Source organism: Chryseobacterium antibioticum, from assembly GCF_012927325.1.
Lineage (GTDB): Bacteria > Bacteroidota > Bacteroidia > Flavobacteriales > Weeksellaceae > Chryseobacterium > Chryseobacterium antibioticum.
This window is the reverse complement of sequence record NZ_JABBGI010000005.1, coordinates 115344-173014: the sequence shown is the minus strand read 5'-3', so window position 1 is coordinate 173014 and position 57671 is coordinate 115344. Positions and strand designations below refer to the sequence as shown.

Genomic DNA, 57671 nt, shown 5'->3' with positions numbered 1-57671 from the left:
GAAAACAGATAGCAGCCAGACGGACTATTTTACAAAACTGATGATGGCCGACGTTATTCATGAAGTGGATACCTTGGGAAATTATACAGGAAGATTTGAAGCTATAGCTTCAGATACAGGATATATCCCAAAACCGGACTTTGTTGTACCGATTGCACAACCGCAAATCGCCACCGTAATATCCAATACTGATCCTCAGGGACAGGGAAGGGTGACCGTAAGATTCGACTGGCAGCTGAACGACAACACCAATTTTATCCGGATGATGGCTCCAGATGCAGGGGGGACAGATCAGATCAGCCAGAACAGAGGATATGTAGCCATACCCGAAGTGGGAGATCAGGTGATGGTAGGTTTTGTACACAACCATCCGGACAGGCCTTTTGTGATGGGAGGAATGTTTCATGGAGGGACCGCTTTAGGAGGCGGTGTGGATAATCATTTAAAATCCATACAGACGAGAAGCGGAATCAGAATTTTAATGAACGATGCAGAAGGAAGTGTTAATATTATTGATCCCAGCGGCAACAATTACTTCATGGACGGAGCAGGGAACATTGTAGTTACCGCTCCTAAAAACATGACTTTTAATGCTGGTGAAAATCTTAGTATTAATGTTGGAAAAGATATGAAAACAAGTGTCGGGAATGATAATGCCATTCATATTATAAACAATCATCAGTTCACTTCAAAGAACTACAAACAGACCGTAAATGAAAATAAAACCATCAATATAACGGGTGATTTGAAAGAGACGACTTCTACCACTACTCATAACGCCAAGAATGGTGATATTTTATTACAGAGTGCGGGAGTTGCGAAAATGCTTGGTAAAATAGACGCCAAGGTAAATAAAGGCTGAAAACGGATCTGAATTCATCTGGTCATTTAGACTTAAAGTTATTATTAAACAGAAACTCAAATGTATGAATGGGTTAAAGAATAATTTTTCTAAACAATGAACAAATCACTAAAATATTTATTAAGCTTATTATTCTTCATTCAGATCTCGTGTCAGGAAAAGAAAGAGCATCAAAAAACAAAAACAATGACGAAATATGAATGGCTAGATGCTACCTCAGCCCCATTAGGTTATCCCGTAGATGTTTATCGCGGAGGATTGGAATCCGGAAATGGGGAATTTACCAGTTTGTATAGTGGAACAACCGGTGGATCATGGGGGGAAGCAAACAGAGGGATGAGTAACGGAGAAAAAAGCGTTCCTAATCATCTGCATGTCATTTGGGTTTCCTATGCTGAAAAAATATTTTATGAGATCGATACAAATCTTGATGATGGAAAAATGATTGATCTTTTCCGAAACGGCTATTATACCCCTTCAAATGGAGATAATCCAAACCCAAGAAAAGAAAACTATAACCAGATTATTGTAGGTTTTGCTCCAGGCGGTGTGGTTGTAATTTGGATTGCCGGAGCAGGAAGACAAGTGGAAATAGGAAGATATCAGGGTAAGAAAATAACAATACCGCAGTCTGAAATAGATGCTTTGAGTCCCGGACCTCAGAAAAACATGTTTGATCCTGAATATCAACGTAAAATTATACATGAATTTGGAATTGTTCCACCGGAAGTGGTAAAGGCAAACGAAGGTAAACCCATCCCTTATGGATTATGGGACAGCTATAGAAAAGAATATAATTGGAATGTACAGGTTGAACTCCCTGACAATGGAAAAACAAAAGAAGTTACCTATTTTCATTATAATGGTGAAATGGAAATAACCTTTGGAGAAATCCTGGCAGAAAAATATAATCGTACTATTCCTAATGAACTAAAATGGGATACCCTTAAAAAAAGGGCTGCTGCAAATGATATTAAAATTTTATGGATAGACGGTGCTGACGGGTATAGATATGTCAGTAATGTAGAATTTGATGAAAAGGAAATTTTTCCGGCCTTTAAAGAAATTTCTTCTGATGATCCTAATGCTAAAATCGAATTAAAGATTACCGTTAATATTCCTAAAACCACTGCTTCTGTAAAATTAGTGAGCGGGGACAAGCAGGTTTGGTTGAAAAACAGTAAAATTATGGTACGTAAAACAAAATACAAAGATTAACCATGAGTAAAACCTTTGTTTATAATACGGGCAATCCGTTGCCAGATCCACCGGGAACTTTAAAGATTACCTGTGGAATATTCTTCGATGGAACCAGAAATAATCTAAAAAATACTGAAATACGCAAAAAGGTTCAGAGGAAAGGAGAATTCAGCAATGTTTCTGCAACGGAAGAAGAACGAAGAATTTTTGAAAAATACGCTAAGGATGACAATAGTTTTGGTAATGATTTTACCAACGTTGCAAGAAAGTATATGTGTACGAAACGAGATGTCTATTCACTTTATGTAGAAGGTATTGCTACCATTGATAAAGCAGATGATGAAGGAGGAGGTTTTAAATATGGTCGTGGGAAAACAGGAGTTGTAGGAAAAGTAAGAAATGGATGTAAAACCCTTGCAGAAAATGTGAAAGATAGAAAAGATAAGTCTAAAGATGATATTGATGAAATTATTTTAACTGTTGATATTTTCGGATTTAGCCGTGGTGCAGCAGCAGCAAGAAACTTTGCCTATAATTTACAAATGGGAACATATACACCGAAAGCTTATTATCCACCTGTGCAGGGTGCATCAAAAATTGATGTAGACCACGAGACAAGTGAATTTATGTCCATTGAAAAATCATGGGTGAAAGATGGAGTACTTCCTAAATTTGGACACCTTGGTACAGCCCTTTTAAAAGCTGGATTAGCTCGGGAACTAGTAAATTCCATGACTGTTAATGTTAGATTTATAGGTGTTTATGATACGGTAGCCTCCTATGATCCTACATGTCTTCTGCTTCCTAGCTTTAAGAAGAAAGTGGGTGACCTTCATTTGCATGAGCTGGGTTCCCCGAGAAAGGCGGTACATTTTACAGCTGCTGATGAACATCGGGAAAATTTTTCCCTGACAAGATTCCTTCCGGTAGACCTTAAATCAGGTATTGAAAGGAATTTTCCCGGGGTACACAGTGATGTGGGGGGAAGTTACAATCATGATGTAATGTCTTCTGCAGAACTCAGTCAAAACGGATACCAGCCAGACCCTGTAGAAGGAGTGACCGAGAAAGAATACGTTTGGCTTGAAAAAGCTTATTTTTCAAGATCATTAGACGCTTTTAAAGATGAATTAATAGAGCAGGGCTGGTTTAAAAAAGATCAGTTGGCTATTGAAGCACACTGGAAATACACACTTACCGGAACCCGTTATCTGTATAGAGGATACAGTTTTATTCCACTTCATTTTATGTGTGATTACGCTTTGCCCTATCTTAATGAAGATGATAATTTCCTGTTCTATCCAAAAGTAATGGCAGATTATGCTTTGAATGATACTTTCTTAGATGAAGTAAAAGCATATATGAAAGATCACATTATAGAAAAGAATGAAAACTGGACACTTAAAGGAAATTTTAAACATGAAGAAGAACCGAAAATTGAAGAAGAAAGGAATGTAGAGGTCCCTGTAGCAACTCCTGTTGACCGTGCAATTCCTGCTAAACAACTGGAAGAAGTAGTGGTTACAGCATATAAGTCTGATTATCTTCTTAGAAAACTGAAGAATAGATATTTACATCGATCTGCAAAAATTAATACGTTAATGGATAGTCTTGCTTATTCACCCACTGATGATCGGAAAAGAATGGAGTTTTAAACTATAAACAAATTGATATTGGAACATCCTCTGAAGAGTTTCTGCAAAACCTATAGATTGGAAACGCTATTTATTTCTAATTCTGATACTTCTTATTGTAGAGAAAAAAGTTATGTGAGAATAGCTGAGATCTTTTATTTAGGGAATGAAAAAGACCATTTTAAATACCATGTTTTAGTTGTTGATTTTATTTTTTCGGACGATGATAATGCAATGGGGAAATTTTTAAAGCAAATTAGTTATTTGTTTGATGAGTTGGAATTAACTGTTGATCAAGAAGGAAATATTGTTGAAGTTAATAATGTTAATTTTCTTCGCTTAAGATGGATAAAAATAGTTGCCAGGCTTTCAGATACCCACAAAGGGGAAGTCATAGATCACTATTTCAGTCAGATCAGCAGTATCCTTGAAGATAAAAGCAGGCTCATCGATTTTTTAGGCGGTTACCATATGTTTGGATTGCTTTTCAATGGTTTATTACAGTCATTTGATACAGGGAGAAAGAGAGAATCTCCAGATGGCTTTACAGAAATCATGACTCCTGTAAAAGATGGAGAGAAAATAACGTTAACGATTACTCCTGAAAATCTGAACCCAACAGAAATTGATCATTTCAGAGGATTATTTGTATTCAAAGGAGATCATTATGAGGAAGGTTTTATAGAAATCAAAAAACATAATACCCATTTAAAACATTCATTATTATGGATAGGCTAGATAAAGATACAGAAGCTGCCGTTCCCGAAACTCAAAATCAGGGGACAACACAGGAAAGTGATCAGATAAAGGCTGCTAACAGTCAGAAAATGGAAGACAAACGTGCTGAAAATGATGAAAAAGACAAAGTAGAAGATGGATTGCTGTTGGCAATACATGGAGCAAAGATAAAATTCAATGCCCATTTAGGTGAATTTAAAGTTTTAACTGATGTACCTACCACACAAGGGAAACTTACCGGAACAATTGTAGAAAAGCAGATTCCCAATTTTAAATTTTATGATGGTTTTCAGATGATATCTCTCACAGAATGGCAGGATTTTGGGACCGCTAAAGTACAGGAGAATTATGTATTATTAAAAAAATCAACATTACCGGGGACAGGCAAAATGCCGGGTAATATACCACCTGAAACCGGAAAGATAGAGTTTATAACATCCGGACAGGTCAACGAGCCTGAAAGTGTTGATGCGAAGGGGGCGCCGGTACCGGAAACACAATCAGATATAGAATATATTTACTATACTAAAGGGGGGTATTATTTAGGTGGATTAGAAAAGAGTGTTAAAGTCTATTTATCAAATCAGGAAGAATATGATAAAGCTAAAAAAGATAAAAAATGGTCATTAATAAATAAAGAATCTGGCTTATTAAAAGAAAAAGAAAAGAATATTCTACATCAAAAATTTGTAGAAAAAGCATCTACAATATATGGTGAAAGTTCAGCTTATAGAAGTAATATTGGAATTGAAGAAGAGCTTGAATTAGAAATGCTGGCTATAGCATCTGTTCATAAAATAAATAAGGTAGCATATGGTATTAGCAGCAAACAGGCAATTTTATTTAGAAATACAAAAATTGGAAAAAGAAATAATACCAAGATGCAGTTAGCATTATCAGCAATTATCCGATCACTAACAACAAATGAAGACCCTAGTAATGGAGCGACAATGTGGGATGGAGCTGAACAGGCAGCGTTTTCAATTGAAGATGATAGATTTTCAACAGGGAAGTTTGAAATCCATATGAATACAATGGGGTGGTCAATTTCTGCTGCACATCATAGTGCATGGAAGAAAGGAGTGGAAAGATTGGGAGCTTCTTTTGAAGCGCCTGAGGAAAAATATACACCAGGTAAAAATCCAAACAATAAATATTCTACTATGAATACAATAGCACTTGAGTCAAGAGCAGTGTATTTAGGAACTATTTTTTGGAAAGAATTAAAAACAAGAAAAAAGAAGCCTAATGAAAAGAAGTAATCTATATCTGATCCTATTCTTTTTTTATATTAACTGCCAATCTCAACATCATGATGGCAAAGTAATTTATTTGAGTAATAATGATATTCAAACAGTTCATTATTTTCATGTGGACAGTGAATATGCAAGAGTATATGGTAGCTCAATAAAAAGTGATTCTTTAGTATTTACTAGAGATAAAAATGACTTGATAGTAAAGGAATTTAAGTATAATGACCAACAGAAAAAAAGAATTACTACCGGAAATATTAAGTATATCAATTACTATAGTAAACTTTCAGATATCGTTGCATCAGAAAATACATTTTCAATGGATGAAGTTCCAATTACTAATTTCAATTTTCTCAAAAAGGACTTGGAAATCGAACGCATGATCAAAGAAAATTGTAAACATACCAAAGATGGATATAATGGGTGTGATTTTATGCTTCCAAAAAATAGCGAACTTCCATACTGGCCAGATAATTCAACCATAACATCAGCTAAAATAAAAACGAAAAAAAATAGACTGGATGAAATAGAATTTCAGGCAAAATACTTCGATACACCTTTTAGTTATAAGAGAAACTACTATTATCATAATAAAAATATTGAAAAAATAATCACTTCTGTAAAAGACAGTACTGTTGAGTCTTATGAAGAGAAATTCGTTATTGTTAAAGTTGGAAAATAGTTGATGGAAGAAACAATATTTGTTTTTCATATGGTACTGTTTAAGCCTTATTTTACAGTTTAATGTATTCTGGAAGGCCGTAAATAAATGATAAAATAATCTAGTATGATTTTATTCGTGGTATTTTATTCAAGCTTTGTTCAAAAAAGATCTGACCAATACTTTTAAATATAATATAGAAAACAATAAAGTGATGATCTGTACTTTTCAAGACAAGTGGTTCACAAAAAAGGCTATCCCAACGTCGGAATAGCCTTTATTGATACAATCGTGATCGTCATCTACTGAATCACAATACTTTTTTTCTGTGTGGTATGAGCAGAGAAATATCCTAAAGCTCCATGATCAATATTACTTGGAGGATTGGAAGGCGTTACACCTCCGCCAGCACCTCCATCCCCTGAAATCTGCAGAAGAGCAGAATAATAGGTGAATATATTGTGATCAATGGACTGCATTTCTACATAAACAGTATCTCCGGGCACTACCTTATGGTCGGTAGGATCATCATCTTGATCCTCGTTAGGGAGAAACAAGGGTCTTTGATTCACCAGTCCATTATTAACGTTATCTGAAAATACTTCAAACGTTTTTTTAGTCATATTATTAATGGTGAAATTAAAAAGATAGCGATTTCCTAATGCCGCAGGATCCGTAAAAACAGGAAGAAGGGTATAGGTGGTCTCACTTCCGAATGTGAAAGAATCCTGCGTCAGACCATCAAAATTAACCACTTCGGGCATTGAACTCTGAGCAGTATACTGTTTTCCTTCAGCCTGTATTTTCAGCGTATAAGTACGTCCTGTTACTCCTGTAAAATTGGTGGTTTTATACTTTCCGTCCCCTACGTATTGTAATGTTTCAGTTTGTCCCGTGTTATCACTTAAAATCACCTGAGCGTCAGTCACCGCAGGATATTGATTATTTTGAGTAAAAGCTACCGATTTTGTTATTCTTACAAAATAAGGTCCGGGCTGGTTCGTTACATTACCTTCTATGACAATGTTTCCGCTTTTGTCATCCAGATCAAGGTCGATCTCCTTTTCACAGGAAGTGACTAAAAACAGCGTTAATATGATAAAAATAATATTCTTCATGATCTAAAATTTGAAATTATAAGTGACATTGGGTACCCAACGGAATAATGAAGTCTGCATAGCTCGGGTAGTTCCCGGGTTATTCGGATTGTCTTCAAACGTGATGGTATAAGCGTTTTCACGGCCGTAGATATTATAAATACCAAAAGACCATGATCCTTTGAAGCGTTTGGTAGATTCAGGTTCATACGTAGCACTCAGGTCCATTCTGTGGTAAGAAGGCATACGGTCAGCATTTCTGCTGCTGTACTGAAATATAGTCTGTCCGTTCAGCTCATATTTTGCGGTAGGGAAGGTAACTGCATTTCCTGTACTGTAAAGGAATAATCCCGATAATGACCATTTTTTATTCAGTTCGTAAGTGGCAACGATAGAGATGTCATGCGTTTTGTCCATTCGCGCATTATACCATTCATTATTGTTGATGCCGTCTATTTTTCGCTCTGTTTTAGACAATGTATAAGAAATCCAGCCGGTCAGTCTTCCGCTTTTCTTTTTAGCGATAAGTTCCAAACCGTAAGCTCTTCCTTTACCATACAACAATTCACTTTCTACATCAGCTGCCGTATCAAATGAGATCTGTGCACCATTTTTAAAGTCGATCTGGTTCTGCATAGATTTATAATAGATCTCCGCATTCAGCTCATAATTATTGTTATTGAAATTTCGGCTGTATCCTGCACTGATCTGATCCGCGATTTCCGGTTTTACACTGTAGCTGCTTCCGATCCACTGGTCCGTAGGATTTCCGCTGCTGCTGTTGCTCAGAAGGTGAAGGTTCTGTGTGTTGCGGGAATAGCCTGCTTTCACGCTGCTGACTTCATTAATACGGTAATTCGCTGTAATTCTTGGTTCAAGATTAAAATACGTTTTTCCGAATTGGCCTTTTTCCAGAAATCGACTGTCCGTAATGACTCCATTTTCATAAGTATTGTACGTGTCACCACCTAAAACACTGAACGTAGAAAGTCTCAAACCGTAGTTTACGGTAAATTTGTCAGAGGCTTTGAAGTCATCATTGATGTACACCGCATTTTCCCATGATTTTCTCGGATTTCGTGGGAAACTGCTCACACTCGTACCTGAAGCACTGCTTGGGGTAATCGTATGGTAAATAGACTGAAGCCCGAAACGCACAGAATGTTTATTTCCCGCAAACCAGGTGAAATCCTGCTTAAGGTTCCAGTCCTCAATCTGAGAATCTAAACCAAAAGTATTGTCATTGCTTTTAAGGCTGATTTTATAATTATAATTACTGTAAATGAATGAGGTATTGGAAAATAATTTACTGTTGATGATGCTGTTCCATCGAAGGGTAGCCGTCGTATTTCCCCAGTCTGTAGAGAAAGTGTCACCTAGTCCCAGAACATCTCTTCCGAAATATCCGGATAAATAAAGACGGTTGTTTTCATTGATCTGATAATTCGCTTTCAAATTCAAATCGTAGAAATACAGCTTACTGTCCTTATAATCATCAGAGGTCTTAAGAAACAGATCGGCATATGTTCTTCTTCCTGAAACGATAAATGAAGATTTTTCTTTCTGAATGGGACCTTCCACGCTCAGTCTGCTGCTGATCAGACCAATTCCTCCATTCACATTATAATCCTTATTATTTCCGTCTTTCATTTTAACATCCATTACTGAAGAAAGGCGGCCTCCGTACTGGGCAGGGCTGTTTCCTTTGATAATACTCGCATCCTTCAGGGCATCACTGTTGAACGTACTGAAAAAACCAAGTAAATGCGAAGCATTATAAACAGGCGCTTCATCCAGTAAGATCAGGTTCTGGTCTGTGGCTCCCCCTCTTACACTGAATCCGCTGCTTCCTTCACCGTTGCTTTTTATTCCCGGTAAAAGCTGTATCGTTTTCATAACATCCTTTTCCCCGAATAAAACCGGAAGTTTTTCTATATTTTTGATGCTCAAAGTCTCAGTTCCCATCTGAGCTGTGGTAAGATTTTTATTCTTTTTAACCCCGGAAATAACGACTTCATCAATCTTTCCTACTTTTTGATCCTCCTGGTCAAGGGGAAGGTCTACCTTCGTGTTTTGTTCCACTTTGATAGCATATTCGAAATCACGGTAGCCCGGATACGAAACAATCAGGGTATAGTTTCCCTCAGGAAGGGAAAGTGAGTAAAAGCCATATTCGTTGGCCACCACGGAAATCGAGGGATCTTCATTTACTTTTACAGTAACCCCGATCAGCAGTTCGCCATTCTTGTGGTCTTTCACAGTACCGCTTACTGAGTACTTTTGCTGCGCCAGGGCCATGGAGCTGAAACAGAGTGCAGCGGCCGTGACGGCAGTTTTAAAAAACAATTTTTGCATTGAGTTTACATTTTAATGGAGTAGAAATCTATCAAATAGTATGTTTTAATGGATTGATGGTAAGCTGATCATGCAGAACAGGGAAATTAGACGGATCCAACTTTTAATGTTAGGTAAAATGATTCTTAGTTTCCTGTCAAACGTAAAAATACCTGGGATATTACTGCTAAGGTTAAAAAAAATGTGGTATCAGGGACCTGAAGGTGGAATATTTCCTCATCAATATCCTGAGCGGAAAATACTTTTGCGGATCTTTGAATGAAAAGATAAGGAATGTTTGAAATCATCCTGATCTCAGTTGTTGGCCTTTTTTCTTGTATAGTAGGCATGCTGCATGGGGTTATCTGGTTCATAGTTTTTGTGTGGTTATTCTGAAAAAAGTAAAAATTCCCCCTTTCGGGAATACAAAAATAGCAAAATACCGTTACCAGCCTTATAATTAATTGTAATCTTATCATTAATTAACTGTTTGAACTTGAATGAGAAGGATCAACAGAGAGGATCTGATCCGAAACATGAGATAAAAAATAAGCATGAAATCACTTATATTTGTTCCGTTATTCCTCAGTGGCAGGAATAAAATGATTTTCCGGCAGATGTTCTTTAACTAAATAATTGATTAAAAGATGATTCCATTTCAAGAACTCGTATTCTTTATCCTGGCTGCACTTGTTTTAGTGATAAGTCCCGGCCCCAATATGATCTATCTCATTTCAAAATCAATTACACAAGGGAAAAAATCCGGAATGATTTCTTTGGCAGGTGTCGTTTGCGGTTTTCTGTTCCACATTATTATGGTGTCTTTTGGCCTTACTGCAGTCTTATTGGTAGTTCCATTGGCTTATACGGTCCTGAAAACACTTGGAACCATTTATCTTTTGTATTTAGCTTATCAGGCGATTAAGCCAAAGAGCAGGAATATATTTGATGTAGATAAGAACAGCTCACATGACGGGCCTAAAAAGCTTTTCACAGTCGGTTTTTTAACGAATGTACTAAATCCCAAAGTGGCCGTATTCTACCTGTCATTTTTCCCGCAATTCATTAAACCCGAATATGGTTCCGTTTTGACTCAGAGTCTGGAACTGGGCGTTATTCAGATCTTTGTAAGCTTCAGTGTTAATTTTATCATTGTGCTGACAGCAGCAAGAGTAGCGGCATTTTTTACAGGAAACCCCTTTTGGGTGAAAGTGCAAAAATGGTTTATGGCGAGTGTCTTAACCTATCTAGCCGTAAAAATGGCCTTTTCAAAAGCGAGATAAGTTAAGGTACCATGAAACAGTCCATTCCCACCTATGATTTAAGCAGTATCACACAGCATGGTATCGTGATCGAAAGAATTGAAAAACGGACTATCAATACAGTAGATAATCTTTTTGATAAAGGGATTCACCGCGACAGCCATTATATTTTTACTTTTTTGGAAAGCGGAAGGGCCAGGATGATGGTTGATTTTAAAGTGGTAGAGGCGCGCGATGCTGCGGTATTCTTTCTGCTTCCGGGACAGGTTCATGAAGGGATTCTGATGGAAGACGTCAACGGATGGTTTGTGGCAGTGAAAGCAGATATGCTGCCGGATAGTGTAAGATCGGTTTTTGAAGAATCATTGGTGGATATACAACCCATTTCAGTTGATAAAAACTGGGTTGAAAAACTCAGTACCTGTGCAGGAATGCTTCAGATGTCCTGCACGGAAGAAATGCTGGGAAGTAAAGAAGGTTTTCTGGTCATCCGGTCTTTCATAAATGCTTTTTCGGGGATGTATGCGATGATCTTTTTAGGGGAAAACAACCTTGAAGTATCTAATGAAAATCGTGCAATTCAACTGACCAGAACATTCAGGATTCTGGTGAGAAAAGAATTTAAAACCATGAAAAGTCCATCCGCTTATGCCGAAGCTTTAAATATTTCACGGGGCTATCTGACAGATGTTATCCGGGAAGTCACAGGAAAATCGGCACAATACTGGATTCATCAGGAGGTTTTAATTGAATCCAAGAGACTCTTATCTTTCACTCATTTGACAGTAAAAGAAATTGCTTACGAGCTGGGATATAGCGACCATGCTTATTTCTCCCGCTTATTTTCTAAGGTAGAAGGCTGTCCGCCATCAGAATTCCGGGATAAAAGTCGGAAATAGATTGTAAACCGCGAATTGTCCAATCAATTCCATGAAACTGCTATGGGTCCGTTTTCATTTTGCCGCTTCCTTTGCATTAAAATGATTTATGCCAAGCTTACCTAAATGGATCAATGACACATTAGAAAATGTCATGTCCTCAAAATTTAAAGAATGCACCGTTATCCATACCGAAACCGTTTCAAAAGATCTTCGTCTCATCCGTTTTGCGTCTGATCTGGAAGATGTCCCTTTTGAACCTGCCTATGCCATTGGAATAAGAGTCAACGACAAAGATTACCGTTATTATTCGCCCTTCAATTTTAATAAGCATACAGGGACTTTCGATGTACTGTTTCATCTCCACGATACCGATTCCGTCGGAAGCCGTTTTGCCCATCACCTTTCAGAAGGGGACACTACAAAAATTTTAATGCCTAGAGGAAAACGTTTCTTTGAACCCAACGCAGAAATCCATTTCTCCATAGGCGACGAAACGTCATTAGGAAGCTCTCTGTCCATCAAAGAAGCAGCGGAAGAAATAAGCGGATCATTTGTTTGTCTTCATGAGCTGGAAGAGCGTTCAGCGCTGAAAGAACTGGAACTGTATGGCTATCACGCTCCCAAAAATGATATTCAGAACATCATGGAAGCTTTAAACGACTTTTTAAAAGAAGAAAAGCAGGCCATTCAAAATAATGAAGCCGTTTTTTATCTTACAGGAAATGGAAGTACCATGTCTGTGGTTCGGAAGTTTCTTAAGGCGAAGGGTGTGGATGGGAAGTGTATAAGGTCGCAGGCGTATTGGATGGAGGGGAAGAAAGGATTATAGAACTACTAATTCTGAATAATTGTAACCTTAATGTCATTCGAGAAGACCACAGTAAAAATGGTTAGCGGTGAAAATGTAATCTCAAAGAATAATATAAAAATCATTTTAAATAATTGTTAGCTCATTTTAAATCTATAATGTTTATAGATTGTCAGTTGTATCTGGCTGTATGAAATGGCATTTTTCAGTTGAATCAAAACCGCCTGCATTGTGTGTGGCGGTTTTTGATGTTTAAAAATCTCTGTAATCCTTCAATAAACCGTCATACCTTGTTTTAATTAGCGGTAATATGATGGATTTGTCATTTTATCACATTAAAGGGAAATACCTGAGTTTCTAAAATTCAGTAAATTCCCTTAAGCTGGATATATTTTTCTTTTGGACATTTGTATCAGAAGAAAGGGAGAAACGGAAATGAGGAAGAGGGGAGGCGTAGAAAAGTAAACCGGGAGAAAAGTTCTTAAAGATAAGAAGAATTGATGATCCTCTTAATTTAATAACCATTAAAACCAAGTATATGTCAGATACAGTAAATAACAAGGTCACTGATGCGGTAACGCAGACCAATGTTACAGTGCTAGGCGAATCGCCGGCTCAGGCAATGAGTATGTTGTACCAGATGGCGATGCATGCCAGCGGAATTTCGATACAGAACTCAGTAACAAACCAACAGAATCTTAATCAGCTTAATCCTGCTATTGTAGCAGATGCCATTAAGATTCTAAAAGGATAATTTAAAACTTTAACACAATGGGAACGCAAAATTCGGAGGGATCCAAATCTGCACAAGAAGCGGTGATCTTCATCAACAAAGAGGTATTGTCGCCACCGGCGGCTTCGCCAATGACGGGAGCCGGAAAAGTGATGATCGATCAGTCGACGGGAATGATGGTTCAGGATCTACAGTCTTTCTTAAAAGGATTCGAGCAGGTAGGTCTCATCGCATTGAGCAGACTGGCCAATAATTTACTGACCTACGGAACTCCCAGTGAAAACAAACCGCCACCAAAAAACAATCTGAGTGAGGCCGATGATACAGGAAACGGGACTGGGAATGAAATGATGCGGGATCTCTTTAAAATAGTCAGTGATTATGCAGAAGTAAAAACGAAAATTTCTACCACAATTTATGCCGTTAACAGCAACCTCAACGCCCCGCAGCATATTGCACCTGTTGAAGATCCTGATGCAGAAGATGCTGAAAAAAAAAAATGTCTGACGTCAGGGCCTGCCAATGAGAAATCAGAAGAACAAAACAGCATGGGAAATAAAAATCTTGAAGTTGACGGCGGGGACGGAAAATTGGTGCTGAAATCTATCAAGCTGGCTCAGCCACTCATAAAGCCTAAAATTGAAGAAGCGGTAATTCCTGCAGAGGAGCCTGAACAAGAAGAGGTGAAGAAACCTTTAGCTATACAGATTACAGACAAACTTAAAAAAATAGGAAATGGATTATTCAAAAGATAGAAGCAAAGATATGGAACCGGAAATCTATGAAGATATTCCAATCCAGGGAACGGAAAACGGAGTGACAGATCAGGAACCGGAAGATTGTATCCCTTTTGTAGAAATAAAAAATAATACCGTGGGAATAGACATAAGCGCCATGCCATTTGTCCTGAGCCATGAAGATGAAATCATTAACTACATCAAAGATAAAGCAACGAAAGAAACGCTTAAATCTTTAGCACCTCTGCTGGAAAAACTGGAAGAAGCGGTGAAACAGCAGGAAGCTTATCAGTCGCCTGCTGCAGCCAGCCCGGTAACCATGAACTATGACGAACAGTTAAAACAGCTGCAGGAAGCTTCTGTGGTAAAAATAAAAGACAAAGAATTAAAGATAGCAGAAAGAATGAACAAGCTGCAGATAAGATTTGCCAATATCCGTAAATAATATACCAATCAAAAAAATTACAGTTCATATGAATGAAATCAATACAGCAGTTATGGGAATGTCAGCCTCCGTACCAGCCGCCATCTCAATGCAGGTAAGCGCGCATTCCACAGGGGTAATGCATATCAATTCCTCCCTGAATCAGCAGCGGGACGCTATGCTGGGAATGAGCAATTACGTTATGGGAATAAAAAAGATGGGTTCCGGGAGATTAAAGCTCAAAGGTTCAATATCAGGAAGAGGCCGTTTTTAATCAATTCCAGTCAGCAATAACAATGGATGCGGTTTATTTCTCTGTAAAGATAGAAACGGGTGACCTCAGCATATACAATCACGTCAATATTATTTTCCACACCGGTTTTTAGATGCTTAACATACACAGTCAGGTAATCCTCAACTACAGGCATATATCATGTTACAGCATACCTACGGCAGAAATTGACTTTTTAGGAGTATACACCCGGAAAATCTCAACCGCATCCTTTTTTCAGTATCATACCAGGATAGCTGGAGCTTAAAAATAAAGATTTTAACTCTTGCAGATTTTACAGACCATGATTTCAACCCATTGTATTGAGAATCACCCATACAGCGGAAGCACAGTCACAGTCTACAACAATGTTTTGAAATCTGTTTTACCGTATTCATCTGCAGGAGCTTAAATAATATAGAAACTAGTTTAAATCAAATATTTTATTAACCGAGACCGGATCTCAAAAAAACAATTAACAACTATGGCAACAGTTAACGAACAAATTACAGACGCAGTAACGCAGTCTAATGTGAAAGTGGTGGGTGAATCTCCTGCAATGGCTTTAAGCAACGTGTATCAGACAGCCGCACATTCTACAGGAATCATGTTTGAAAATGCAGTGAACACGCAAAACCAACAGAACATTTTAGGACAGGCAGCCACTACTCAGGGTATTATGCAAATTTATAGCATGGATACGGTAGCAGACGCTGTTTCAATTGCTAAAATCCTGAAACCTTAATTTTTAAAGGACAAAAAGTAAGCTTTACAAATCCGGCAGATCCGGTGTTTTTAATCCAAATAAACAATAATCATTATGGCAACAGTTAACGAACAAATTACAGATGCAGTTACCCAATCCAATGTAAAAGTAGTAGGTGAATCTCCTGCAATGGCTTTAAGCAACGTGTACCAGACAGCAGCACATTCTACAGGAATCATGTTTGAAAATGCAGTGAATACCCAAAACCAGCAGAACATTGTGACTCAGGCAGCCACTACGCAGGGTATTGCTCAGATTTACAGTAAGGATACCATTGCAGATGCAATTTCTATTGCTAAAATTCTGAAACCTTAAAAGCTTTTCAGCAGATACTAAAAATCATGACAAGCCGGAAATTCCGGTCGTTTTTTAACCCAAATAAACAATAATCATTATGGCAACAGTTAACCAACAAATCACAGACGCAGTTACCCAATCCAATGTAAAAGTGGTAGCAGAGTCTCCAGCAATGGCTTTAAGCAATGTATACCAGACAGCGGCGCATTCTACAGGAATCATGTTTGAAAATGCAGTGAATACGCAGAACCAGCAAAACATTGTAACCCAGGCAGCTACTACACAGGGAGTGACGCAAATCTATAGCCTGGATACAATAGCAGATGCTGTTTCTATTGCTAAAATCCTGAATCCTTAAAATAAGTTCACATCAAAAAAATTCTAACAGCCGGATGAACCGGTCATTTTTAACCTAAATAAACAATAACCATTATGGCAACAGTTAACGAACAAATCACAGACGCAGTTACCCAATCCAATGTAAAAGTTGTAGGCGAATCTCCTGCAATGGCTTTAAGCAACGTATACCAGACAGCAGCGCATTCCACAGGAATCATGTTTGAAAATGCAGTGAATACCCAAAACCAGCAGAATATTCTAACCCAGGCAGCCACTACACAAGGTGTTACGCAGATTTACAGCCTGGATACAATAGCAGATGCTGTTTCTATTGCTAAAATTCTGAATCCTTAAGACTCGGCTGACAGCAAAAAAAATCCTGACAGCCGGATGAGCCGGCTGTTTTCTAACCCAAATAAACAATAATCATTATGGCAACAGTTAACGAACAAATCACAGACGCAGTTACCCAATCCAATGTAAAGGTAGTAGCAGAGTCTCCTGCAATGGCATTAAGCAATGTTTATCAGTCCGCTGCACACTCTACAGGAATCATGTTTGAAAATGCAGTGAATACGCAGAACCAGCAAAATATTTTAGGTCAGGCAGCCACTACACAAGGAGTTATACAGATCTACAGCATGGACACGATAGCAGATGCTGTCTCCATTGCCAAAATATTGAATCCTTAATTTATAACATGTTTTTTAGATTTCCTATCAGGGAGTGCCTACGTGTACTCCCTGATTTTTTATGGGATGAATCGTTATTTATCCAGCAATACAATTCTGTCCGCATCAATAATCCGGTTCTGTACAGCATAAATCACCAGTCCGGCCATATTCTTTACACAGGTTTTGATCATCAGATTGGTTTTATGTGTTTCAACAGTTTTTGGGGAAATGAACAGGGTGTCTGCAATTTCTTTTGTACTCATCTGCTGGCAAACAAGCTTTAGGACATCAATTTCCCTCTCCGTAAGATCATCTTTTGAATAGGCGTGAAATTCAGGAAGTTTATTAGACAGCTGGTGCCTCATCACCTCTACCTGGTCGTCAGAAAAATAATGGCCGTTCACATGCACAGCATTAATCACATCCGAAAGCTCACTCATTTCTATTTCTTTGGAAAGAAAAGCATGTGCTCCCATTTTCAGCATCTGGCCCATAAAAGACCGCCTGTAAAAACTCGAAAGTACAATGATTTTCATCCCTGTAGAGCTGTTGGATAAAACTGATAATACTTCAAGGCCGCTGCCGTTGGCCATTCTCAGGTCCAGGATCAGAATATCGGGGGTATGCCTGTTCATTTCTTCCAGGAAAGCTGCTCCGCTGGTGCAGGTAAGTACCGTCCGGTATCGTTCATCACTGTCTATATAATCCCTTAAAAGCTGTACAAATAGAAGGTCATCGTCCGCAATGCCGATCTTTATTTTTTCTGATTCTTTCATATTTTAGTTTGATTTTAATGTCATAAGGAGCAGCCATTGGACTCCTTTTCCCGGCTTAGTCTTTAATTTATAAACAGCGTTGATCTGTTGAGTTCTTGATTTTATATTTCTCAGACCTATTCCTCCATATTTATTTCCTGTCTCAAAGCCACAGCCATTATCTTTCACAGTTAAGACCAGATACCGGGATGAAATCCTGAGACTTATGTCCACTTTGGTAGCCTGCGCATGTTTCAGTACATTGCTGATAAGCTCCTGCACGATTCTGAACAGATTTAATTTGACTGAACTGCTGATCCTCTTGCCACCAGTTCCGGAATGATGAAAAATAACAGGTATGCCTTCAATCTGTTCAAGATAATCTGCAATAAGATCCGGAAGTTCTATCTCATCCAGATCAGGTGGTGTAAGGTTGTGGGAAAGTTCCCGGATAAGCTGCATCGACACTCTGATGTCCCGGCTCAGATCATTAACACTTTTACCTTCTGTATTTAAACGGATGAGGTTAAGCCTTGAAATAATATTATCATGGAGTTCCTCTGACAAACGTTCCCTGTCTTTTTCCTGAATATAAAGTGTGTTTTTCAAACATTCTGCCTGGGCATTTCTGACCATCTGCATAATTTTTTTTTTATTTTTTTTTATACCTTTCAGATAAGTGGCCGTGAGTACGGTTATGAATAAGGTCATTAAGAACAGAAACCCAATCCAGATCCATACAACTACTGCCAGATTCTGATCTTCCCGGTACGGCATCCCATATTAACGATAGCAAGATAAAAGCACAGCAAAAGCACTCCTCTGAAAAGCCAGATGGGCGCTACCCATTCCATATGGTTGTTGATCAGGAAATTAAATGTAGTGGAAATCACCGTCTCAATGGAAAAAAACAGAAATACAGCAACATTCACCATGAACAGAGTGGATTCTGTTTTTGCCTTTCTGATTATTTTCAGGAAGTAAAGTCCTCCAAAGCTACAGATCACAATATTCGGGATAATATTAGAGTAAAAGGTAAGCGCTTCAATACTCTGGCGATACATAATGTTGAATGCCAGGAGTACCAATGCAGACGTGTAGATCAGAGCCCTTATACGAGAAGGAATCTTGAAGAAATAGCTATTGTAAATTTCTGTCAGGGCAAGCAAACTCAAAAACTGGCTTAATGAGTAATTGTAAACATTGTGTGCATTCAGTTTCAACAGCCTTCCGATGAGGTCAGACAGTTCCAAGGCAGATTCGCCCAGAAAAAACAGCAATAGCAGGAGTTTTTCTCTTATTCCGGTCATCAGAAAAAGAACAAGGCCGGTGATCAGTGTCAGGTTGATAAGGATCTGCAGAAAAAGAGACAGGCTGTTATATATTTCCATCACTTTTGATCAGGAGTTGGAAATTTTGCAGGCCGGATATGGAGAATGGCGGTCTGGGCGTAGAAAAGTCTTCTGCTTTATTACTCACTTCATTCACTTCCAGATGTTTCACAGTAATAAATTCTATATGATAATCCGAGAGACTGCCTCCGTCTTTTAGTAAAGTAGTAAGTCCCAGAAAGCAGATGCATGCCTGATCCTCCTCAAGGCCTAATTTCTCATAATCTGAAAAAGGAATAGAAATTAACCTGAAAAATGGCTTTTCTCTGTTCACTTCAAGCCATGTGCTGCCGAACATATTCCATCTGAAATTCCGGTTGATCGCAGATTCCCAGTCAATAGACGGTGCCTCCAATGTTTCACTGAAATACCGCTGGAGCGGATCAACCGATCCGCGAGTAAATTTTTTGACAAGAATATGGCTGAAATCTGCATCTGCATCGCTTTTGGAATCGATCAGGAAAAATTTAAGCAGGCCTTCATCAATGCCTGCATAGGCGTGTATAGCTTTGTTATCTTCATGCTCCAGATATCTTCTCCATTCATTTATTTCCTTTCCTGTAACACTGAAATGCGTCCCCTGATTAAGCGCATTGAGGATTTCCTGTTCACTTACTTTATTGCCCATCTTATACAATTCTGTTAATGTATTCCATTTCCTGATGGCATTACAGATGTTCTCAATTTCCATAATATTAAATATTTACAATGATATTTCTTTATGGTTGAAATTTACGAAAAAATTGGATTTAAATCACATTGTTTGGAGATATGTGTATATCAAAAAGACAATAAGAAGTCCATTATTCTGAAATTGGATTTCTTAACTAAATAAAAACGATCAATGGAAGTTCCATTGATCATCTTTTGAAAATATGATATCAAGAATTTAATCCCGGATAACCATCTTTTTAGAACCCGTCACTTTTCCGTCTGTAATCATGCTGTACACATAAGTGCCGGATTGCAGTTCTGAACCTGATAGGTTGATTGTTCCGTTGCCTTTCTCATGGAGTGGGAGGGATTTCACCAGCTGGCCGGAGATGTTGTATACTTCAATAGAGGCTGTTTTTGCACTTTTCGGAAGATAATAGCTGATGCTCGTTCCGTTTTTGGTAGGATTGGGAACATTTTGAGCAAGTTGGGCAACATCCGAAGAAGAAATATCAGTTGATGAAACGCCTTTGTTCAATAGCAGTTGTTTCATCTCCTCTACCGTATTTTCAAGATTTTTAATGCGGTCTTCCAGCTGTTGGATGGTTTCATCTGAAGTCGAAGCTGTTTTATTGAGCGGTGTATTCGAAACCATTACATTTCCACTTGCATCTACAACCAGGGCACGGCCGCTTCCTGTAGGTAGATTTTCATGTCTTACCGTTCCTACCGTATGGAAATTGGCAGTAGGAGCGAGCGTAAGAATACCGACACTTTTATCTTTGATCAGCATGGTTGATGTAGGAGACAATCCAAACATAATAGACAACGGAATATTGTTTGTCAGTTTCGCTCCTCCCGTTCCTGATCCGATCACGAATGAACGGTTTCCGGTAGCTGCCAGGTCAATTCCGAATCCTCCGGAATATACATCCTTAAGATCGATGCCTACCCCTAATGCAAACTGGTTATGATTCCTGATAGTATTTTTCCAGCCCAATGCTACAGACTTACTTGAATTATTCAGGACCATATTATCCTGTCCGCTCACGATATTGGCACCTCCAGCATTACTGAGATCATTTCCCCAGCCGCTTACTATGGAACTGCTGGCCAGCCCTCCAAGAATATTGGAGCTTCCCGTAACGATACTTCCTTTTACTTTGGCGATATTGGAGTTATTCACGGCGTCTACGATAAACGAGCCTGCTTCGTTAAGGATAGCCTGTCCCGGGTTGGAAGAAGCACCGTTGGTTCTCAGATAAAAAGGCATGGGATCTACAGTTCCCGCGTAATTGGCTGGAGTAATTCCCCCATTTCCGGTAACCTGCCATTGCTGTGCGCTGGCGATTACGCTTAACAATAGCATAGCTGTTGCCAGGCCATTTTTCATGGATAATAATGATGTTTTCATAAATTTTGAATTTTGATGGTTTTAGTTATCACTAAAGTATGAAATATTATTATTGAAAATACATATTTGTCACGATAAAGTGATTTTAAAATGTGTTGTATTGCTTTAAATTCAATGATAAAAGGAATAGTCTGTATTATATTTAATATCTATAGTATTTATTTGTAAAATCTAATTAGTCTGAAAGTCTTTTCAATACGGATATTTTGCCCCTAACGGTTTTCGGAAATTTTTTCTTTTGCTCAGGTAAGAAATAGAATGGTTTACGGCTTCCCGTAATTTTTCTTTTACGGTTGTTTGTAGTTTCGGGCATTATAAAACGAAAACAAACAACTCAAACATTATGAATAAAAAAACGACTCCGGCAGACCTCTTTTTAGGAGTACTTGCCCTGCTCCTCATCAGTGTCAGCTTTTATCAGACATGGCTTGGTCTGCAGCAGATCTTTGGGCCCGCATCATTTGTGATCGCCCTTGTATTGTCGCTTCTGCTCTTATTTCTTTGCTGGATGATCCGAAATGCCAAACTGGAAGGAAAACCTACAGGAAGTCTTGTGGGAATCTATGTATTTATCGCTTCTTTCTGTTTTATCGCCAATTTTAATGCATTGTATACCAGGTTTATGAAAACGGATATCTATACCGATGAACTCCGGGAGATTAACAAAAGCTTTATGGCGCTTGAAAATGATGTAGAATCAAAGCTGAGCTATAAATACAATAAAATCACCACCCAGAATATCGAGATCAAGAAAAAACAGCTGATGGAACAGATCAAAGATCCCGGAAACAAAGGAATAGGAACCCGTGCCCAATCATTGATCAGGGATATCGAAAAACTGACCGGTCAGAAAGTAGATCTTCTCACTCCCGTAGGAACCGATTACGAAGATCTTTCCGAAAGAATGGGCCACCAGATCGATAATATGATCTCCGATCTTTCTCCCGAAGAGAGAGCTTTGAAGACAGATCTTAATAACGCCGCTTTAAAGTGGAATAAAAATATCCAGGATCTGCTTTTATTGTCCAAAAAAGAAAAAGATGATCTGTCACAAGGAGTCATCGATGAATCGCTTGCTGAGTACAATAAATTGGGAAGCAGGGCGCAGACGGTTTTAGGAAATGAAAAAATTCATTTTGAGCCCATCGTTTCTCAGACCCAGGAAGTAGGAAAGATAGGCTTTGCCTTTGAACATGCCATTAAACACTTTGGAATGTATCAGTTTGTGGTGTTGGCCGGGTGTATTTTGCTGGATTTCGTCATTGCAATTATTATTTTGCTGGTAACAGGCCAGGATAACAACAGAAACAACAGAGGGAGTGTGTTCAATAACAAAAGAAGCGGCACTACTTTAATTCCTAATAACTAAGTCATGGATAATTTTAACGAAAAATTTAAACCGCTGTCTTTTGATCAGGAAGCTGAAGAAATGCTGAAACCTCTTTCATTTGACAATGATCAGCAGATCCAGGAAGATTTTGTTCCTATATCCAGAACCATTTCCAACGATATCAAAAACAAAGAAAGCAATTTTGTATTCTTCTTCGGAACAGCAGATTCAGGAAAATCGGTCATCCTTTCCTCCATGTTGTATTATCTGAAATCTCACGCGGGAGTATTAAGACCTAAACTTGGGACCCCCAATAGTAAAGAAGCCAATGTTCTTTTGTCCGACTTTTTTGAAAACATACGTCAGGGGATTCTTCCCAACAGAACTTCAAGGGACAAAGTTACCCGTCTTGATCTTGTTTTTGAGCCCAATAATAAATCCAAAAAAGTAGTTCCGATTGATCTTACATTTTTAGAAACCTCGGGAGAAAATCATAATGAGATCAGAAGAGGAGGAAGCTATCACAGCAGTATAGAATCATTTCTGAATGCCAATGTGCCGCTTACCTTCATTATCGTCACAAGCTATGATTCTGCGCATAGAGAAGACAGTCTCATCAATGAATTTCTGGATGAACTGGAAAGGAAAGGGAAGAATTTGAAATCAGTCAACGCGGTACTTGTTATTTCCAAATGGGATAAATCCGGAAGAATGGATGTTGAAAGTGCGGAAGAATTGGAAGGTTTCATTTCCGACCGTTTACCAATGACCGCCCAGAGAATCAATACCTATGGGCTCAGTAAATCGTATTACACCATTGGGAGTGTGCAAAATTCCGTAGGACAGGAAAGGGTAAACCTGCTTAATCTGTCTACGGCAGAAGTGTTGTCCAAGTGGTTGTACAGAAGCATTACCGGATACGGTCTGGATTATGAAGGAACATTTTGGGAACGTTTAAAATTTAGTTTTAGCAACTGATGAGCAGTACTTATTTTTTTTCGGCATTCGGCACCTTTGGAAATCCGAACGGTTTCCGGCAGTCTTACTTTCTGGGCGGAAATGCAGAGGTCGCCAAAAACATCAAAACATTTGATTTAAAAACAGATGCGGTGAAGCTTTTTCCCGGCAGCAAAATCTATGGAATACGTATAGAACCGGCAGGCAGCTCCCATTTAATTTCATATACGGTATATACGTTTGCAAAAGAACAGAACTCGCAGCGCGGCGGTACATTTATTGGGTCGAGCCTTATTTTTTTGGATAAAATAGCTCCCGAAACTCTGATTATAAATGTTCTGGATGAATTTCATCAGCATCTGGAAAAGCATAATGTAGTGGATGGGACTATTACCATCAATCATTCGGATAAATTTTCCATTGATAAACCGAAAGATTATGATAAAATAGGTTTCAATGCACGGGATGTGGAAAGTCCGGGAATGGCTCAGTCTGGTAATAATTATCTGATGGTATATACCGAGCCGGGTTCTTCGAAATGGCCATCTTTGTTCAGTACAGCCATTGCCCTTCTCGGTACCTATGATATGATCTACTTCACAGAAAGCCGTGAGGTCGCTGAATTTGTTCAGCAGAAAGGGATTTTTAAAATTGTTGATGTCGATGGATTTGAGCGGGAAATTCAAAAATCTGATGAAGAGAAGTCAAGACTGGTGAATAGCTGCATCCAAGATCTGGAGAAAGAAAAGGAAAATTTACAGGGAGACAAGAAGACTCTTATTGATGAGGTAGAGAGACAGATTGCCCAAAATGAAAGACGACACCAAGAAAATGAAAAGAAGATCAGCGACTCTAAAGCTGGAATCACGGTCATCAACAACGAGTTTCATCAGTATGCTTTAAAAATTGATGATCTGATCAGTACTTTAAGATTAGATAAAAAAGTAGAAACCGTCAGAAAGCAACATCTGGAAAGCCGGAAAATATTTACCGATAAGATCAGGCTCAGTAGAGATATCGGGATGGTGAGTTCAATGGGATCTTCCTATCCGTCCCAGCAGGAGAGTTCAAAGCCTAAGCTGAAAAACAGCCTGGAAGACTTTAGTATGGGAAACAGCAGCTACAACAATAAGAAAACCCGTTTGAACGGGTATAAAATTGCCTTCTGGATTCTAATTTTGCTAATAACAGCAGGAGCTGCCTCTTGTTTAGTTTTTCTGGATAAAGGAAAAATACCTGGGTTTTCTGGTGAAGAAACCGTTGTTGCTGTTGAAAATAACCATGCAGATACCATAGCTACAGATCATATCCCAGCAGAGACTTCCATAGCTATACCGGCCACCAATCTGAATCCCTTTCCCAATGGGGAATTAAATGAAAACGACTGGCGGCTGGTGTCAAAAAAAGCACCATTCGGAATGAAGATAGATAGCTTGATCAGCGTTATTTACAAAGAGAATCCTTCAACGGTCAAAGACTTTTACAAGCATCAGAAAAAAGAGTATAAAGCTCATCTTTACACATTGAATCAGCAAAGTTTTGAAATTGATGGACAGGATACTCTCCTGACAGATACTTTAAGGAGAATTCCCAATTACATACAATCTCTTCCGGTTCATTGATGATGGTGTCATCTCGAAGAACAAATCTTTACAGATTAAAAAGATGCATCATGATGGTGCATCTTTTTTCATGAATCTTACTCAATAGAAATTTTGGCTGAATTTAAAAGTGACTGACCTTGCTTTCAAAAAAAAAAAATTAAAAAAATTAAACAATTGTTTAAATTCCTGTTATGCTGTTAATTAAGTGTATTTACTTCAAATAAGTTCGGTTCAATAAGACCTAGGAATAAAATTTTGGTACATAAATTGTTCACTGGAGAGCTAACGTAAAATTTAATTTTTAATACATTAAATTATGTAAAAAACATTAATTTATTATAAAGTCATATGAATAATCTAAATTTTGGTGTCATTAATAAGAAATTGATTTTCTTGTTAATGGCTTTTTTTTATGGTATTGCGAATGCGCAATGCATAGCTTACACGGGCCAGGCCATGAATCCTGGAGAAACGTATTGTCTTACCGGAAACCTTACTTTGGTTAATGATATTACCATTCCGCAGGATGCTTTTCTGATCATTCAGCCCGGTGGGTCACTTATTGTAAAAGGCATTACCGTGAATGGTAATCTGGAGATCGGAGATACAGGGAGTGTAAAATCAGAAGGTTCCATAATCATTGGTGTTTTCGGAAGTCAGAAGAACTCAAAAGTGAAGCTGGGAACCAAAGCATACCTTTCCCTTACAGGATCAGTCTCTCAGGGAGATCCTTCATTTATGGGAACATTTCCCGGGGCAATGTCAACCATTGATATGGGAACCTACAGTGTGGTGGAAATATGCGGAACTTTCAGTCAGCAGTCTATCACTTATCCTTTTATAAACTATGTCGGAGCTCCTTTGGGAAAGGCGTATTGTATTGCCAAGGCACAGGTGAGCGGAGGGGGAACTTCTATACTCAGCAATGACAGCCAGATTATTGCCATTGCCATGGATACCGTAACAGGATTGGCTCCCGGAAATGCCAGTTTCTGTGGACCTAACGCTACTCAGGCTATGTGTCCTGCTTTATGGCCTGTCGGGCTTCCTGGCGATAAATTTGCCTGCGGTTTCGCCGATGAGGTCGTTCTTGAATTGGATGATTATTGTACGAAACCTGGAATTTCAGGAACACCCGATGGTTATACCAAAATGGGAATCACTATACAGCAGAAAACCACTAGCTGGCCTGAAAATATTCCGAACGGGTTCCTTGCATTGGAGTCAAAAACAAAAGGTTTCGTGATTACAAGAGTGCCACATGTAAGTCAGACTCCGCAGCTTGGAGATGCCGTGACAGAGCCCAAAGAAGGAATGATTGTGTATGACATTCAGGACCGTTGTGTAAAACTGTACAACGGAACCCAATGGAAGTGCATCGAAAGAAGCTGTAATGATTAACTTAATTTGTACATAAAATGAAACATATAAAAAACATAAGTATAGCTCTGACATTGGTCGTTTTTAATACTTTTTATGCTCAGGTGGCTATAGAAAAAGAAACGGTTGATGGCAGAAGCACAGTGCTGGATTTTAATAGTACACCTTCTAATACAAAAGGTCTTATTCTTCCCGCCACTCAGGGACTTCCCACAGGAACTCCTGCCAACGGAACCTTTATTTTTGATGCCTCAGATGATCAAGTAAAAGTCTACGAAAATAATACCTGGAGATCACTTAGCGATACGGGGAATGGTTCGACAGTGGTAGCTAACAGTTCCGATGAAACCGGTAATGGAGTCGTGATTGGTACTCCTGCAGGAAGTGCCGATGGTATACTCGTTTTGGAATCGCCGGATAAGGCTATGATTCTTCCTAAAATATCTTCACCGCACCTCAATGTAAAAAATCCGTATCCCGGAATGATCTGTTATGATACGGCCAGTAAAACGTTCGCTGTTTTTGACGGCATGGTTTGGAATTACTGGAAATAATAACTGGTAAAACAGTTCAAAAACGTCCTGCTTATCACAAATATGAAAGCAGGACGTTTTTATTTTTTTCTTCCGTAAAGTAAGATTCTTTTAAAAGCATAAATAGCAGGAAGTTTTGAAAAGTCCTCTGCAATACGCAGTTTAAATTCTGCCGTGAACACTTTCTGTTGCTCTTCGTTAAGTTTTTCCAGATAAGGAATCAAAGCTGATCCTGAGATAAAGTTGAATAAAGTTTCATGGTCCTCTGCAATAATAGGATAGACCTTTTGTGATAAATTCAGATCTTCAAGGCCACTGTCAAATAAAATCTGTGCATATTCATCGATCGTCAATACGGCAGAAGGGCGGTTCCAACCATTGAGCTGGGTTCGGAAAGGCTCTTTATCCGCCAGTTCAAAAAGAATCTTATTCAGGGTATTGCCCGGTTGATAAGGCATTTGTACAGCGAATTGTCCGTTGGTATTCAGCTTGGCAATAAGTTTAGGAAAAAGGTTTTGATGATCATCAGACCATTGAAGGGCGGCATTACTGAAGATGAGATCCCATTTTTCATCAGCATCCAGCATCGCCTCTGTTGTAGCAATTTTAAAATGGAGACGCTCATTTTCCAGCGCTCTGGATTTTTCAAGCATTTCTGGAGAAGAATCAATCCCTGTAAAAACAGCATCTTGAAATTTTTTAGTAAGAATGGCTGTCTGTTCGCCTGTTCCGCAGCCAAGATCTACTGCTTTCATTGCTTTTTCATCAGTAATCAGCTCAGCGAGATCATAAAACGGCTTAAAACGGATGTTTTTAAATTGATTGTAAACGTCAGGATTCCACGGCATATTCTGTGATTTTAAATGTGACTTCAATTTAGCAATTACTGAATAGAACAAAGAATTTGAAATATTAAAAGATTCTTAAAAGAAAGGAAGCGGGGAGCGGGAGGGTGGGAGTTACTGAAAGAAGAAAGAACAATTACTCCCGTTTTCATTGAATTTAAAGTTTCATCAAGTTAATCTGAATTCGGTAAAAATCCTTGTCAAGGTTCAAAACCTTGACAAGGATCTTAAAAAGACCAGAAATCCATTTATAGGCTGAAAGTAACTTCCATCTCCCATCTTCTCGCTTTCCTCTTCAAACTCTCACAAAATCTGCGCACTTTCCTTAATACTGTTCATCACAAAAATACTTTTCGTCTGCCCGATCCCTTCAATTTCAGAAAGCTTATTGACAAAAAATTCGTGGAAATCATCCATATTCGGAGCAAGGATCTTCAGCATAAAATCAAAGTCACCACTGATGTTGTAAAACTCTACCACTTCTTTCAGTTTTCCAACCTCTTCAATAAATTTTCCAGCTGTTTTTTTGTTGTGGACATTCAGGGCAATCATACAGATGACCATCATACCCTTATTTACCTTTTTACGGTCTATTACGGCGGTGTATTCTTTGATAATTCCCAGTTTCTCCATCCGTTTGATCCGTTCATGAGTAGGAGTGGGGCTTAAATTGATCCTGGCGGAAATATCACGCACACTCATTTTGGCATCCTTCTGTAGTAAACGGAGGATAGAAAGGTCTTTTTCGTCAGGAGTATATTGTTCTGCAGTCATTTGTTCTGTTTTTAGACTTGTTAAGGGGTGTGATAGTGGTTTTGTTCTTTTTTAATAACTTAAATAGTTTATTTGTTCCAAATTTACCATATAATTTTCAAATATGTTCTTTTAAAATTAATTTTGCAGGAAATTTGAATCTATGAGTACAAGGAAAAATTTAATATTAATATTAGCATCGGTAGGAACTTTTGTAGAGGCTTTGGATATTGCCATTATTAATTTAACTATTCCTTCTATTCAGGAACAGTTTCATATCGGAGCAGAGACTGTACAGTGGTTGCAAACCCTTTATGTCCTGTTTTTCGGAGGCTTTCTGATCATTGGTGGGAAACTTTCCGATCAGATCGGGCGTAAGAAGATATTCCTTATCGGAGCTTTGATTTTTATGCTGACTTCTCTAGGAGCAGGACTTTCGCCAAGCTTTGAAGTTTTAGCCATATTTCGTGCCCTTCAGGGATTGGGAGCGGCATTCATTATGCCTTCTGCATTATCTATTGTGACCAATACCTTCAGAGAGGAGCAGGAGCGTAACTACGCTATTGGAATTTTCAGTTCATTTGCCGCGATAGGCTCCGGAAGTGGTTTGTCGGTAGGAGGAATTATCAGTACTTACCTAAGCTGGCACTGGGTTTTCCTTATCAATGTTCCTATTTTGTTAATTACTTTAATTTTTGCCTATCAATATCTGCCTGCAGACGAAAAAAGAGAGACCGGTCAGAAAACGGATCTTGTATCTGGAATGCTGCTTGTTTTGGGACTTTTAAGCCTTACGTATGGAACCCACGAACTGGTTCATATCAAAGAAAATCCTTTCATGATTATAGGTTCCCTGGTACTTTCCGTTTTGCTTTTGGTGACTGTATTGATCAGGTTAAAATCTGTATCCCAACCTTTGATCGATTTGGATTTGCTTAAACACCGATCATTGGTGGTTTCTAATGTCGTGTTTTTTACATTAGGGGCATTTTTTATAGGATTTTTATTCCTTATTTCATTAATGCTTCAGAAAGACATGGGACACAGCGCTGCATCTGCGGGACTTATGCTGGTGCCGTTCAGTATCATGTCTGCATTGGCTTCAAAATTTGTGCTGCCCCATATTTCTAAAAGATTAAGTTCTTCCCAGATGGGCGTTTTCGGATGGAGTTTTATGCTGGCAGGTGCTTTATCTCTACTGATTTCAGTTTACACAGGACATCCATTGGCAGTAGTACTGTTGGGAGCGGCGTGTATTTCAGGAATAGGAATGACGTTTTGTTTTACGGCACTTTCAGTGATGGGAATTCAGGATGTAGAACCTTCTCATTACGGAGTAGCTTCCAGTTTAAGCTCTACCAGCTATTTCCTGGGAGCAGGAATTGGGTTGTCGTTCATGACTTTGATGAGCCAGATCTTTCCTTCTCAATACGCGGTTGGAGATTTAAGTCTGATCATCCTGGTTGGATACGCTTTGCTGGCCCTTGGAATGCTGCTGTATTTTATTGTTAAAAGCTTAAAAATCAGACAATCGGAAATAGCTATTTCATAAACGGATTAAAATTATACAAACTATATGGAAGAGGATCGGTATTATTTTGTCGGTTCTTTTTATTTTAGCAGTATGAAAATACAGATCATCAGCGATCTTCATCAGGAATTCGGATCGACTAATTTATTTTTTGATCATGCAGATGTTGTTGTATTGGCCGGAGACATTAATCTGGGAACAAAAGGAATTGAATGGATCAATTCAAAAATTAAGGACAAACCTGTCGTGTATGTTCTGGGAAACCATGAATATTATAAAGGTTCCTATCCCAAAACTTTAAACAAGATAAAGCAGGCAGCAGAAGGCTCAAATGTCTTTGTTCTCGAAAATGAAGCCGTAGATATTAACGGGATTCGTTTTCACGGCGCAACGCTTTGGACGGATTTTTCTATTTTCGGAAACCCTTTACATTACGGAATGATCTGTCAGCCTAAAATGAATGATTATAAAATGATCAGACGAGATCCTTCCTATTCAAAAATGCGGACCATTGATACCTTTAAAATTCATCAGTTTTCAAGGCTCTGGTTAAAAGAAAGTCTGGAAAACTCTAAAGGCTTAAGGAATATTGTCGTTACCCATCATGCGCCAAGTATCCAGTCTGTTCCGCAGCAGTATAAAGAAGATCCCCTGACTGCTGCTTACGCTTCCGATATGGAAGAAGTTATTACAGAGCATCAACCGCTGTACTGGATTCACGGACATATCCATACCCCATGCAGATATACCATTGGGGAAACCGAGATGATCTGCAATCCTCACGGTTATATCGACGAAAAATACAACGGCTATGAGAAGGAATTGATTATTGAGGTGTAAAAGGCAGATCGTTTTCTCTTCTGCCTTTTAGCTCATCGGGGTTTTGTCTTTTTCATCCAAATACCCTAATTCACTTCCCATAGCTAAAAAATCTACCACAAACCCCTCAGAATTTGTATCTGTATTTACTTTTGAAGAGCTTCTTCAGGAGGTAGAGTTTGATCTCGGAGTGAAAGAATTTGTGGTGATGGAAATCGATAAGACCAATTATGCCATACTTTTCCTCTCGCTGATCGTCTTGGCTGGATGCAGGAAAAACAATCAAAACCAACAGCAGAAAATTGCGGAAGGCTTGGCTGTGAAATCCCCTGAAACCGTAAAGAAGCTGATATTTTATTTAAATACAATTCCGCGACGTATGTGGAGGTGATTATCGCGCAAAGCAATAAGCTTCAGGCAGAACTGGAGCTGGCTTCCCTGAAAGCACAACGACTAAATGCTATAACTTCCCTGTAAAGGGCGGTTGGCGGAGGCTGGCAATAAAGTAAAATGAAACCTGCTTCGTCTGTAAGGATGCAGCAGGTTTTTAAACTATAATCATTATGAAGAATACAAATATACATGAGGGTATTATTCTTATTCCTGATTTCAGCGGGTTTACTGAATTTGTGTTCAATACCAAACTTTATACAGGAGAATATATTGTAAGACAACTACTATCTACACTGATCGATATGAACGATCAATATTTTGATATTTCAGAGATTGAAGGCGATGCCATTTTATTTTACAGGTATGACAACAATCCTTCCTATCCGCATATTTCGGCGATGCTTTGGAAAATGCGGAATGCATTTGACCAGAAAATTAAAGAGTTAAATAAGGAGCTAAGCATGTCTATTGACATGTCGCTGAAGTTTATCGTGCACTATGGAAAGTTTTCACAGTATACGATCGGAAGTTTTAAAAAGCTTTACGGTAAAACAGTAGTAGAGGCCCATCAGATGCTGAAGAATGAATTTGCAGAGCAGCCATCTTACGCTCTGTTCAGTCATTCTTTTTTAGAAAACAGCAGAAGTGAAGAGTCAGAAATGACTACACAGAAATATCATCTTCCTGAAGGAGGAATGATTCATTATTTTGAGAATGTCAACTAGCATATCTATTTTTTAATCCTTGTCAATTTGCTAGGTGCCCGGGTGAGATCCGGGCATTTTTAAATTATGTCATAATATGACATAATTTAAAAATGATTCTTTATCTTTGATACTATCAAATGATACTATCAAGTTTTGAAGCCACCATATACTATTACCGATAAAATCCTATTATTAGTTGCCTCCATCTCTGAAAAGATTGGAGAGATTAATGCCCACCATCTTTATAAACCAGCAGCAGAGTTACGGAAGAAAAACCGTATTAAAACGATACAGTCTTCATTGGAAATCGAAGGAAATACGCTGACTGAGGAACAGATAACGGCATTGCTGGATAATAAGCGGATCATTGCCCCACTAAAAGATATTCAGGAAGTACAGAATGCCATTGAAGTGTATAGCCGCTTACAGCAGTTTAAACCTACTAGTATTAAAGATCTGGAAAAGGCTCATGCTGTTTTAATGAAAGATCTGATTGGTAAGGCTGGAAAACTGAGGACTTCCAATGTAGGGATAGTAAAAGGTTCTAAAGTAGAACATATTGCTCCGTCCGGCACAATGGTAAAAGGGCTGATGAATGATCTTTTCAAATACCTGAAAAACGATCCTGAACTTATCTTAATAAAAAGCTGTGTTTTTCATTATGAATTTGAATTTATCCATCCCTTTTTAGATGGTAACGGAAGAATGGGAAGATTATGGCAAACTCTTATTTTGATGCAGCAGTATCCCGTATTTGAATACCTTCCGGTAGAAAGCCTTATTAAGAAGAATCAAAAGGAATATTATAATAAGCTTTCGGAATCTGATAAAAAAGGAAATTCTACTCCCTTTGTTGAATTTATGCTGGGGATTATTTTAGAAGCTCTTCAACAGGTTTTGCAATCTCAGAATACGAACTTAAATACAAAGGACAGAATACTGATTTTTAGGAAAAAAATAAAGGGTGAAAAATTCAGCAGAAAAGATTATCTGCAACATTTCAAAAATATTTCGGCCCCTACAGCCAGCAGAGATTTAAAATGGGCTGCAGAGCAGAAGATTTTAGAGAAATATGGTGAACAGCGATTGACTGAATATCAGTTCAAAGGTTAAGGTGGCTTATGTCTAGAATACTGATGAGGTAATTGAGTAAAAAAAGAAAGGAGTAAATTTATATACAATCCCTTCATTTGACTAGGAACGACTTCCAAACGACCTAAGAAACTGAAGCGTTAAGAAAATAAATTCTGTGAACGTTAAGAAAACTCTACTGTCTGAGTGCGGGACAAATTCTGATTCTCAATATAGAGTGTTACCACATGAAACCTAACGAAGTGGTTCGACGAACGGAGAGAGTCAATTTAGAGTTTTTAGAGAATAGATTTCATTTTTAGTGGAAGGTTCTAAGTCTTGAACTTTTGGTTCTTTTGTTTCAAGACAAAAGGACATATTAAATAATGCAGAATGGCTTTTACAAAAAAAGCAGATCCCATAGAACCTGCTTTTTAAATATTATTAATAGAAATAATTATTTCAAAGTAAACCTCACCTTCGTCTTAATCGCATCAGAAGAATTTCCAATCAGAGCCTCAAAATCTCCAGGTTCAGCCGTCCATTCATGCTTATCTGCATCAAAATAGCTTAATGCTGTTTTATTGATTGTAAAAGTCACTTCCTTCTGCTCACCCGGATTTAAATATACCTTTTCAAAACCTTTCAGTTCTTTGGCAGGACGTGGTACAGAAGCTTTATTATCACTGATGTATAACTGCGCTACTTCAGCACCGGCTTTCTTCCCTGTATTTTTTACAGTTACGGTGAATGTGATCTTATCGTCCTGGGACATCACTGTTTTATCAGCAGAAGCCTTTCCAAACTCAAATGTAGTGTAGCTTAATCCATGTCCGAAACTGAATAAGGGTTTAATCTTTTTCGTGTCATGCCAACGGTAGCCTACAAAAACACCTTCGTTATACGTAATATTGATCGGATTTTTCTGGTCTTTCCCTTTTCCGGCTGCCAGTTCGTCTTTTTGTCCCGGATATTCTCCCAATTGATGGGCTGAATTATCTTCCAGCTTCACTGGAAAAGTAAACGGAAGTTTTCCCGAAGGATTCGCATCCCCTGCCAATACAGAAGCAATAGAATTTCCGGCCTCAGAACCCAGATACCATGACTGAAGAACAGAAGGAACTTCTTTAATCCAAGGCATAGCCACAGCATTTCCGGAAACTAAAACTACTGCAAGATTTTTATTCGCTTTCGCTAATGCTGAAATCACGTTGTCCTGGTTGTACGGAAGTCCGTAGCTTTTTCTGTCGTTCCCTTCACTGTCCTGGAAGTCAGATTTATTCAGTCCTCCTACGAAAATAACGTAGTCAGATTTTTTGGCTAATTCTACAGCTTCGTTGAGTAATTCTGCGGCAGATCGGTCGTCTTTCAGGTTCTGTCCGGATTTTACCCCGTTATATTCGCCTCCAATGTCACCTACATACCCTCTTGCATACTGAACATCAGCCTGTTTTCCAAATCTGGATTTGATTCCGTCCAAAGGAAGTGTTTCATATTTTACCTTCAAAGACGAAGACCCACCACCGACAGTCATGATTTTGATGGCATTTTCACCGATAACGGCAATTTTTTTAGCTTTATTAATATCAATGGGAAGTACATTTCCCTGATTTTTCAACAATACAATACCTTCTTCTCCAATCTCTTTGGCCACAGCTTTATGTTCTTCAGAAGCAATATTCCCAAAAGGCTTGTTCCTGTTCATCGTAGTTTTGTAAGCTAAACGAAGTAATCTGGTTACTTTATCGTCAAGTTCCTGTGTTCCTACTTTTCCAGCTTTAATAAGATCTAAATAAGGTTTTGCTAAATAGTAATTGTCATAGGCATTTTTTGTCCCCGCTGAAAGTCCGTTCGTCCAGCTCCCGAATTCAAGGTCCAATCCGTTGTGGATCGCCTGTTCCGTATTATTGACGGCTCCCCAGTCGGATACGACAACCCCTTTGTAGCCCCATTCTTTTTTCAGAATATCGTTTAAAAGGTATTGGTTTTGGCTGGCGTATTGGTTTTTGTACATATCATAAGCGCCCATGATCGTCCATGAATCCCCTTCAGTCACAGCCGCTTTGAAAGGCGGAAGATAAATCTCATACAACGTTCTGTCATCAATATTGACATTGCTTGTATGACGGAACATTTCCTGGTTGTTTAAGGCAAAATGCTTCACAGAAGTAGCCACACCATTGGATTGTACTCCTTTGATATAAGGAACCACCATTTTTGAAGTTAAGTAAGGGTCTTCCCCCATGTATTCGAAGTTTCTACCGTTCAGTGGTGTTCTGTAGATATTGACACCAGGTCCCAGGAGGATATCTTTTTTTCTGTATCGGGCTTCTTCCCCCAGAGCTTTTCCGTAATTCCATGACATTTTTTTGTTCCATGTTGCAGAAAGCGCCGTCAGGGCAGGGTAGGCAATGATCGAGTCATTCGTCCATCCGGCCTGATCCCATTCATCCCACATCACTTCCGGACGTACACCATGAGGGCCGTCTGTGGTCCAGAATTCAGGAATTCCCAGTCTTGGAACACCTGGAGAACTGAACTTGGACTGTGCATGCAACATAGCCACTTTTTCTTCCACGGTCATTCTCGAAAGAGCATCCTGAATACGTTGTTCTACGGGTTTCGATTCATCTAAATAAACGGGTTGAGTATGAGTCTGAGCCATATATGAAGCAGCAATAAAAGTGAATAAACTTACAATGGCGGTTTTCTTGAACATAAAATGCCTTTTTATTGATTAACAACAAAAGTAAGTAAAATTTTTATTATCTCAAATTGAGAAAATAAATTTTAATGGATAAGTGTAGTTTGGGTTTAGGGGGTTGGGATGCGCGATTCGGGTTTCTGAGTAACGAGTTTGAGTGTTTTTAAGGTTTGAGATTTAAAATAAAGATTTTATTAACCCAGCTGATTCTTGTCTAAAATCTAAAATCTGGAATCTGACGTCTGATATCTGATGTCTTTGCTCTTTATTCTTTATTCTGAAGTCCTTCTCTCATCATTTATGATCCTACCATCCTTTCACCGCACCGCCTTTAAAGATCTCCTCAGCTTTTTTGGCCACTTCATCGGACTGGTAAGCTTTTACAAAGTTTTTAACTTTAGCAGAATTTTTATTATCATGTGTGGCGACGATAACATTCACATAAGGTGAGTCTTTATCTTCGCTGAATATGCCTTGTTTATCCGCATTTAGTCCTGCCTGTGCTGCAAAATTATTGTTGATAATAGCGATAACCACTTCTTTGTCGTCCAGAACCCTTGGAAGCTGTGGAGCTTCGATTTCGAGGATTCTCAACTGTTTTGGATTTTCGGTAATGTCGGTAACTTTCGGAAGAAGTCCGGTCCCTTCTTTTAATTTTAAAAGTCCGTTTTTCTGAAGAAGAAGGAGAGAACGTCCTTCGTTGGTGGGATCATTGGGAATCACTACCGTACTTCCGTTCTGAAGTTGACTGATTGTTCTGATCTTTTTTGAATAGGCAACAATAGGATAAACAAAAGTATTCCCAACCACAGCCAATTTATAGCCTCTCTGCTTTGATTGTTCATTTAAATAAGGAACATGCTGAAAAGCATTGGCTTCAATATCTTCGTTATTCAAGGCCTCATTTGGAACCACATAATCATTGAACGGAATCAGTTCCACATCAAGATTATACTTTTCCTTAGCTACCTTTTTAGCAGCTTCGGCAATTTCCAGTTCCGGGCCGTAGGTAATTCCTACCACGATATGATTAGGATCGTCTTTCTTTCCTGAACATGCATTGAATACGAGAAGTCCAGCTGTTAAAAAGGCTGTAATTTTTATCTTTTTCATTAGAATTTTTTATCATTAAAAGGTGGCTGAAGCACTCGAAGCCACCTTTTATTATTTAGATTTATATTAAATTTTGGAATCCTTTGACTTACCTGTGATCAAACTTTTTCGCCAATCTGTCCCCTGCAAACTGTATGATAAACACCAATGCGACCAGCAGCACCAATACTACATTCATAATGACCGCATCATAACCGATGTAGCCATACTGATATCCAATCTGTCCAAGTCCACCAGCACCCAATGCTCCACCCATTGCGGAATAACCCACCAAAGTAATCAGCGTTATTGCTGCATTGTTGATTAGGGAGGGAAGTGCTTCAGGAAGCAGTACTTTCTGGATGATCTGTAAAGGAGATGCCCCTAAAGCTCTTGCTGTTTCTATTAAACCATGCGGAACCTCAAGAAGGCTATTCTCTACCAGTCTGGCAATAAACGGAGCTGCTCCTACACTTAATGGAACCAAAGCCGCATTCATTCCTATGGAAGTGCCTATGATCACTCTCGTGAAAGGGATCATCCAGACAATCAAAATAATAAAAGGAATAGACCTGAAAATATTAACCAGAATAGAGATCGCTCTGTAATACACTGCATTTTCCAGTAGTTGTCCTTTTCTTGTTAAAAATAATAGAATCCCAACCGGAAGACCCAAAACAAATCCAAAAAATCCCGAAACAAAAGTCATATAAACTGTTTCCCAAAGTCCCTTTCCCAAAAGAGCAATTACCGAATCACTAAGCATATCCTTTTACTGTATTTTGAATTTTATTCTGGTTAAAATAATAGATGGCTTTCTGGTTTTCTTCGGTTTCACCCTGCAGGTGAATCAGAAGTTTTCCGAAATTGGAATCACCCAGATGTTCTACATCGGCTTTCAGAAGTCTGTAAGGTATTTTGTATTGATCGTAAAGCGTTGAAAGCAATTTTTCAACACTTATATTTTCGTTGAGTTCTATTTCAACCAGTGGAAATAAACCGTCTTGCGGCTCTTTCTGTAGTTTTTTATTGAGTTCCTGAGGAATCGTCATGATGTCTGAATTTATAAATTGTCGGATCACCGGATTTTCTTTATCCGAGATAATCTCGCTTAATGTTCCTTTTGCTAATAATTTTCCTTTGTCTATAACTGCCACATGATTGCAGACCGCCTTGATGACTTCCATCTCGTGGGTGATCAGAAGAATGGTAATGCCAAGTCTTTGATTAATATCCCTTAAAAGCTGCAGGATAGACTGTGTAGTGGCCGGATCCAGTGCACTGGTAGCCTCGTCGCAGAGGAGGAGATAAGGATCATTCGCTAATGCCCTGGCAATGGCTACTCTCTGTTTCTGTCCTCCCGAAAGACTCCTTGGATAATCATTGGATTTGTCTTCAAGTCCTACAATTTTCAGCAGTTCATTGACTTTTCTGTTGATCTCATCTTTACTGACATGATCTAATTCCAGTGAAAGCGCGACATTGTCAAAAACAGTTCTCGATGAAAGCAGGTTAAAATGCTGGAAGATCATCCCTATTTTCTTTCTTTCACCTGCCAGTTGTTTTGAACTTAGCGTAGTGAAATCCCTTCCGTTGATGATAATCTGGCCTTCATCTGGTCTTTCCAGAAGATTCACGGTACGGATCAATGTGCTTTTTCCTGCGCCGGAAAACCCGATGATTCCAACAATATCTCCTTTTTCGACACTGAGGCTTACCTGATCCAATGCTTTAAAAGATTGCTTTTTCTGATGAAATGTCTTTGAAATGTTTTTGATTTCTATCATTTTTAATGTCTAGTTTTAATTTTAAATAGGCTGATACGGTCGTACGGTTTTATTAAACAATCGTTTCAATCTTCTTATTTTCACCTTCGAGCGTTTCGAAAGCCTGAAATATTTGGTTACATTGGTAAGAAGTACGCCCAATAATATGACCGATAATCCGTACAGCTGGCTTCCGTTAATCGTTTGTCCGGCTACAATCCAGCCTGCGAATACGGTAACAATAGGGTTGATATAAGTATGCGTACTCACCAAAGCTGCGGGTTTTACAGAAAGCAGCCATATATAGGATAAATAAGCGACGATCGATCCGAAAAACACTAAGAACAACACACCCGCCCATGCTGATACCGGAACATTGGAGAATGAAAAACCGTGCCATTCTTGTCTGAAGGAAGCAATAATAAAGGAAGCAACCCCCGCTGTGATAAGCTGCTGTGCAATATTCATAAACGTAGACTGCGAAGCCGGGTTTTTCTTTGAATACAAAGATCCCAGAACCCAGGCCACCGAACTTAATGCCAATACAATGAATGCGGTGATTCGAAGGTTGCTGTCTGTCGCTGCATGGTGTGCACTGGAAACACTTCCGTTCAGGAATAATATTAATCCTACAAAACCGATGATCAAACCTATCGGGATGAATTTGTCTGAGAAATAATACTTCCAGTTTTTCTTATCAATAGCAATGAACCAGAATGGACCTGTTGCAATCGCAATCGCAGCCTCAGAAGCCGATACATACTGCTCACCCCAGGCAACAAGACCCGTTCCGCCGGTAAGAATAAGTATTCCTGTGATGGCATTCTTTTTCCAGTTGATCAGAGAATTGGCTTTTTCACCCTTAGCCAGTAGCCAGCCTATCATCAGAAGTCCTGCCGCCAGGAAGCGGAATCCGGAAAGAATAAAAGGAGGGAACCCTTTCAGACCAAATGAGATGGCGAGGAATGTAATTCCCCAAATCACGTAAATATTGATAAATGCCACCGGCACCAGCCAGCTGTTTTTAGAAGTGCTCATTCTGTATGTTTTTTGTGTGATGTGTATTAAAATAAAAAGGCCCTACAACGTGGTAAGGCCTTTAGAAATATGTGATATAAAAGTAAGGTCAGCCACGGGATTTCTGATGCATAGGCATACAGTTGCACATCATCATAGTTTTGATGGTCTGTTTCTTCACTGATTGATGTTTAAATCCTTGTTTCATTTTGTTTTCTTTTCCTGAATACGGTTGCAAATATAGAACATATATTTTTATTAGTCCACTAAAACAATAGACTTTTTAATGTTTTTTCTTTCTTAAATATTTAATTGGTTGTTTTTCAGTGAATTATTTTGTTTTAAGTTTTGTTAATATTTATCGGTTGTTGAAAATTAAAACCTTGTAAGTACTTCGAGCGTTATACTCTTAAGAAGAATTCGATCAATCTTACATTCATTAAATTATTAAGCAAACCTATTTATACCTATTTTATGCTCTCATTTCTGAGCCAACAACTCTGAAGTAAATTAGCTAAATCCAAAAAAAATCCCGACTTTTGTCCCCCTTCAATAATTCCGAAATTCATGAAACTTTGTATTGCCGAAAAGCCCAGTGTTGCCAGAGATATCGCCAAAGTATTAGGTGCTACAATGCCTAAACAGGGCTATATGGAAGGTAACGGATACTGTGTGACATGGACGTTCGGGCATCTTTGTACCCTAAAAGAACCTCACGACTACGGTCCTCAATACAAGTCCTGGAATTTATTTTTATTGCCTATTATTCCAACTAATTTTGGGATCAAATTAATTCCCAATAAAGGCGTTGAAAACCAGTTCAAAGTCATTGAAAGATTAGTAGAAGAATGTGATGAGGTCATTAACTGTGGTGATGCCGGACAGGAGGGAGAGCTGATCCAGCGGTGGGTTTTGCAGAAAGCAAAATGCAATAAACCTGTTCAGCGTTTATGGATATCGTCCCTTACGGAAGAAGCCATTAAGGAAGGTTTTGAAAATTTGAAACCTGCTGAAGATTATAAAAATCTGTATCTGGCTGGAAATGCAAGAGCGATTGGTGACTGGCTGTTGGGAATCAATGCGACAAGATTATTTACCAAGAAATTTGGAGGGAATAAAGCGGTTCTTTCTATCGGAAGAGTGCAAACACCTACGTTGGCTATGCTGGTTCAGCGTCAAAAGGAAATTGATGCATTTAATACCGAAGAATATTGGGAACTCAAAACCAAATACCGTGACGTCATTTTCAATGCAGCGATTGACCGTTTAAAAACCTTAGACCGCGCTGAAAAAGGGCTCGAATATCTTAAACTAAACCCTTTTGAGATTGTCTCTTTTGAGATTAAAGAAGGAAAAGAAAAAAATCTGAGACTTTTCGATTTGACAGGACTTCAGGTGGAAGCCAACAAAAAATATGGCTACTCCGCAGAAAGCACTTTAAATTATATCCAAAGTCTGTACGAAAAAAAGCACGTGACTTATCCGCGTGTGGATACCACTTATCTATCCGAAAGTCTGTATCCGAAAATAGAAGGAATTCTTCGGAAAATGCATTTTTATCAGGATCTGATCTCTCCGTTATTGGAAGCTCCTATTCCTAAATCAAAAGCTGTTTTTGATGATGCAAAAGTGACCGATCACCATGCGATTATTCCAACTGAAGTTCCGCCTTCTCAAAACCTGAGCAGGGAAGAGAAGTTGGTGTATGACCTGATTGCCAAACGTTTTATCTCTGTTTTTTATCCTGAATGTAAAATTTCCAATACATTGGTGGAAGGAAAAGTAGGAACCATTCCATTCAAAACGAGTGGAAGACAAGTTCTGGAACCGGGATGGAGAGCGGTTTATGCCAAAGAACCCAAAGAAGAATCCACAGATAAAGAAAAAGAAAAGGAAGAAGAACAGACCATTCCTGAATTTACCGTTGGAGAAACCGGACCACACGATCCGATGATTCATCAGGGAAAAACCACACCACCAAAACCATACACTGAAGCAACGTTGCTGAGAGCAATGGAAACGGCCGGAAAACAGGTTGATGATGAAGAACTACGCGAACTTTTGAAAAATAACGGGATAGGGAGACCGTCTACCCGTGCCAACATCATTGAAACACTTTTCAAAAGAAAATATATAGAAAAGAAAAGAAAAAATCTCATTGCCACTCCAACCGGAATGCAGCTGATCGATACCATTGAAGACGAACTTCTGAAAAGTCCCGAACTAACCGGAGAATGGGAATCCAAACTGCGTAAAATTGAAAGCGGTGAGTATGAAGCCAACCAGTTTAAAGAAGAACTGATTCAGATGGTAACGGAGCTCACCAAAAAAGTGGTGTATGGAAAAGGAAAAGTGATTACGCTGTACGAAGAAAAAGAAGAGGTTATAGAAAAGAAAAAACGCGAACCTGCTGTAAAAAAAGAGCTTCAGTCCTGGGAAGAAACCAAATGTCCAAAATGTAAAGAACATCACCTGATCAAAGGGAAAGCGGCTGTTGGGTGCTCTGATTTCAAAAATTGTGGTTTCAAAATTACATTTGATATTTTCGGTAAGAAATTATCAGATAAACAGCTTCTAGATCTTGTTTTAAAAGGAAAAACTTCAAAATTGAAAGGATTTACTACCCATGCCGAAGCTTTAACAGAAGGAGTTTTAGCGTTGGGAGGAGATTTTCAGGTACAGCTTTCTTAAAATTTAACGAAATAACTTATCATACCATCCGCTGATGTCTTTTTTGATGGCATCGTGATATTTACATAAAACCTGAGCCAATTCAAGTTCTGATCTGTCAGCTTTATAGGTATTTAACGTCAGATAACCGAAAAAGTTCCCGTCCTGATCGACAATAGCTGGAGGATATGAAGCATAATCGCTCCATGGAGAATAGGTACTGTATGAACTTCCATAGTTTCCGTAACCGTTCCATATGGATTTTGAGCTGAGCACATTTCCGTAATCACCGAAGGAATTCCAGATAGAGTCTTTATCAAAAGTATCACAGTTTAAGCAGCCCAGATATTGATCCTGGTTGGAGCCTCCGTATAGGTGTAAGGTCTGTGCCTGAAAAACACAAAGTGTCAGGAGGCTTAAAAAGGTGAAGATTTTTTTGGAGGTCATACTATGGCTGTTTGCTGCAAAGCTAATATTTTTGGAAACCACCCCGTCAAAAATTCTTTGAATTTTCGCCACCCCTCCGGATGAGGGGAATACTCACTATTCAATAGTAATCATCATTAAAATTTATGATTTTCAAAAAAAAATAAGTGCTTAAAAAACTTTTGTACCTAATGTATATTTTTAATCTCCCGCAGATTTCTCAGATGACACAGATTTTTTATCATGATAAATAAAAATCTTAGATTTTTGGAAAAACTTAAGTGTACTTCTTATGCGTTATGTATTTAACTTAAAAATAACTTAAGTGTTAAAAACTTTTGCATCTTTTGTGGTTGAAGACTTGTTGAACTATTTAAAATTTCAGCATTAAGAAGTAAACTTGTCTTCAATTTTGTGGGATTTCTGAAAAACATTGGTGTACTTTGTATTTACATTCAGATTAAATAAGTATTCATGACTCCAGAAAAAAAGAAACTCATCACAGATAGCTTCGGCCGCTCAGAAACATTAAAATTCTACAATGCAGAATTATTGGAAGTAGATACCGATTTCGTCTCCATCAAAATTCCTAAAATGGAAATGATGACCCGGAAAGCCGGAATGTTTAATGGTGCGATGATCGCTTCTCTGGTGGATGTTTCCTCAGGATATGCTTCCGTAAGTCATTATAAAGACGACTGCTATGTCGTGACAGTTGAACTGAAAGTTAATTACCTTCGTCCTGCATTGGGGGATGCCCTGATATCGCGCTCTTACGTTATCAAAGGCGGAGCAAAGATTATCGTGGTAAGAACTGAAATTTATGTTCTTGATGAAAGCACGGTTTCAGAAAGCCATGTGGCGACTTCATTGATAACCATGATGAGGATCAAATAAATAGAACAGTAGCCATAAAATATCAGTAAATAGAGGATTTAAGGGCTCTTTTTAGCGTTAAATGGAACAGGATTTGCAACGTAAACACCATAACATTAAAAAATAATAATATGAACTTAATTATCAGACTATTGATTACAGCCATCGTTGCGTACCTTTTGACTAAGGTGCTTCCGGGTGTACATTTCGAAGGATTTTCCTCGGCAATTATTTTTGCCATCGTATTGGGGGTATTAAATATTTTTGTAAAACCTATTTTGGGACTTTTTGGTCTGCCGCTTACGATCATTACATTAGGGTTATTTGCTTTAGTGATCAACGCAGTGATCATTTTGATCGCAGATTATTTTATAGACAGTATGGTGGTAGACGGCTTCTGGTGGGCACTTATTTTTAGTGTGCTGCTGTCCTTTGTAACTTCACTGGCCAATTCCATGTTTTCAGACGGAGAATAATAGTAAAATATAGCAAAATAAAATCGGCTGTCTCATTGAGACAGCCGATCTATTTTAAGAATAATGATCATTAATCCATCCAATACATTCTTCGTAAGTCTGAACTTGTGCCGGAGTCTGGATATAAGGAGCATTCGTAGGAGCATTTTCGGCGATTTTAGCCATGATTTTCTCCAGAGTTCTACCTTTAAAATCGACTCTTGTTGCCTGAATCGAACCATATTTCAAATGGTCTTTGTGAATGTGCCAAAGATTAGGTGCTCCTGCATCTACTTGGGTTGCTTTAAAATTGCCTGTTTCTAGTGTACTCATGATGTAAAATTTAAATGGTTAATTAATAAAAACCGAATAAATTATGAACTGCTGTTTATGCTGTCATAAAATTACGATTCTGTTGATTTCACTCAAGTAAAATTCAGTATTTCAGTTCAGTGAAAGAAGAGGGAAAATACCCATCTTTAAAAAATAGGTGTTTTCCTGTAAAGCACACCTCAATTGTGAAATGGAACTTTCTTGTTAATTCTTTCGTTCATTGAGATTTTAAGTATTAACTTTGGTCATCTTTGAATTAAATAAAAGGAACGGATGAAATCAGCAAGATTCTATAGTTCCGTTAAAAAATGAATATCAACATATGAAATTTAAGTACAGTCTGCTGGCCCTGGCAGCTCCGCTCTTAATGAATGCACAACAGTTAATGACGCCTGAAATTCTTTGGACTTTGAAAAAGGTAGGAGTACAGGCCGTTTCGCCGGATCAGTCTTCACTGATCTATAAAGTGGGACAGGTAGATCTGAAAACAGAAAAAACAAAAAGTGAGAACTACTTTCTCAATGTTCTTAATAACCAGTCTTCCAAAATAGATTTCGGTAAAAAAGCCCTTATTCAGTGGGATAAAAACGGGATTTATGCTCAGGAAGGAGATAAGATTTTCCTTTCAAAAGATAACGGGAAAACTTGGTCAGAATTTTACACCATCGGAGAAGTGGACAATATTGTGATCTCTCCGGACGGTAAAAAAATTGCGTTCAGCAAACAGGTTCTGGCAGAAAAGCTGATGGGGAAAGACAAATACAGCGATACCCCTAAAACGACAGCTCAGGTATATACAGATCTGAATCACAGGCACTGGGATTATTTCAATGAAGGAAAGTACAACCACGTATTTGTAGTGAATGCCACAGACAAGGCAGAAGCTGCAAAAGATCTTCTGGAAGGTAAAACCTGGGATTCTCCCCAAAGACCTTTCGGAGGAGCGGAAGATTTTATCTGGAGCCCAGACTCTTCACAGCTTTTATATGTTACAAAACCTAAAAGCGGAAAAGAATATTCTACAAGCACCAACACAGATATCTTTGCGTACGATCTGGCTTCAGGAACTACAAAGAATTTGACAGAATCCAATAAAGGATACGATGTAAATCCAAAGTTCAGTCCGGACGGAAAATCACTGGTTTGGCAAAGCATGGCCAGAGATGGTTATGAAGCGGATAAAAATGATGTAAAGATCATGGACTGGAAGTCCGGAAAAACAACCAATCTTACTGCGGGATGGGATGAAAGCGTTTCCGGAGATGTATTCTGGAGCGGTGATTCAAAAACAATCTATTTTACAGCAGCGTTCAGAGGTACAAAACAGCTTTTCTCTTTAGACCCTAAAGCAGCAAAAGTACAGCAGATAACAAAAGGTGATTTTGACGTTAACGAAATCTTTACCGACAATAAAACTTCACTTCTGGTAGGAAGAACAGACGTTAACCACGCAACAGAATTATTTTCTGTCAACGTGAAAAACGGGGAAATGAAGCAGGTGACCGAAGCCAATAAAGAAGCTTATGCTAAACTGGCACAGGGGAAATCTGAGCTGAAAATGGTTAAAACAACGGATGGAAAAGAAATGGGCGTATGGTTCCACTATCCACCGAACTTTGATCCTAATAAAAAGTACCCTACACTGGTATATTGCCAGGGAGGTCCGCAATCTGCGTTGACGCAATTCTTCAGTACAAGATGGAACTTCTCTCTGATGGCAGCCAACGGATACATCGTAGTAGCGCCAAACAGAAGAGGAATGCCGGGCTGGGGCACAAAATGGAACGAAGAAATTTCTAAAGACTGGGGCGGACAGCCGATGAGAGATTATCTGGCAGCAACAGATTTTACGAAAACATTACCTTATGTAGACGGAGAAAGAGTAGCGGCAGTAGGAGCGAGCTATGGTGGTTACAGTGTATTCATGTTAGCCGGAATCCATGAAAACAGATTTAAAACATTCATCGCACACGATGGCTTATTCGATATGAAATCGTGGTACCTTACCACAGAAGAACTTTGGTTTGCCAACTGGGATCTTGGTTCTCCATGGGAAAAACCACTTCCAAAAGCTTATACAGAATTCAACCCAAGCAATTTTGTTGAAAAATGGAATAAGCCGATTATGATTTTCCAGGGAGGAATTGATTTCCGTGTACCTTACGAGCAGGGACAGGAAGCTTTCCAGGCAGCGAAATTAAGAGGTCTGAAATCTAAATTAGTCTATTTCCCGAACGAAAATCACTGGGTACTTCATCCGCAAAACGGATTGGTATGGCAGAGAGAATTCTTCGACTGGCTGAAGGAAACTTTATAATTAAGAATTAAAAGTGAATAATGAAAATAGATTATTCCTGAAAATATCAATAGAAACGGGCTTTGGCCCGTTTTTTTATACGGTTATCCAACGGTTTTACTCCAATTTTATATATTTGAATATGCAAAACAGAATTTCCTCGTTTCCGCCACTTATTGATTCTCAGTCTGAAATTTTAATTTTAGGTTCAATTCCAGGTGTTCAATCTCTGGAAAAGCAGCAATATTATGGGCATCCGCAAAATAAATTCTGGACCCTTATTTTTCATCTGTTCAATGAAGAGTTTACGGAAGACTATACTGAGAGAAAAAAAATATTAAAGAAACATCATCTGGCAGTCTGGGATGTCATCGACTCCTGCGAGAGAAAAGGAAGTCTGGATTCTGAGATCAAAAATGAAGAAGCCAACCGGATTGATGAACTTTTGGATGAACATCCCAATATCAAAGCTATTTTTTGTAATGGAGGAAAATCATACAAAAACCTTCAGAAGCTTTTAGGGAAAAATTATAGATTGCCGATCGTTCAGCTTCCTTCTACCAGCCCACTTCATACCGTATCTTTTGATAAGAAACTGGAAGAATGGAAGAAGATTTTGGAGTTCTTGGCTTAAAATTTTTTAACCATAAAAAATACAAAGGGTTTTAGTTTTGTCAAGCTTCAAAAGTTTATTGTCTTAAAAATAATAAGTTCACATAAATAGAAAATCAAAGATTTTAAAAAAACGTAAGGGTAATTTCGGGGGCGGGAAGCAAAGCTTCCCGCCCCCGAAAATTTTCCACCAGTCATTGCGAGCGTAGCGAAGCAATCTCAGTATTAAAGAGTTTTCGCAGATTAAGGAGATCACGCAAATTTCAAAGTTGAAAATTTCACAAACATAAAGATTCGTGGCTCTCTGTGAGATCCGTGGGATAAAATCTAATCAACACGCAGGTATTTCCTCAATCCTTTTAGCAATTGCAACTGATTTCTCGTTCTCTCAAGGTTATGGTCGGCATATTTTGTAGCGTAGTACTTGCTTCCATTCAGATAATCAGTCAAAAAACGGATTGCCTGAATATAGATAACAGTTTGTGCTGCATAATCCAGGTTTTCAAGCTCTTCAAAAGTTAATTTTTCGTTTAAATACAGTAAAAATCCATCTTTTACGGTTCTGTAAATATGGGGATTGAAATTATTTCCGGCATTTCCATCATCTTCATCCAAAGTATTGCTGTAGGATCTCGCCATGTCACCGAAGTCATATAAAATCGTAGAAACCGTTACCGTATCCAGATCAATAACAGCAAGGGGTTTGGAAGTTTCATCAAAAAGAATATTCCTGACATTAGGATCTCCGTGGATAATTCTTTTAGGCAGAAGTCCGTCTTTTTCAAGGGCGATCCATTTTTGGGGAAGAAAAAGCAACTCATTCATCATTTCAATTTCCGGGGCAGCATTTTCTAACAGACCTTCGTTTGCCTGTTGTAAAGAAGTTTGATAATCCAGCACTCTTTTTTCAAAATTAATAAAATCAGGAATCGGGGTCTGAATATCAGGAAGATGTTCAGGGTTTATCGTATTTAAAAAACATCCGACGGCTTTTGCAGATTCATAGGCTGTTTTTAAATCAGGGATCTTGAAGAAAGTTTTTGTGTCTTCAATGAAACTGATCATTCTCCATGATTCTCCGTTGTCATCTTTTTGAATAAAACTTCCTGATAAAGTGGCCTTTGGTTTTACGATTTCCAGCGGGTAATTTCCCTCTTCCAGCATCCTGTTGATTAAAAGATGATTTTGGCTGATGATCTCAGGAAGCGGAAAAACCTGAGTATTGATCTTTTGAAGGATCCATTTTTCATCAGAATCATGATCTTCCACCCAATAGGTGGTGTTGATCAGTCCATTGGTAATAGGAGTGACCGTACAGTTTTCAGTTCCGGTAAATCCGGTAATGATTTGTTTTAATTCCATAAATCTTCTGGATATCTGTTTTTCTCGATTTCTGATGTCAAAAAATCTTTAATACTGCTTTTATCATCGGCATAGGTAACTCCCATCCACTGTGAAGGAGAAGCTTTTACCCATACTTTTGCCTTTCTCTCGTCAATCATTCTCTGTATGGCATAAGGGATGTAAAACTCCTGCAACGGCTCCGGATCCGATTGTATAAAATCATTAAAATACAGTTCAAGAGCATCAAAAATATCCGGATGAAAAATAAATAAATTCATAGAAACCAAAGTGTCCGGAGCAATCTCAATATCATTTTCTTTTTCCGTATAAACGATTGAATTCCCAGCTCTTCGGATAGACGTCTGTTCCTCTATTTTCACCAGATAATGGTCATCATCTAAGGTACATACTCCTCTTGCTACGTGTCCGTTTCCGCTCAAAGTAGAGACTACCGGATAGGCAGCCATTCCAAACTGTGACCCTGAGATGTGAAAATCAATTTCTTCAGACGCCAGCTGATAGGCCTCCTTCCCATAAAAATCATCCGCATTGATCATGACAAAAGGTTCCTGTACTGCGTTTTTTGCACAGAGAACAGCATGGCCGGTTCCCCAGGGTTTTTCTCTTTCGGTGAATTTAAAATGCTGAGGCATAAAGCTTTCTTTTTCCTGATATACCCAGTGAAGTTCAAAATGAGCTTCTTTAGATACAGCATTTAATCTTTCAATATAGCTTTGAGGAATTAATCTGTTCACAATAACAACCACTTTACTGAAACCAGCCTCCAGCGCATCATAAATAGAATATTCTAGGATCGGCGAACCGTTTTCCAGGATTCCGTCTATCTGTTTCAGACCTTTGTAGCGGCTTCCTAAACCTCCGGCTAATATAAGTACTGTCTTTTTAGAATTCATCAGTCATTCCAAATACGGGTTGACGGGTCTTCCATTTTCCGTTGGTGAAGTCAGGAATATCAACAGCCTGACCTCCTTTAGCAATAGATTCCTCACTAAGCGGGGTGATAGAATACCATAAGGCAAGATCATACACATCCATCGGGAATTCTATATTTCGCTTGATACATTCTATAAAAGTATTCATCACAAAAAAGTCCATTCCTCCGTGGCCTGCACCCGCAGCTGTATTTTCAAATTTTTTCCAGATAGGATGATCGAATTCTTTCATCCATTTTTCTGTATTCTCCCATCGGTGGCTGTGATTCATTGTTTTTTCAAAATAAATATGCCCCTGGTTGAAATCTCCCCAGCCGAAATCCTGCCACAGGCCTTCCGTTCCCTGCACCCTGAATCCCAGATCATAAGGTCTCTGTAAGCTGGTGTCATGGGTTAAAAGAATGGTTTCCCCATTCGCACAGGCAATCTGTGTAGTCACAATATCTCCCTGGTTGAATTTTGCTTTGGCATTAGGATGATTTTCTCCTCCTTTAGGGTGTTCCACAATATATTTATGGAGTCCCACAGACTTTGAAGAGAATGATGAAAGTCTCGTCAGACGGTTTCCGCGGTTGATGTCCATCATGACCGCCAAAGGCCCCAATCCGTGCGTAGGATAAAGTTCTCCGTTGCGTTTTACATAATGTTCCGTTCTCCAATGAGCCTCACTGAAACCCTTTTCACCAAATTCAGCACCCGAATTATAAGGAGTGACACCGTCATTGAAAAGAACCCCTCTCAGATCATGCTGATAGCCGCCTCTTCCATGCACCAATTCTCCAAACATTCCTTTACGGGCCATATTCATAATGGCCATAATATCTCTACGGTAGCATACATTTTCCATCATGAAAATAGGTACTTTCGTTTCCTCATAGACCTTCACAAACTCCCAGCAATCCTCAAGCTTTATAGCTCCTGAAACCTCCATGCCTACGATCTTTTTCGCACGCATTGCTTCTGTACCCTGCGGAAGATGCCATTCCCACGGAGTGGCAATCACTACCGCATCGATGGTTTTTAATTTCAAAAGATTCCGGTAGTCGTATTCGCCGTTTGAAAATTCCTGGGCGGCAGATTTATGATGATCTTTCAGTATTTTTTGAGAAGCTAATAGCATTCTTTTGTCCGGATCTGCAAAAGCCACAATCTCTACGTCATCGCGTTTCGCCAGAAGTTTTACATGTTCCTGTCCGCGGAGTCCTACGCCGATAAATCCGACACGGACTTTTTTATCTGTTTTAAAATCATTGGAGTAGGCAAATAAAGAATTGGGTAAAACCAATGCGCCAAAGCTAGCCAGGGCTGCAGTCTTAATGAAATTTCTGCGTGAAGAGGTGTTGTCCATCATAATTTTTTCTTAAATATATTAAAAAATTGTGGGATGCGGGTTATAAGTTGCGGGTTGGAAGTTGCAAGATTCCGGTTGTAGAGTTTGGGGTTCGGAATGAGAGTGAGTGTTAGTTAAAATTAAAAACGGCTGCCCGGATTTAAGGAGCAGCCATTTTTAGCATCATCAATTTTTAATATATATTATTTCTCTGTGAAATATACTTCTTCGTAAGGCTGGATCAGTACCCATCCGCTTCCTGAGAACTTCATCTGGAATTCTTCACCACTTCCTCTTCCGATAAGGCTTTTGAAAGAAACATTGGTTTTCAGATCAGGACTTAAGTTTCCGGACCAAGCAACGGTAGCATTAGGGTCGGTGAAAACAGGACTGTCTGGAGTGACCATCAATGTTAATGGTTCGCCATGGGTGGTGATGGCAATATGCCCGGTTCCTGAAAGTTTTACCTGAAAAAGACCGCCGGCCATCATCCCTGCAACACTTTTCAGCATGGTAATATCGCTTTTTACACTTTGCTCGTGTGCCAGAACATCATTTCCGTTAACACATACAGCTTCATTGTTCAAATAAAGGATACGTACTTTCTTACCAGAATCTGCCACATACAATTTGCCGCTTCCTTCTGCTTTCATCAGTTTGGTTCCCTCACCACTGATTGCTTTCTTTAAGAGGTTACCAATTCCTCCGGCCAGCATTCCCTGTCTTTCGAAATTGATGCCTCCTACATAGCCTACCATGCTTCCTCTTTTCGTCCATACCGCCTGATTATTTAGGTTGATTTCTAAAAGATGTGGAGTTTCAAGTTCAAAATAGTCTCTTTGCTGTGGATTTTCTTTAGTCTCGTTGACGAAAGCCTCCAATGAATATTTGCTCATAAGTGTAAAAGTTTTAAATATTTCCAAAAATAATCTTTTTTTCCTTCATAAATCACCGTAGAATCACGGTTTTATATTTGATTTTAAATAATACTTGACAAAGGGGTATTCAATGTCGTATATTTGCACACCGAAAATTACACTTGTAATTTGAATAATTTTTAAACCGTAATTTAAAAAAATGAAAACATCAGATTTTAATTTTGATCTTCCTGAAGAATTATTGGCAGAACACCCATCTGAACACAGAGATGAGGCCAAACTAATGGTTCTTAATAGAAAAACAGAAACTATTGAGCATAAGTTGTTTAAAGATGTTGTGGATTATTTCGATGAGAAAGATCTGTTCATTTTCAACAATACTAAAGTTTTCCCTGCACGTCTTTACGGAAATAAAGAAAAAACAGGTGCTAAAATTGAAGTTTTCCTTTTAAGAGAACTTGATAAAGAAACCAGAGTATGGGATGTTCTTGTAGATCCTGCAAGAAAGATCAGAATTGGTAACAAATTATTCTTTACTGAAGATGAATCTTTAGTAGCTGAAGTGATCGACAATACCACTTCAAGAGGAAGAACTTTAAGGTTTTTATTCGACGGTTCTTATGACGAATTCAGAACAAAACTGAAGGAATTAGGAGAAACTCCACTTCCAAAATATATCAAAAGAGCAGTAGAGCCGGAAGATGCAGAAAGATATCAGACGATCTATGCAAAAGTGGAAGGAGCAGTGGCTGCACCTACCGCAGGGCTTCACTTCTCAAAACACCTGATGAAGAAGTTAGAGATCAAAGGAATCGATTTTGCTGAGGTAACGCTTCACGTTGGTTTAGGAACTTTCAACCCAATTGAGGTAGAAGATCTTTCTAAGCACAAAATGGAGTCTGAAGAAGTGATCATTGATGAAAAGAATGCCGATATCATCAATAAAGCAGTAGATGCTCACAGAAGAGTTTGTGCAGTAGGGACTACAACGATGAGAGCATTGGAAACTTCTGTTTCTTCAAACAGAAAGATCTCAGCTTTCAACGGTTGGACCAACAAATTTATTTATCCGCCTCATGATTTCGGAGTTGCGAATGCTATGATTACCAACTTCCACACCCCGAAATCAACATTACTGATGATGATCGCTGCGTTTGCAGGAAAAGATTTCATCATGCATGCTTATGAAGAAGCCGTTAAAGAAAAGTATAAATTCTATTCTTACGGTGACGCCATGTTAATCCTATAAATTATGTATTAATGTATAATGTACAAAGTATAATGTATTTTTTAGTGGTTTAAAAACTTAATATAATACATAAGATTATTACTTTGTACATTGTACATCATACTTTTTACAATAATGAAAGATATCCGAGTTTTATCACTAGACCAGCTTAAAGACTATTTTTTGACTTTAGGGGAAAAACCGTTTCGTGCGAAACAGGTTTATGACTGGTTATGGAGTAAAAACCTCCATTCGATTGATGAAATGACGAATCTTTCGAAAACTCTGCGTGAAAGAATTTCCGAAGAGTACACCATCAATCCGGTTTCTGTAGACCAATTGCAGAAAAGTTCAGATGGGACCATCAAAAACGGCGTGAAACTTCATGACGGACTATTGGTGGAATCTGTTCTTATTCCAACGGAAACAAGAACCACAGCCTGCGTTTCCTCACAGGTAGGATGCTCATTAAACTGTGAATTTTGTGCAACGGCAAGGCTGAAAAGAATGAGAAACCTTGAAGTCGCTGAAATCGTAGACCAGGTTGCCCTCATCGACAGCCAGAGCAAGATGTACTTTAACAGACCGCTTACCAATATCGTTTTTATGGGAATGGGAGAGCCGATGATGAATTACAAAAATGTTGTAGAGGCGATCAAAAAAATTACCCAGCCTGAAGGTTTGGGAATGTCTCCCAGAAGAATTACCGTTTCTACATCCGGAATTCCAAAGATGATCAAAATGCTGGCAGATGATGAGCTTCGTGTAAAACTGGCGCTATCACTTCACTCTGCTATTGAGGTCAAGCGTAACGAAATTATGCCTTTTTCGGATAAATTTCCATTGACGGATATTATGGATGCACTTCAGTACTGGTACCAGAAAACAGGTTCTGTCATTACTTTTGAATACTGTGTATGGAAAGGGATCAATGACGGAGATGAAGATATCAAAGCTTTGATCAGATATTGCAAACAGGTGCCTTCCAAAGTGAATCTGATCCAGTATAACCCTATTGGTGACGGGAAATATGACCAGTGCAATAAGAAGGCAGAAGACAATTATGTACGTCAGCTCGAAAATGCAGGAATCACGGTGATGATCAGAAAAAGCCGCGGTGGAGACATCGATGCAGCTTGCGGGCAGCTTGCCAACAAAACGACTGATTAAAATTTCCTTAAAAAAAAATCAAAACTTTTCTTAAAAATTCCCTAAAGTCCTACCTTTACATAAACTAATAAGGAATGTTGGACTTCTTCACAGGCGAAGACGGGCTTGAAAATGTCTATGCATGGTCAATTCCGCTTCATGCTGCAGTTATTTTAGCAGAAATGATTTACAGTCATGTTTCTGAGGCTAAGCTGTATAACGGAAAGGATGTGGCAACGAGCATCTACCTTGCATTGATGAACTTCGGCCTTGATCTGATCATGAAGGCTTTTGCCATGGGAGTCATGTTTCTCTTTTACAACCATAAGCTTTTTACCTGGGATTTTACCGTTTGGTATTGGCTGATCTGCTTTATCATTACAGACTTTGCTTATTATGTGCTGCATTACGTGGATCATCATTCCAGGGCATTCTGGGCAGTACATATTACCCATCACAATTCAGAATATTTCAACCTGACGACTGGTTTTAGAAGCCCTGTATTACAGCCGCTTTACAGATATCTTTATTTTTCTCCTTTAGCTTTTTTAGGCTTTAATCCATGGCATATTATGGTGGTTTATGCGATAGGGCAGGTGTACGGAACCTGGGTGCATACACAGACCGTGAAAAGGATGGGAGTTTTAGAATATATCCTGGTAACCCCATCGCATCACAGAGTACACCACGCCTGCAATATTAAATATCTGGACCGAAACATGGGCATGTGTCTGATCATCTGGGACAAGATTTTCGGAACCTTCGAAAAAGAAGACCCCAATGTGCCTATCAAGTATGGGATATATCCAAAAATGCCTGACAATAAGCCTGATACGGTTCTTTTTTATGAATGGAGAAAGATCTGGAAAGATATCAGACAGCCGGGACTGAAAATTTCAGACAGGATCAATTATGTTTTCAATTCTCCGGGATGGAGGCATGATGGCACAGGAAAAACGGTAAGGCAATATCAGAAAGACTATTTGGAGAAGCAGGCAAAAAGACAGTAACAAAAACAAAAAATGAAATCTGCCTGATTTATAACTGGTTATAGTTTTGCTATTTATTTAACCACAAAGGCGTAAAAGTTTTTAAGACTTAAGTTGATTTAAAAGTTATTATTGGGCTGGTAGAAGTGCAGTTTTTTTGAAAATCTATGATTTTCACGACAGCTGTTGTTAATTGGGGAATTATTCCCATCCTTTGGAGGGATGGCGAAAATTCAAAGAATTTTTGACGGGGTGGTTTCAAAAAATAAAATATTTCCGGTTTTCCTCATTCCCTTCAAACCCTTATTTTTGCTCTATGAAAAAATTCTTTCTTGTCTATGCCGTTATCATTTTTCAATGGTCATTTTCGCAGCAGACCGATTTTTTGAAAATAAGAAAATTCAGGGTTGCCTATTTGGATGATAAAATCCGGGAAACATCAGGGCTGAGTATGCTGAATGGGAAATTGTATACTTTCAATGACAGTGGTAATGCTCCGGAACTTTTTGAGTTGGATGAAACTTCAGGCAGTATCAAAAATACATTGACGATTAATGCAAAAAACAAAGACTGGGAAGCCCTGACTAATGATGGAAAGAATTTCTATATCGGAGACTTTGGAAATAACGGAGGAACGAGAAGAGATCTTGAAATCTATAAACTTCCTTTTCACAGCAACGAACCCAAGAATGATTCTATCGCGAAAATTTCTTTCTATTATCCTGAGCAGACAGAATTTATTCCCCAATATACCAACAATGATTTTGATGCAGAAGCCATGATCTATCTCAACGGAAAGTTGCACCTTTTTACTAAAGAATGGAAATCAAAATCAACCTCTCATTACATTATTGACCCCACAACCTCTGAAAAACAGAAGGCTGAAAAAGTAGAATCTTACAAAACCAATTTTGTGGTAACAGATGCTGCTTATTTTGATAAAAAACTTTATCTGGTAGGTTATACCAAGAAAACAGAGGTCTTTCTGAATGTCTTTACCGAAACAGAACCGGGAATCTTTTTTAAGGAGACCCCAAAACATTATTATCTCGGAAGTGCTTTGGCAGTTGGGCAGATCGAGGGTATTGCTGTTAATGAGAGCGGAATCTATATTTCGGGAGAAAAATTTAAATCCAGATTGGGAAGTGCACAGCCCGCGCTGTATTTTATTCCAAAAGAAGAACTCCAAGATTAATTATGTCTTAAAATTGCGTGAAAAAAATTATCTTTGTCATAATTAAGAATTATATACTTATCATCCATAGATTTTGGCAAACATCGTAGAAGAAATCAAACAACCGATCAATGAGGAAATGAAACTTTTCGAGCAGAAGTTTTATGAATCTATGCAGAGTAAAGTCCCTTTATTAGATAAGGTAACCCGGTTTATCGTTACTACTAAAGGAAAACAAATGCGTCCTATGTTTGTATTTCTTTGTGCTAAATTAATCGGGGAAGTCAACGAAAAAACATACCGTGGAGCTTCAATGATCGAACTGATTCATACCGCAACCCTAGTTCATGATGATGTAGTAGATGAAAGTTTTAAAAGACGGAATTTTTTCTCTATTAATGCTTTATGGAAAAATAAAATTGCAGTGCTGGTAGGGGATTATCTTTTATCAAAATCTGTTTTATTGTCTACAGATCATAAAGATTACGATCTGTTGGCTGTCATTTCAAGAACGATCCGTGAAATGTCTGAAGGGGAGCTTCTACAGCTTGAGAAAGCCAGAAAACTAGATATTACCGAAGATGTTTACTATGAGATCATTCGTCAGAAAACAGCTACATTAATTGCTGCATGCTGCGAGATTGGAGTTCTGTCCAATAATGCAGATGAAGCACTTGCTAAAAAGATGATGAACTTCGGAACCTATACCGGAATGGCTTTTCAGATCAAGGATGACCTTTTTGATTATTTAAGTTCAAATGTTATCGGGAAACCTGTAGGAATCGATATTAAAGAACAGAAAATGACGCTTCCGTTGATCTATACTTTGAAAAATGCTGGTGAAAAGGAAAGGAAGTATTATTTTAATACAATTAAACGTTACAATACTGATCCTAAAAGGGTTAAGGAACTTATAGACTTTGTCAAAAGTTCCGGAGGCATGGATTATGCTATTAAGGTCATGAAAGATTTCCAGCAGAAAGCTAAAGATCTTCTCAACGAATTTCCAGATTCTGAAGCCAAAAAATCTTTGTACAGCATGCTGGATTACGTGATTGAACGAAAATTTTAGAATTACAATAAATAAAAAATATGAATGCCGAAAGCATTCATATTTTTTTTGATATAAACTGAAGTTTATATTTTTTGTACCGTAACATTGGTGACATTTCCACTTCCTGTACTTCCCGTTTCTGTAGCTAGCACAGTGGCACTTTGATTGGGTGCTGCCGTAAAACGAACCTGATAACCGGCTGTCGGTATAATCAGTA

General features: G+C 38.5%; 60 protein-coding genes (2 of these 60 cut by a window edge). 38 read left to right on the top strand and 22 right to left on the bottom strand.

Features of this window, described 5'->3' with window-relative positions:
* The 6 genes from HHL23_RS05710 to HHL23_RS05685 all read left to right on the top strand — a co-directional run.
* Positions 1 to 862 carry the final stretch of a type VI secretion system Vgr family protein gene (locus HHL23_RS05710; protein WP_228464641.1) on the top strand. 998 nt of this gene lie to the left of the window's left edge, so 862 of the gene's 1860 nt are visible here — the last part of the coding sequence; its start codon lies beyond the left edge, outside the window; it ends in the stop codon at positions 860 to 862.
* Positions 863 to 958: 96 nt separating this feature from the next.
* Positions 959 to 2080 carry a DUF2931 family protein gene (locus tag HHL23_RS05705; protein ID WP_169233847.1) on the top strand — a complete coding sequence of 374 codons (1122 nt, stop codon included), beginning with the start codon at positions 959 to 961 and terminating at the stop codon, positions 2078 to 2080.
* Between the two features lie 2 nt (positions 2081 to 2082).
* Complete coding sequence (locus tag HHL23_RS05700; RefSeq protein ID WP_169233846.1) at positions 2083 to 3717, top strand: T6SS phospholipase effector Tle1-like catalytic domain-containing protein; 1635 nt, start codon at positions 2083 to 2085, stop codon at positions 3715 to 3717.
* A 57-nt stretch (positions 3718 to 3774) separates the two neighbouring features.
* Positions 3775 to 4434 (top strand): hypothetical protein, encoded by a 660-nt coding sequence (locus HHL23_RS05695; protein ID WP_169233845.1) that lies wholly within the window; start codon positions 3775 to 3777, stop codon positions 4432 to 4434.
* On the top strand, positions 4422 to 5696 hold the full coding sequence (locus HHL23_RS05690) for a hypothetical protein (protein ID WP_169233844.1): 1275 nt from the start codon (positions 4422 to 4424) through the stop codon (positions 5694 to 5696). Before HHL23_RS05695 ends, HHL23_RS05690 begins: the two co-directional genes overlap by 13 nt.
* Positions 5683 to 6369, top strand: coding sequence for a hypothetical protein (locus tag HHL23_RS05685; RefSeq protein WP_169233843.1), 687 nt, complete (start codon positions 5683 to 5685; stop codon positions 6367 to 6369). Before HHL23_RS05690 ends, HHL23_RS05685 begins: the two co-directional genes overlap by 14 nt.
* Positions 6370 to 6650: 281 nt before the next feature.
* Here the strand turns inward: HHL23_RS05685 and HHL23_RS05680 are convergent, their stop codons facing one another.
* The 3 genes from HHL23_RS05680 to HHL23_RS05670 all read right to left on the bottom strand — a co-directional run bounded on the left by HHL23_RS05680 (position 6651) and on the right by HHL23_RS05670 (position 10153).
* Complete coding sequence (locus HHL23_RS05680) at positions 6651 to 7466, bottom strand: DUF4249 domain-containing protein (RefSeq protein ID WP_169233842.1); 816 nt, start codon at positions 7464 to 7466, stop codon at positions 6651 to 6653.
* A 3-nt stretch (positions 7467 to 7469) separates the two neighbouring features.
* Positions 7470 to 9800 (bottom strand): TonB-dependent receptor, encoded by a 2331-nt coding sequence (locus HHL23_RS05675; RefSeq protein ID WP_169233841.1) that lies wholly within the window; start codon positions 9798 to 9800, stop codon positions 7470 to 7472.
* A 125-nt stretch (positions 9801 to 9925) separates the two neighbouring features.
* Positions 9926 to 10153, bottom strand: a complete 228-nt coding sequence (locus HHL23_RS05670) for a hypothetical protein (protein WP_169233840.1) — start codon at positions 10151 to 10153, stop codon at positions 9926 to 9928.
* A gap of 273 nt (positions 10154 to 10426) precedes the next feature.
* On the opposite strand from HHL23_RS05670, the gene HHL23_RS05665 reads away from it, so the two are divergent.
* From HHL23_RS05665 to HHL23_RS05610, 12 genes are all read left to right on the top strand, one after another.
* Positions 10427 to 11062, top strand: coding sequence for a LysE family translocator (locus HHL23_RS05665; RefSeq protein WP_169233839.1), 636 nt, complete (start codon positions 10427 to 10429; stop codon positions 11060 to 11062).
* An 11-nt stretch (positions 11063 to 11073) separates the two neighbouring features.
* Positions 11074 to 11940, top strand: coding sequence for an AraC family transcriptional regulator (locus HHL23_RS05660; protein ID WP_169233838.1), 867 nt, complete (start codon positions 11074 to 11076; stop codon positions 11938 to 11940).
* Positions 11941 to 12028: 88 nt separating this feature from the next.
* The gene (locus HHL23_RS05655; protein WP_169233837.1) at positions 12029 to 12751 is read left to right on the top strand and encodes a siderophore-interacting protein; all 723 of its coding nucleotides are present in this window, start codon (positions 12029 to 12031) and stop codon (positions 12749 to 12751) included.
* A gap of 517 nt (positions 12752 to 13268) precedes the next feature.
* Positions 13269 to 13484, top strand: a complete 216-nt coding sequence (locus tag HHL23_RS05650; RefSeq protein ID WP_034728290.1) for a RebB family R body protein — start codon at positions 13269 to 13271, stop codon at positions 13482 to 13484.
* Positions 13485 to 13501: 17 nt separating this feature from the next.
* Complete coding sequence (locus HHL23_RS05645; RefSeq protein ID WP_169233836.1) at positions 13502 to 14218, top strand: hypothetical protein; 717 nt, start codon at positions 13502 to 13504, stop codon at positions 14216 to 14218.
* The gene (locus tag HHL23_RS05640; RefSeq protein WP_169233835.1) at positions 14199 to 14645 is read left to right on the top strand and encodes a hypothetical protein; all 447 of its coding nucleotides are present in this window, start codon (positions 14199 to 14201) and stop codon (positions 14643 to 14645) included. Before HHL23_RS05645 ends, HHL23_RS05640 begins: the two co-directional genes overlap by 20 nt.
* 28 nt (positions 14646 to 14673) lie before the next feature.
* A complete protein-coding gene (locus tag HHL23_RS05635; protein WP_169233834.1) occupies positions 14674 to 14898 on the top strand; it encodes a RebB family R body protein in 225 nt (74 codons plus the stop codon).
* A 481-nt stretch (positions 14899 to 15379) separates the two neighbouring features.
* Complete coding sequence (locus HHL23_RS05630) at positions 15380 to 15640, top strand: RebB family R body protein (protein ID WP_116011216.1); 261 nt, start codon at positions 15380 to 15382, stop codon at positions 15638 to 15640.
* A 75-nt stretch (positions 15641 to 15715) separates the two neighbouring features.
* Positions 15716 to 15976, top strand: coding sequence for a RebB family R body protein (locus HHL23_RS05625; RefSeq protein ID WP_116011215.1), 261 nt, complete (start codon positions 15716 to 15718; stop codon positions 15974 to 15976).
* A 79-nt stretch (positions 15977 to 16055) separates the two neighbouring features.
* On the top strand, positions 16056 to 16316 hold the full coding sequence (locus HHL23_RS05620) for a RebB family R body protein (protein ID WP_116011214.1): 261 nt from the start codon (positions 16056 to 16058) through the stop codon (positions 16314 to 16316).
* Between the two features lie 74 nt (positions 16317 to 16390).
* Positions 16391 to 16651 (top strand): RebB family R body protein, encoded by a 261-nt coding sequence (locus tag HHL23_RS05615; protein WP_116011213.1) that lies wholly within the window; start codon positions 16391 to 16393, stop codon positions 16649 to 16651.
* Between the two features lie 77 nt (positions 16652 to 16728).
* Positions 16729 to 16989, top strand: coding sequence for a RebB family R body protein (locus HHL23_RS05610; RefSeq protein ID WP_116011212.1), 261 nt, complete (start codon positions 16729 to 16731; stop codon positions 16987 to 16989).
* A gap of 74 nt (positions 16990 to 17063) precedes the next feature.
* On the opposite strand, the gene HHL23_RS05605 is transcribed toward HHL23_RS05610, so the two are convergent.
* From HHL23_RS05605 to HHL23_RS05585, 5 genes are all read right to left on the bottom strand, one after another.
* Positions 17064 to 17747, bottom strand: a complete 684-nt coding sequence (locus tag HHL23_RS05605; protein WP_169233833.1) for a response regulator transcription factor — start codon at positions 17745 to 17747, stop codon at positions 17064 to 17066.
* 3 nt (positions 17748 to 17750) lie between these two features.
* Positions 17751 to 18362, bottom strand: a complete 612-nt coding sequence (locus HHL23_RS05600) for a sensor histidine kinase (protein WP_169233832.1) — start codon at positions 18360 to 18362, stop codon at positions 17751 to 17753.
* A 107-nt stretch (positions 18363 to 18469) separates the two neighbouring features.
* Positions 18470 to 19117 carry a hypothetical protein gene (locus HHL23_RS05595; protein WP_169233831.1) on the bottom strand — a complete coding sequence of 216 codons (648 nt, stop codon included), beginning with the start codon at positions 19115 to 19117 and terminating at the stop codon, positions 18470 to 18472.
* A complete protein-coding gene (locus HHL23_RS05590) occupies positions 19104 to 19808 on the bottom strand; it encodes a hypothetical protein (protein ID WP_169233830.1) in 705 nt (234 codons plus the stop codon). The genes HHL23_RS05595 and HHL23_RS05590 overlap by 14 nt, the downstream gene beginning before the upstream one ends.
* A 198-nt stretch (positions 19809 to 20006) precedes the next feature.
* Positions 20007 to 21185 (bottom strand): T9SS type A sorting domain-containing protein, encoded by a 1179-nt coding sequence (locus HHL23_RS05585; RefSeq protein WP_169233829.1) that lies wholly within the window; start codon positions 21183 to 21185, stop codon positions 20007 to 20009.
* 343 nt (positions 21186 to 21528) lie between these two features.
* Here HHL23_RS05585 and HHL23_RS05580 point away from each other — a divergent pair, with 343 nt between their 5' ends.
* From HHL23_RS05580 to HHL23_RS05560, 5 genes are all read left to right on the top strand, one after another.
* Positions 21529 to 22554 (top strand): hypothetical protein, encoded by a 1026-nt coding sequence (locus tag HHL23_RS05580; RefSeq protein WP_169233828.1) that lies wholly within the window; start codon positions 21529 to 21531, stop codon positions 22552 to 22554.
* Positions 22555 to 22557: 3 nt separating this feature from the next.
* Positions 22558 to 23493 carry a hypothetical protein gene (locus HHL23_RS05575; protein ID WP_169233827.1) on the top strand — a complete coding sequence of 312 codons (936 nt, stop codon included), beginning with the start codon at positions 22558 to 22560 and terminating at the stop codon, positions 23491 to 23493.
* On the top strand, positions 23493 to 25094 hold the full coding sequence (locus tag HHL23_RS05570; protein WP_169233826.1) for a hypothetical protein: 1602 nt from the start codon (positions 23493 to 23495) through the stop codon (positions 25092 to 25094). The genes HHL23_RS05575 and HHL23_RS05570 overlap by 1 nt, the downstream gene beginning before the upstream one ends.
* Before the next feature lie 381 nt (positions 25095 to 25475).
* Entirely contained in the window at positions 25476 to 26477 is a 1002-nt protein-coding gene (locus HHL23_RS05565; protein ID WP_169233825.1) for a hypothetical protein, read from the top strand.
* A 17-nt stretch (positions 26478 to 26494) separates the two neighbouring features.
* Positions 26495 to 27010, top strand: a complete 516-nt coding sequence (locus HHL23_RS05560; RefSeq protein ID WP_169233824.1) for a hypothetical protein — start codon at positions 26495 to 26497, stop codon at positions 27008 to 27010.
* A 59-nt stretch (positions 27011 to 27069) separates the two neighbouring features.
* Here HHL23_RS05560 and HHL23_RS05555 read toward each other — a convergent pair whose 3' ends face one another.
* Together HHL23_RS05555 and HHL23_RS05550 are read right to left on the bottom strand one after the other, a co-directional pair.
* Complete coding sequence (locus tag HHL23_RS05555) at positions 27070 to 27837, bottom strand: methyltransferase domain-containing protein (RefSeq protein ID WP_169233823.1); 768 nt, start codon at positions 27835 to 27837, stop codon at positions 27070 to 27072.
* Positions 27838 to 28137: 300 nt separating this feature from the next.
* On the bottom strand, positions 28138 to 28608 hold the full coding sequence (locus HHL23_RS05550) for an Lrp/AsnC family transcriptional regulator (protein ID WP_169233822.1): 471 nt from the start codon (positions 28606 to 28608) through the stop codon (positions 28138 to 28140).
* Positions 28609 to 28750: 142 nt separating this feature from the next.
* Here HHL23_RS05550 and HHL23_RS05545 point away from each other — a divergent pair, with 142 nt between their 5' ends.
* From HHL23_RS05545 to HHL23_RS05525, 5 genes are all read left to right on the top strand, one after another.
* Positions 28751 to 30139, top strand: coding sequence for an MFS transporter (locus HHL23_RS05545; RefSeq protein ID WP_169233821.1), 1389 nt, complete (start codon positions 28751 to 28753; stop codon positions 30137 to 30139).
* Positions 30140 to 30211: 72 nt separating this feature from the next.
* Entirely contained in the window at positions 30212 to 30958 is a 747-nt protein-coding gene (locus tag HHL23_RS05540; RefSeq protein WP_169233820.1) for a metallophosphoesterase, read from the top strand.
* 43 nt (positions 30959 to 31001) lie between these two features.
* Entirely contained in the window at positions 31002 to 31328 is a 327-nt protein-coding gene (locus HHL23_RS05535) for a hypothetical protein (RefSeq protein ID WP_169233819.1), read from the top strand.
* Positions 31329 to 31500: 172 nt separating this feature from the next.
* The gene (locus HHL23_RS05530; protein ID WP_169233818.1) at positions 31501 to 32055 is read left to right on the top strand and encodes a DUF2652 domain-containing protein; all 555 of its coding nucleotides are present in this window, start codon (positions 31501 to 31503) and stop codon (positions 32053 to 32055) included.
* Between the two features lie 135 nt (positions 32056 to 32190).
* Positions 32191 to 33150, top strand: a complete 960-nt coding sequence (locus HHL23_RS05525) for a Fic family protein (RefSeq protein ID WP_169233817.1) — start codon at positions 32191 to 32193, stop codon at positions 33148 to 33150.
* Between the two features lie 415 nt (positions 33151 to 33565).
* Here the strand turns inward: HHL23_RS05525 and HHL23_RS05520 are convergent, their stop codons facing one another.
* The 5 genes from HHL23_RS05520 to HHL23_RS05500 all read right to left on the bottom strand — a co-directional run bounded on the left by HHL23_RS05520 (position 33566) and on the right by HHL23_RS05500 (position 39708).
* Positions 33566 to 35827 carry a glycoside hydrolase family 3 C-terminal domain-containing protein gene (locus tag HHL23_RS05520; protein ID WP_169233816.1) on the bottom strand — a complete coding sequence of 754 codons (2262 nt, stop codon included), beginning with the start codon at positions 35825 to 35827 and terminating at the stop codon, positions 33566 to 33568.
* 291 nt (positions 35828 to 36118) lie between these two features.
* Complete coding sequence (gene metQ, locus HHL23_RS05515) at positions 36119 to 36925, bottom strand: methionine ABC transporter substrate-binding lipoprotein MetQ (protein ID WP_169233815.1); 807 nt, start codon at positions 36923 to 36925, stop codon at positions 36119 to 36121.
* 88 nt (positions 36926 to 37013) lie between these two features.
* Positions 37014 to 37670 carry a methionine ABC transporter permease MetI gene (gene metI, locus HHL23_RS05510; RefSeq protein ID WP_169233814.1) on the bottom strand — a complete coding sequence of 219 codons (657 nt, stop codon included), beginning with the start codon at positions 37668 to 37670 and terminating at the stop codon, positions 37014 to 37016.
* The gene (locus HHL23_RS05505; RefSeq protein WP_169233813.1) at positions 37663 to 38691 is read right to left on the bottom strand and encodes a methionine ABC transporter ATP-binding protein; all 1029 of its coding nucleotides are present in this window, start codon (positions 38689 to 38691) and stop codon (positions 37663 to 37665) included. Before HHL23_RS05505 ends, metI begins: the two co-directional genes overlap by 8 nt.
* Positions 38692 to 38712: 21 nt before the next feature.
* Entirely contained in the window at positions 38713 to 39708 is a 996-nt protein-coding gene (locus tag HHL23_RS05500; RefSeq protein ID WP_169233812.1) for an EamA family transporter, read from the bottom strand.
* Positions 39709 to 40254: 546 nt separating this feature from the next.
* Here HHL23_RS05500 and HHL23_RS05495 point away from each other — a divergent pair.
* On the top strand, positions 40255 to 42378 hold the full coding sequence (locus tag HHL23_RS05495; protein ID WP_169233811.1) for a type IA DNA topoisomerase: 2124 nt from the start codon (positions 40255 to 40257) through the stop codon (positions 42376 to 42378).
* A 3-nt stretch (positions 42379 to 42381) separates the two neighbouring features.
* On the opposite strand, the gene HHL23_RS05490 is transcribed toward HHL23_RS05495, so the two are convergent.
* Entirely contained in the window at positions 42382 to 42804 is a 423-nt protein-coding gene (locus tag HHL23_RS05490) for a hypothetical protein (protein WP_169233810.1), read from the bottom strand.
* A gap of 453 nt (positions 42805 to 43257) precedes the next feature.
* On the opposite strand from HHL23_RS05490, the gene HHL23_RS05485 reads away from it, so the two are divergent.
* Positions 43258 to 43680, top strand: a complete 423-nt coding sequence (locus HHL23_RS05485) for a PaaI family thioesterase (protein WP_169233809.1) — start codon at positions 43258 to 43260, stop codon at positions 43678 to 43680.
* Between the two features lie 110 nt (positions 43681 to 43790).
* Entirely contained in the window at positions 43791 to 44135 is a 345-nt protein-coding gene (locus HHL23_RS05480; protein WP_169233808.1) for a phage holin family protein, read from the top strand.
* Between the two features lie 54 nt (positions 44136 to 44189).
* Here the strand turns inward: HHL23_RS05480 and HHL23_RS05475 are convergent, their stop codons facing one another.
* On the bottom strand, positions 44190 to 44447 hold the full coding sequence (locus tag HHL23_RS05475; RefSeq protein ID WP_169233807.1) for a hypothetical protein: 258 nt from the start codon (positions 44445 to 44447) through the stop codon (positions 44190 to 44192).
* Positions 44448 to 44769: 322 nt separating this feature from the next.
* On the opposite strand from HHL23_RS05475, the gene HHL23_RS05470 reads away from it, so the two are divergent.
* Positions 44770 to 46764, top strand: coding sequence for a S9 family peptidase (locus HHL23_RS05470; RefSeq protein WP_169233806.1), 1995 nt, complete (start codon positions 44770 to 44772; stop codon positions 46762 to 46764).
* A 121-nt stretch (positions 46765 to 46885) separates the two neighbouring features.
* On the top strand, positions 46886 to 47377 hold the full coding sequence (locus tag HHL23_RS05465) for a DNA-deoxyinosine glycosylase (protein WP_169233805.1): 492 nt from the start codon (positions 46886 to 46888) through the stop codon (positions 47375 to 47377).
* A gap of 305 nt (positions 47378 to 47682) precedes the next feature.
* Here the strand turns inward: HHL23_RS05465 and HHL23_RS05460 are convergent, their stop codons facing one another.
* From HHL23_RS05460 to HHL23_RS05445, 4 genes are all read right to left on the bottom strand, one after another.
* The gene (locus HHL23_RS05460; protein WP_169233804.1) at positions 47683 to 48717 is read right to left on the bottom strand and encodes a phosphotransferase enzyme family protein; all 1035 of its coding nucleotides are present in this window, start codon (positions 48715 to 48717) and stop codon (positions 47683 to 47685) included.
* Positions 48708 to 49613, bottom strand: coding sequence for a sugar phosphate nucleotidyltransferase (locus HHL23_RS05455; protein WP_169233803.1), 906 nt, complete (start codon positions 49611 to 49613; stop codon positions 48708 to 48710). The genes HHL23_RS05460 and HHL23_RS05455 overlap by 10 nt, the downstream gene beginning before the upstream one ends.
* Complete coding sequence (locus HHL23_RS05450; RefSeq protein WP_169233870.1) at positions 49603 to 51000, bottom strand: Gfo/Idh/MocA family protein; 1398 nt, start codon at positions 50998 to 51000, stop codon at positions 49603 to 49605. The genes HHL23_RS05455 and HHL23_RS05450 overlap by 11 nt, the downstream gene beginning before the upstream one ends.
* 185 nt (positions 51001 to 51185) lie before the next feature.
* Positions 51186 to 51878, bottom strand: a complete 693-nt coding sequence (locus HHL23_RS05445; protein ID WP_169233802.1) for an AIM24 family protein — start codon at positions 51876 to 51878, stop codon at positions 51186 to 51188.
* A 181-nt stretch (positions 51879 to 52059) separates the two neighbouring features.
* Here HHL23_RS05445 and queA point away from each other — a divergent pair, with 181 nt between their 5' ends.
* The 5 genes from queA to HHL23_RS05420 all read left to right on the top strand — a co-directional run bounded on the left by queA (position 52060) and on the right by HHL23_RS05420 (position 57472).
* Entirely contained in the window at positions 52060 to 53109 is a 1050-nt protein-coding gene (gene queA / locus HHL23_RS05440; RefSeq protein WP_169233801.1) for a tRNA preQ1(34) S-adenosylmethionine ribosyltransferase-isomerase QueA, read from the top strand.
* Positions 53110 to 53223: 114 nt separating this feature from the next.
* Positions 53224 to 54258 (top strand): 23S rRNA (adenine(2503)-C(2))-methyltransferase RlmN, encoded by a 1035-nt coding sequence (gene rlmN, locus HHL23_RS05435; RefSeq protein ID WP_169233800.1) that lies wholly within the window; start codon positions 53224 to 53226, stop codon positions 54256 to 54258.
* Positions 54259 to 54332: 74 nt separating this feature from the next.
* Positions 54333 to 55247, top strand: coding sequence for a sterol desaturase family protein (locus HHL23_RS05430; protein ID WP_169233799.1), 915 nt, complete (start codon positions 54333 to 54335; stop codon positions 55245 to 55247).
* 295 nt (positions 55248 to 55542) lie between these two features.
* Positions 55543 to 56421, top strand: a complete 879-nt coding sequence (locus HHL23_RS05425) for a hypothetical protein (RefSeq protein WP_169233798.1) — start codon at positions 55543 to 55545, stop codon at positions 56419 to 56421.
* A gap of 73 nt (positions 56422 to 56494) precedes the next feature.
* On the top strand, positions 56495 to 57472 hold the full coding sequence (locus HHL23_RS05420) for a polyprenyl synthetase family protein (RefSeq protein WP_169233797.1): 978 nt from the start codon (positions 56495 to 56497) through the stop codon (positions 57470 to 57472).
* 65 nt (positions 57473 to 57537) lie between these two features.
* Here HHL23_RS05420 and HHL23_RS05415 read toward each other — a convergent pair whose 3' ends face one another.
* A protein-coding gene (locus HHL23_RS05415) for a hypothetical protein (RefSeq protein WP_169233796.1) crosses the window boundary here: on the bottom strand, positions 57538 to 57671 show its 3' portion. 658 nt of this gene lie beyond the right edge of the window; the window shows 134 of its 792 coding nt (coding positions 659–792); the start codon falls outside the window, past its right edge; it ends in the stop codon at positions 57538 to 57540.

Bases quoted from the DNA above. Each gene is read 5' to 3' on its own strand.
- HHL23_RS05705 (WP_169233847.1), top strand. From the start codon at position 959: ATGAACAAATCACTAAAATATTTATTAAGCTTATTATTCTTCATTCAG.
- HHL23_RS05700 (WP_169233846.1), top strand. From the start codon at position 2,083: ATGAGTAAAACCTTTGTTTATAATACGGGCAATCCGTTGCCAGATCCA.
- HHL23_RS05690 (WP_169233844.1), top strand. From the start codon at position 4,422: ATGGATAGGCTAGATAAAGATACAGAAGCTGCCGTTCCCGAAACTCAA.
- HHL23_RS05685 (WP_169233843.1), top strand. From the start codon at position 5,683: ATGAAAAGAAGTAATCTATATCTGATCCTATTCTTTTTTTATATTAAC.
- HHL23_RS05680 (WP_169233842.1), bottom strand. From the start codon at position 7,466: ATGAAGAATATTATTTTTATCATATTAACGCTGTTTTTAGTCACTTCC.
- HHL23_RS05675 (WP_169233841.1), bottom strand. From the start codon at position 9,800: ATGCAAAAATTGTTTTTTAAAACTGCCGTCACGGCCGCTGCACTCTGT.
- HHL23_RS05670 (WP_169233840.1), bottom strand. From the start codon at position 10,153: ATGAACCAGATAACCCCATGCAGCATGCCTACTATACAAGAAAAAAGG.
- HHL23_RS05665 (WP_169233839.1), top strand. From the start codon at position 10,427: ATGATTCCATTTCAAGAACTCGTATTCTTTATCCTGGCTGCACTTGTT.
- HHL23_RS05660 (WP_169233838.1), top strand. From the start codon at position 11,074: ATGAAACAGTCCATTCCCACCTATGATTTAAGCAGTATCACACAGCAT.
- HHL23_RS05655 (WP_169233837.1), top strand. From the start codon at position 12,029: ATGCCAAGCTTACCTAAATGGATCAATGACACATTAGAAAATGTCATG.
- HHL23_RS05650 (WP_034728290.1), top strand. From the start codon at position 13,269: ATGTCAGATACAGTAAATAACAAGGTCACTGATGCGGTAACGCAGACC.
- HHL23_RS05645 (WP_169233836.1), top strand. From the start codon at position 13,502: ATGGGAACGCAAAATTCGGAGGGATCCAAATCTGCACAAGAAGCGGTG.
- HHL23_RS05640 (WP_169233835.1), top strand. From the start codon at position 14,199: ATGGATTATTCAAAAGATAGAAGCAAAGATATGGAACCGGAAATCTAT.
- HHL23_RS05635 (WP_169233834.1), top strand. From the start codon at position 14,674: ATGAATGAAATCAATACAGCAGTTATGGGAATGTCAGCCTCCGTACCA.
- HHL23_RS05630 (WP_116011216.1), top strand. From the start codon at position 15,380: ATGGCAACAGTTAACGAACAAATTACAGACGCAGTAACGCAGTCTAAT.
- HHL23_RS05625 (WP_116011215.1), top strand. From the start codon at position 15,716: ATGGCAACAGTTAACGAACAAATTACAGATGCAGTTACCCAATCCAAT.
- HHL23_RS05620 (WP_116011214.1), top strand. From the start codon at position 16,056: ATGGCAACAGTTAACCAACAAATCACAGACGCAGTTACCCAATCCAAT.
- HHL23_RS05615 (WP_116011213.1), top strand. From the start codon at position 16,391: ATGGCAACAGTTAACGAACAAATCACAGACGCAGTTACCCAATCCAAT.
- HHL23_RS05610 (WP_116011212.1), top strand. From the start codon at position 16,729: ATGGCAACAGTTAACGAACAAATCACAGACGCAGTTACCCAATCCAAT.
- HHL23_RS05605 (WP_169233833.1), bottom strand. From the start codon at position 17,747: ATGAAAGAATCAGAAAAAATAAAGATCGGCATTGCGGACGATGACCTT.
- HHL23_RS05600 (WP_169233832.1), bottom strand. From the start codon at position 18,362: ATGGTCAGAAATGCCCAGGCAGAATGTTTGAAAAACACACTTTATATT.
- HHL23_RS05595 (WP_169233831.1), bottom strand. From the start codon at position 19,117: ATGGAAATATATAACAGCCTGTCTCTTTTTCTGCAGATCCTTATCAAC.
- HHL23_RS05590 (WP_169233830.1), bottom strand. From the start codon at position 19,808: ATGGAAATTGAGAACATCTGTAATGCCATCAGGAAATGGAATACATTA.
- HHL23_RS05585 (WP_169233829.1), bottom strand. From the start codon at position 21,185: ATGAAAACATCATTATTATCCATGAAAAATGGCCTGGCAACAGCTATG.
- HHL23_RS05580 (WP_169233828.1), top strand. From the start codon at position 21,529: ATGAATAAAAAAACGACTCCGGCAGACCTCTTTTTAGGAGTACTTGCC.
- HHL23_RS05575 (WP_169233827.1), top strand. From the start codon at position 22,558: ATGGATAATTTTAACGAAAAATTTAAACCGCTGTCTTTTGATCAGGAA.
- HHL23_RS05570 (WP_169233826.1), top strand. From the start codon at position 23,493: ATGAGCAGTACTTATTTTTTTTCGGCATTCGGCACCTTTGGAAATCCG.
- HHL23_RS05565 (WP_169233825.1), top strand. From the start codon at position 25,476: ATGGCTTTTTTTTATGGTATTGCGAATGCGCAATGCATAGCTTACACG.
- HHL23_RS05560 (WP_169233824.1), top strand. From the start codon at position 26,495: ATGAAACATATAAAAAACATAAGTATAGCTCTGACATTGGTCGTTTTT.
- HHL23_RS05555 (WP_169233823.1), bottom strand. From the start codon at position 27,837: ATGCCGTGGAATCCTGACGTTTACAATCAATTTAAAAACATCCGTTTT.
- HHL23_RS05550 (WP_169233822.1), bottom strand. From the start codon at position 28,608: ATGACTGCAGAACAATATACTCCTGACGAAAAAGACCTTTCTATCCTC.
- HHL23_RS05545 (WP_169233821.1), top strand. From the start codon at position 28,751: ATGAGTACAAGGAAAAATTTAATATTAATATTAGCATCGGTAGGAACT.
- HHL23_RS05540 (WP_169233820.1), top strand. From the start codon at position 30,212: ATGAAAATACAGATCATCAGCGATCTTCATCAGGAATTCGGATCGACT.
- HHL23_RS05530 (WP_169233818.1), top strand. From the start codon at position 31,501: ATGAAGAATACAAATATACATGAGGGTATTATTCTTATTCCTGATTTC.
- HHL23_RS05520 (WP_169233816.1), bottom strand. From the start codon at position 35,827: ATGTTCAAGAAAACCGCCATTGTAAGTTTATTCACTTTTATTGCTGCT.
- metQ (WP_169233815.1), bottom strand. From the start codon at position 36,925: ATGAAAAAGATAAAAATTACAGCCTTTTTAACAGCTGGACTTCTCGTA.
- metI (WP_169233814.1), bottom strand. From the start codon at position 37,670: ATGCTTAGTGATTCGGTAATTGCTCTTTTGGGAAAGGGACTTTGGGAA.
- HHL23_RS05505 (WP_169233813.1), bottom strand. From the start codon at position 38,691: ATGATAGAAATCAAAAACATTTCAAAGACATTTCATCAGAAAAAGCAA.
- HHL23_RS05500 (WP_169233812.1), bottom strand. From the start codon at position 39,708: ATGAGCACTTCTAAAAACAGCTGGCTGGTGCCGGTGGCATTTATCAAT.
- HHL23_RS05495 (WP_169233811.1), top strand. From the start codon at position 40,255: ATGAAACTTTGTATTGCCGAAAAGCCCAGTGTTGCCAGAGATATCGCC.
- HHL23_RS05490 (WP_169233810.1), bottom strand. From the start codon at position 42,804: ATGACCTCCAAAAAAATCTTCACCTTTTTAAGCCTCCTGACACTTTGT.
- HHL23_RS05485 (WP_169233809.1), top strand. From the start codon at position 43,258: ATGACTCCAGAAAAAAAGAAACTCATCACAGATAGCTTCGGCCGCTCA.
- HHL23_RS05480 (WP_169233808.1), top strand. From the start codon at position 43,791: ATGAACTTAATTATCAGACTATTGATTACAGCCATCGTTGCGTACCTT.
- HHL23_RS05475 (WP_169233807.1), bottom strand. From the start codon at position 44,447: ATGAGTACACTAGAAACAGGCAATTTTAAAGCAACCCAAGTAGATGCA.
- HHL23_RS05470 (WP_169233806.1), top strand. From the start codon at position 44,770: ATGAAATTTAAGTACAGTCTGCTGGCCCTGGCAGCTCCGCTCTTAATG.
- HHL23_RS05465 (WP_169233805.1), top strand. From the start codon at position 46,886: ATGCAAAACAGAATTTCCTCGTTTCCGCCACTTATTGATTCTCAGTCT.
- HHL23_RS05460 (WP_169233804.1), bottom strand. From the start codon at position 48,717: ATGGAATTAAAACAAATCATTACCGGATTTACCGGAACTGAAAACTGT.
- HHL23_RS05455 (WP_169233803.1), bottom strand. From the start codon at position 49,613: ATGAATTCTAAAAAGACAGTACTTATATTAGCCGGAGGTTTAGGAAGC.
- HHL23_RS05450 (WP_169233870.1), bottom strand. From the start codon at position 51,000: ATGGACAACACCTCTTCACGCAGAAATTTCATTAAGACTGCAGCCCTG.
- HHL23_RS05445 (WP_169233802.1), bottom strand. From the start codon at position 51,878: ATGAGCAAATATTCATTGGAGGCTTTCGTCAACGAGACTAAAGAAAAT.
- queA (WP_169233801.1), top strand. From the start codon at position 52,060: ATGAAAACATCAGATTTTAATTTTGATCTTCCTGAAGAATTATTGGCA.
- rlmN (WP_169233800.1), top strand. From the start codon at position 53,224: ATGAAAGATATCCGAGTTTTATCACTAGACCAGCTTAAAGACTATTTT.
- HHL23_RS05430 (WP_169233799.1), top strand. From the start codon at position 54,333: ATGTTGGACTTCTTCACAGGCGAAGACGGGCTTGAAAATGTCTATGCA.
- HHL23_RS05425 (WP_169233798.1), top strand. From the start codon at position 55,543: ATGAAAAAATTCTTTCTTGTCTATGCCGTTATCATTTTTCAATGGTCA.